General features: G+C 40.4%; 50 protein-coding genes, 1 tRNA gene and 1 pseudogene (1 of these 52 running past the window's edge). 19 read left to right on the top strand and 33 right to left on the bottom strand.

Annotated elements, in window-relative coordinates:
- From VB654_RS12300 to dnaK, 14 genes are all read right to left on the bottom strand, one after another.
- Positions 1-649, bottom strand: partial view of a response regulator transcription factor gene (locus tag VB654_RS12300; protein ID WP_323214051.1) — the 5' portion only. 50 nt of this gene lie to the left of the window's left edge; only the first 649 of its 699 coding nucleotides appear in the window; its start codon is at positions 647-649; the stop codon falls past the left edge of the window.
- A gap of 7 nt (positions 650-656) precedes the next feature.
- Positions 657-2039: a sensor histidine kinase gene (locus VB654_RS12295; RefSeq protein WP_323214050.1), complete on the bottom strand. Its 1383-nt coding sequence runs from the start codon at positions 2037-2039 to the stop codon at positions 657-659.
- A 370-nt stretch (positions 2040-2409) separates the two neighbouring features.
- The gene (locus VB654_RS12290; protein ID WP_323214049.1) at positions 2410-2979 is read right to left on the bottom strand and encodes a hypothetical protein; all 570 of its coding nucleotides are present in this window, start codon (positions 2977-2979) and stop codon (positions 2410-2412) included.
- A 248-nt stretch (positions 2980-3227) separates the two neighbouring features.
- Entirely contained in the window at positions 3228-3800 is a 573-nt protein-coding gene (locus tag VB654_RS12285; RefSeq protein WP_323214048.1) for a hypothetical protein, read from the bottom strand.
- A gap of 186 nt (positions 3801-3986) precedes the next feature.
- Complete coding sequence (locus VB654_RS12280; protein WP_323214047.1) at positions 3987-5519, bottom strand: TrbI/VirB10 family protein; 1533 nt, start codon at positions 5517-5519, stop codon at positions 3987-3989.
- Positions 5520-5621: 102 nt separating this feature from the next.
- The gene (locus VB654_RS12275) at positions 5622-6302 is read right to left on the bottom strand and encodes a hypothetical protein (RefSeq protein ID WP_323214046.1); all 681 of its coding nucleotides are present in this window, start codon (positions 6300-6302) and stop codon (positions 5622-5624) included.
- A gap of 47 nt (positions 6303-6349) precedes the next feature.
- Entirely contained in the window at positions 6350-7174 is an 825-nt protein-coding gene (locus VB654_RS12270; protein WP_323214045.1) for a hypothetical protein, read from the bottom strand.
- Positions 7175-7209: 35 nt separating this feature from the next.
- Positions 7210-8259, bottom strand: a complete 1050-nt coding sequence (locus tag VB654_RS12265; RefSeq protein WP_323214044.1) for a hypothetical protein — start codon at positions 8257-8259, stop codon at positions 7210-7212.
- 16 nt (positions 8260-8275) lie between these two features.
- Entirely contained in the window at positions 8276-9046 is a 771-nt protein-coding gene (locus tag VB654_RS12260) for a hypothetical protein (RefSeq protein ID WP_323214043.1), read from the bottom strand.
- A gap of 100 nt (positions 9047-9146) precedes the next feature.
- The gene (locus VB654_RS12255; RefSeq protein ID WP_323214042.1) at positions 9147-11894 is read right to left on the bottom strand and encodes a hypothetical protein; all 2748 of its coding nucleotides are present in this window, start codon (positions 11892-11894) and stop codon (positions 9147-9149) included.
- Positions 11842-12219: a hypothetical protein gene (locus VB654_RS12250; protein ID WP_323214041.1), complete on the bottom strand. Its 378-nt coding sequence runs from the start codon at positions 12217-12219 to the stop codon at positions 11842-11844. Before VB654_RS12250 ends, VB654_RS12255 begins: the two co-directional genes overlap by 53 nt.
- A gap of 246 nt (positions 12220-12465) precedes the next feature.
- On the bottom strand, positions 12466-13080 hold the full coding sequence (locus VB654_RS12245) for a hypothetical protein (protein ID WP_323214040.1): 615 nt from the start codon (positions 13078-13080) through the stop codon (positions 12466-12468).
- 795 nt (positions 13081-13875) lie between these two features.
- Complete coding sequence (locus VB654_RS12240; protein ID WP_323214039.1) at positions 13876-15240, bottom strand: UDP-N-acetylmuramoyl-tripeptide--D-alanyl-D-alanine ligase; 1365 nt, start codon at positions 15238-15240, stop codon at positions 13876-13878.
- Between the two features lie 452 nt (positions 15241-15692).
- The gene (dnaK, locus tag VB654_RS12235) at positions 15693-17564 is read right to left on the bottom strand and encodes a molecular chaperone DnaK (protein ID WP_323214038.1); all 1872 of its coding nucleotides are present in this window, start codon (positions 17562-17564) and stop codon (positions 15693-15695) included.
- Positions 17565-17967: 403 nt separating this feature from the next.
- Between dnaK and VB654_RS12230 the strand changes: the two genes are divergently transcribed.
- The 3 genes from VB654_RS12230 to VB654_RS12220 all read left to right on the top strand — a co-directional run bounded on the left by VB654_RS12230 (position 17968) and on the right by VB654_RS12220 (position 21163).
- Entirely contained in the window at positions 17968-19035 is a 1068-nt protein-coding gene (locus VB654_RS12230; protein WP_323214037.1) for a glycosyltransferase family 4 protein, read from the top strand.
- Positions 19036-19037: 2 nt separating this feature from the next.
- Complete coding sequence (locus VB654_RS12225) at positions 19038-20354, top strand: ABC transporter substrate-binding protein (RefSeq protein WP_323214036.1); 1317 nt, start codon at positions 19038-19040, stop codon at positions 20352-20354.
- Between the two features lie 122 nt (positions 20355-20476).
- Positions 20477-21163, top strand: a complete 687-nt coding sequence (locus VB654_RS12220) for a class I SAM-dependent methyltransferase (protein ID WP_323214035.1) — start codon at positions 20477-20479, stop codon at positions 21161-21163.
- Between the two features lie 22 nt (positions 21164-21185).
- On the opposite strand, the gene VB654_RS12215 is transcribed toward VB654_RS12220, so the two are convergent.
- Together VB654_RS12215 and VB654_RS12210 are read right to left on the bottom strand one after the other, a co-directional pair.
- Positions 21186-21407: a hypothetical protein gene (locus tag VB654_RS12215; protein ID WP_323214034.1), complete on the bottom strand. Its 222-nt coding sequence runs from the start codon at positions 21405-21407 to the stop codon at positions 21186-21188.
- A complete protein-coding gene (locus VB654_RS12210; RefSeq protein WP_323214033.1) occupies positions 21397-22101 on the bottom strand; it encodes an FkbM family methyltransferase in 705 nt (234 codons plus the stop codon). Before VB654_RS12210 ends, VB654_RS12215 begins: the two co-directional genes overlap by 11 nt.
- A 612-nt stretch (positions 22102-22713) precedes the next feature.
- Between VB654_RS12210 and aspS the strand changes: the two genes are divergently transcribed.
- Positions 22714-24501, top strand: a complete 1788-nt coding sequence (gene aspS / locus VB654_RS12205; protein WP_323214032.1) for an aspartate--tRNA ligase — start codon at positions 22714-22716, stop codon at positions 24499-24501.
- 79 nt (positions 24502-24580) lie between these two features.
- Here the strand turns inward: aspS and VB654_RS12200 are convergent, their stop codons facing one another.
- Positions 24581-25396 carry an S-layer homology domain-containing protein gene (locus VB654_RS12200; RefSeq protein WP_323214031.1) on the bottom strand — a complete coding sequence of 272 codons (816 nt, stop codon included), beginning with the start codon at positions 25394-25396 and terminating at the stop codon, positions 24581-24583.
- A gap of 341 nt (positions 25397-25737) precedes the next feature.
- On the opposite strand from VB654_RS12200, the gene VB654_RS12195 reads away from it, so the two are divergent.
- On the top strand, positions 25738-26667 hold the full coding sequence (locus VB654_RS12195) for a DUF2382 domain-containing protein (RefSeq protein ID WP_323214030.1): 930 nt from the start codon (positions 25738-25740) through the stop codon (positions 26665-26667).
- Positions 26668-26777: 110 nt separating this feature from the next.
- Here the strand turns inward: VB654_RS12195 and VB654_RS12190 are convergent, their stop codons facing one another.
- Positions 26778-26936: a hypothetical protein gene (locus VB654_RS12190; protein ID WP_323214074.1), complete on the bottom strand. Its 159-nt coding sequence runs from the start codon at positions 26934-26936 to the stop codon at positions 26778-26780.
- A 106-nt stretch (positions 26937-27042) separates the two neighbouring features.
- Here VB654_RS12190 and VB654_RS12185 point away from each other — a divergent pair, with 106 nt between their 5' ends.
- Positions 27043-27846, top strand: a complete 804-nt coding sequence (locus tag VB654_RS12185) for an SAM-dependent chlorinase/fluorinase (protein WP_323214029.1) — start codon at positions 27043-27045, stop codon at positions 27844-27846.
- Between the two features lie 71 nt (positions 27847-27917).
- Positions 27918-28574 carry a DUF2301 domain-containing membrane protein gene (locus VB654_RS12180; protein ID WP_323214028.1) on the top strand — a complete coding sequence of 219 codons (657 nt, stop codon included), beginning with the start codon at positions 27918-27920 and terminating at the stop codon, positions 28572-28574.
- A 251-nt stretch (positions 28575-28825) separates the two neighbouring features.
- On the opposite strand, the gene VB654_RS12175 is transcribed toward VB654_RS12180, so the two are convergent.
- Positions 28826-30079, bottom strand: a complete 1254-nt coding sequence (locus tag VB654_RS12175; protein ID WP_323214027.1) for a DUF4912 domain-containing protein — start codon at positions 30077-30079, stop codon at positions 28826-28828.
- Positions 30080-30822: 743 nt separating this feature from the next.
- Positions 30823-33111 carry an IMS domain-containing protein gene (locus tag VB654_RS12170; RefSeq protein WP_323214026.1) on the bottom strand — a complete coding sequence of 763 codons (2289 nt, stop codon included), beginning with the start codon at positions 33109-33111 and terminating at the stop codon, positions 30823-30825.
- A 692-nt stretch (positions 33112-33803) separates the two neighbouring features.
- On the opposite strand from VB654_RS12170, the gene pdhA reads away from it, so the two are divergent.
- From pdhA to VB654_RS12155, 3 genes are all read left to right on the top strand, one after another.
- Positions 33804-34838 carry a pyruvate dehydrogenase (acetyl-transferring) E1 component subunit alpha gene (gene pdhA / locus VB654_RS12165; protein WP_323214025.1) on the top strand — a complete coding sequence of 345 codons (1035 nt, stop codon included), beginning with the start codon at positions 33804-33806 and terminating at the stop codon, positions 34836-34838.
- A gap of 133 nt (positions 34839-34971) precedes the next feature.
- A complete protein-coding gene (locus VB654_RS12160; RefSeq protein WP_323214024.1) occupies positions 34972-35844 on the top strand; it encodes an aldose epimerase in 873 nt (290 codons plus the stop codon).
- 59 nt (positions 35845-35903) lie between these two features.
- Positions 35904-35975 (top strand) — tRNA-Lys (locus tag VB654_RS12155).
- A gap of 404 nt (positions 35976-36379) precedes the next feature.
- On the opposite strand, the gene VB654_RS12150 is transcribed toward VB654_RS12155, so the two are convergent.
- The gene (locus VB654_RS12150) at positions 36380-37135 is read right to left on the bottom strand and encodes an EndoU domain-containing protein (RefSeq protein ID WP_323214023.1); all 756 of its coding nucleotides are present in this window, start codon (positions 37133-37135) and stop codon (positions 36380-36382) included.
- Between the two features lie 163 nt (positions 37136-37298).
- On the opposite strand from VB654_RS12150, the gene VB654_RS12145 reads away from it, so the two are divergent.
- Complete coding sequence (locus VB654_RS12145; RefSeq protein WP_323214022.1) at positions 37299-38060, top strand: hypothetical protein; 762 nt, start codon at positions 37299-37301, stop codon at positions 38058-38060.
- 105 nt (positions 38061-38165) lie between these two features.
- On the opposite strand, the gene ilvC is transcribed toward VB654_RS12145, so the two are convergent.
- A complete protein-coding gene (gene ilvC / locus VB654_RS12140) occupies positions 38166-39161 on the bottom strand; it encodes a ketol-acid reductoisomerase (protein WP_323214021.1) in 996 nt (331 codons plus the stop codon).
- A gap of 120 nt (positions 39162-39281) precedes the next feature.
- Positions 39282-40151, bottom strand: a complete 870-nt coding sequence (locus VB654_RS12135; protein ID WP_323214020.1) for an aldo/keto reductase — start codon at positions 40149-40151, stop codon at positions 39282-39284.
- Positions 40152-40405: 254 nt separating this feature from the next.
- Here VB654_RS12135 and VB654_RS12130 point away from each other — a divergent pair, with 254 nt between their 5' ends.
- Together VB654_RS12130 and VB654_RS12125 are read left to right on the top strand one after the other, a co-directional pair.
- Positions 40406-41335, top strand: coding sequence for a DUF4349 domain-containing protein (locus tag VB654_RS12130; RefSeq protein ID WP_323214019.1), 930 nt, complete (start codon positions 40406-40408; stop codon positions 41333-41335).
- A gap of 148 nt (positions 41336-41483) precedes the next feature.
- Positions 41484-43016 (top strand): SagB/ThcOx family dehydrogenase, encoded by a 1533-nt coding sequence (locus tag VB654_RS12125; RefSeq protein WP_323214018.1) that lies wholly within the window; start codon positions 41484-41486, stop codon positions 43014-43016.
- Positions 43017-43147: 131 nt separating this feature from the next.
- Here the strand turns inward: VB654_RS12125 and VB654_RS12120 are convergent, their stop codons facing one another.
- Positions 43148-44209, bottom strand: a complete 1062-nt coding sequence (locus VB654_RS12120; protein WP_323214017.1) for a GTP-binding protein — start codon at positions 44207-44209, stop codon at positions 43148-43150.
- Between the two features lie 203 nt (positions 44210-44412).
- Between VB654_RS12120 and cysS the strand changes: the two genes are divergently transcribed.
- From cysS to VB654_RS12095, 5 genes are all read left to right on the top strand, one after another.
- A complete protein-coding gene (gene cysS, locus VB654_RS12115) occupies positions 44413-45861 on the top strand; it encodes a cysteine--tRNA ligase (RefSeq protein ID WP_323214016.1) in 1449 nt (482 codons plus the stop codon).
- Positions 45862-46005: 144 nt separating this feature from the next.
- Positions 46006-47124 (top strand): AI-2E family transporter, encoded by a 1119-nt coding sequence (locus VB654_RS12110; RefSeq protein ID WP_323214015.1) that lies wholly within the window; start codon positions 46006-46008, stop codon positions 47122-47124.
- A 429-nt stretch (positions 47125-47553) separates the two neighbouring features.
- The gene (locus VB654_RS12105; protein ID WP_323214014.1) at positions 47554-48282 is read left to right on the top strand and encodes a hypothetical protein; all 729 of its coding nucleotides are present in this window, start codon (positions 47554-47556) and stop codon (positions 48280-48282) included.
- A gap of 157 nt (positions 48283-48439) precedes the next feature.
- Positions 48440-49879, top strand: a complete 1440-nt coding sequence (locus tag VB654_RS12100) for a TldD/PmbA family protein (protein ID WP_323214013.1) — start codon at positions 48440-48442, stop codon at positions 49877-49879.
- A 132-nt stretch (positions 49880-50011) separates the two neighbouring features.
- On the top strand, positions 50012-51358 hold the full coding sequence (locus tag VB654_RS12095; protein WP_323214012.1) for a TldD/PmbA family protein: 1347 nt from the start codon (positions 50012-50014) through the stop codon (positions 51356-51358).
- Positions 51359-51637: 279 nt separating this feature from the next.
- On the opposite strand, the gene VB654_RS12090 is transcribed toward VB654_RS12095, so the two are convergent.
- The 9 genes and pseudogenes from VB654_RS12090 to VB654_RS12050 form a co-directional block, all read right to left on the bottom strand.
- The gene (locus VB654_RS12090; RefSeq protein WP_323214011.1) at positions 51638-52339 is read right to left on the bottom strand and encodes a hypothetical protein; all 702 of its coding nucleotides are present in this window, start codon (positions 52337-52339) and stop codon (positions 51638-51640) included.
- Positions 52340-52453: 114 nt separating this feature from the next.
- Positions 52454-52633 (bottom strand): hypothetical protein, encoded by a 180-nt coding sequence (locus VB654_RS12085; protein ID WP_323214010.1) that lies wholly within the window; start codon positions 52631-52633, stop codon positions 52454-52456.
- A 44-nt stretch (positions 52634-52677) separates the two neighbouring features.
- Positions 52678-53454: a hypothetical protein gene (locus VB654_RS12080; RefSeq protein WP_323214009.1), complete on the bottom strand. Its 777-nt coding sequence runs from the start codon at positions 53452-53454 to the stop codon at positions 52678-52680.
- A 166-nt stretch (positions 53455-53620) separates the two neighbouring features.
- Positions 53621-54151: pseudogene (locus VB654_RS12075) on the bottom strand (hypothetical protein); the annotation flags it as partial.
- A gap of 306 nt (positions 54152-54457) precedes the next feature.
- Complete coding sequence (locus VB654_RS12070; protein ID WP_323214008.1) at positions 54458-54694, bottom strand: eCIS core domain-containing protein; 237 nt, start codon at positions 54692-54694, stop codon at positions 54458-54460.
- The gene (locus VB654_RS12065) at positions 54688-55194 is read right to left on the bottom strand and encodes a hypothetical protein (RefSeq protein ID WP_323214007.1); all 507 of its coding nucleotides are present in this window, start codon (positions 55192-55194) and stop codon (positions 54688-54690) included. The genes VB654_RS12070 and VB654_RS12065 overlap by 7 nt, the downstream gene beginning before the upstream one ends.
- 21 nt (positions 55195-55215) lie before the next feature.
- Positions 55216-55554, bottom strand: coding sequence for a hypothetical protein (locus tag VB654_RS12060; RefSeq protein ID WP_323214006.1), 339 nt, complete (start codon positions 55552-55554; stop codon positions 55216-55218).
- A 169-nt stretch (positions 55555-55723) separates the two neighbouring features.
- Positions 55724-56431 (bottom strand): hypothetical protein, encoded by a 708-nt coding sequence (locus tag VB654_RS12055; protein ID WP_323214005.1) that lies wholly within the window; start codon positions 56429-56431, stop codon positions 55724-55726.
- A gap of 382 nt (positions 56432-56813) precedes the next feature.
- Entirely contained in the window at positions 56814-57317 is a 504-nt protein-coding gene (locus tag VB654_RS12050; RefSeq protein ID WP_323214004.1) for a DUF6714 family protein, read from the bottom strand.
- A 90-nt stretch (positions 57318-57407) separates the two neighbouring features.
- Here VB654_RS12050 and VB654_RS12045 point away from each other — a divergent pair, with 90 nt between their 5' ends.
- Positions 57408-57623: a transposase gene (locus tag VB654_RS12045; protein ID WP_323214003.1), complete on the top strand. Its 216-nt coding sequence runs from the start codon at positions 57408-57410 to the stop codon at positions 57621-57623.
- Positions 57624-57671 lie beyond the last annotated feature (48 nt).

Here is a 57671-nt window from a genome sequence, read left to right as displayed (position 1 = left end):
CTGCTCCACGAACGGTTTCGATGAGGTTACTACCCAATTTTTTTCGCAAATATCCAACATAGACATCGACAATATTAGACCCAGGCTCGTAATCATATCCCCAGACTCTATCCAGCAATTGCTGGCGACTCAAAACCTGTTCTGGATGGCGAAAAAAAGTTTCCGCCAAGATAAATTCACGGAAAGGTAGTTCGAGCCACTGATTATTTACTTTCACTTTTCTGGTTCTCAAATCTAAAACAATATTATGAGCATTCAGAGTTAATTGTTCTGATGTGGAGATTTGATTAAGCGTTCTTAATCGGACACGAATACGAGCGAGTAACTCTTCAAATCGAAAGGGTTTTGTCATGTAGTCATCTGCACCAGCCTCTAAACCAGATACCTTATCTTGGAGATCATCACGAGCAGTCAAAATCAGGATGGGTAGAGTTGCACCTTGCCCACGCAGCTCTTTTAATATTTCAAAGCCATCTTTACCAGGTAGTCCTAAATCGAGTATCAGGAGTTCAAACATTCCACTTAGCCCTAATGAGAGTACCTTTTGAGCATCAGTGGCAACTGTGGTGATAAAACCGTGACTCTTTAGACCTTTTTCGATAAAGGACGCAATGCGGGGTTCATCTTCTGCAATCAGAATTTGTGACATCTATCTTCTACTCTTGAAGAGGATTAAGGGGTATGACAATCAGAAAGGTCGATCCTCTTCCTGGTTGACTTTGGAGTTTAATTAAGCCACGGTGCGCTTCCACAATTCCTCTGACAATTGATAATCCCAGACCCGAACCATCTGAACGACGATGACTATTCTTGACACGAGCAAACCGCTCAAAGATTCGTTCTTGCTCACAGAGGTCAATTCCTTCTCCCGTATCCTGAACCCAGATCCTAAATTCCCCGTTGGTAAGAGAAGCACCTAGTGTAATGCAATCAAATTCACGGGTATGTTGGACAGCGTTCTGGGCTAAATTCATTATCGCTTGGGTGAGACGCTGGCGATCGCCGACCAATATTCCTTTCACCTTTACCTGAAATTGCCAACTCCGATTAGCTAAAGCTTGTACCTTAGCAGATAGTGTGTCTAAAAAAGATTGAGCATCAATAGTTTCGAGTAGTAAAAAGTCTGGACGCTCAGACTTTGCCAACAAACTCAGGTCATCCACCAGCCGACTCATGCGGTCAATCTCGTCAATTACTAAATTAATGGTTTCCTGTTCAATGCCAGAAGCCTGATCTAAATCGATTAGTTCCAAATGCCCTCGAATGATTGTGATCGGTGTTCTCAGTTCATGACCGACATCATTTATAAAGTGTCGTTGACTGACAAAGGCAGCTTCTAAACGATTCATCATGGCGTTGAACGAATTTGCTAATTCAGCTAGTTCTCCACTTGTTTGTACCTCGATTCGCTCATTGAGATTCGTGTCAGTAATTTTAATTGCTGTAGAAATGATGGAATTGAGAGGAGAAAGGACTTTTCCTGCCATAAACCAGGTAACAACAACAGATAATATAAATACACTTATCATCACCCAAAAAACTATTTTGAGGGTATCAAAAGCTTCTTCTTGTTCTCCACGCACAGCATGGGCAACAATCAAGCGTCCAATAATCTGTTCTTGCAAGCGAATGGGTTTAACAATATATAGAATATTGCCAGTAATCGTATTCGGTTGCAGTTTAATACCCTCCTGGACTGTGTTTATTTTGATCAAGGATTGCATCAATGATGATTCCGGCTGCAATATTTTAGGCAGTGCTTCTGGACTGGAACGATAAAATTCTTCATTCAAGATACCGATGAGATAAGTGTCATCTTCTGGGATGCGTCGTGAGAGATAAATATTAAATAAGTTAGCGAGTTCTACGGCATTTTTCGGATATTGTATTTCTTGATTTCTGAGAGCTAATTTCGATTTAATATGACTGTTATTATCAAGTAGCTCTTCAAATATCTCTATTTCTTCTCTAATATCTTCAGTAACTCTATTGGCAATTGCAGAAAATACAAATTTGAATATTAATGGTACGGTAATCACTAAAAATAGGGATAACAAAATAAAATAAAAAATAAAGATTCTGGATCGAATAGAGGTAAATATAGTTTTTCGATAATTCCACATAAAGCTAATTACAGTAATAAATGCCATTTAGTTAAGTAAGTTGGTGAGAATAAACCTAACTATGTCAAGAAATGTAAAAATATTGTAACTTAGCTTGTAGTAAGGGCTTTAGCCCTTAATTCAGGTAATCTTAATCAATTTTACCAAGGAGCAATGTCTACAGCGTAACCCTAAAGGGCATAGCCTCTCGCAAAGAAGAGGGCGAAGCTATTACTCCTTGGTACAAAAAGTTAGTAGATGAGGGTACAGTGTATCAAAGTATTCTTCTCAAAAATTGCAGTAATTTTTATAACTTTGCACATTGATCTTCTTTACTACCTTGGACAATATTGCCACCACCAATTGGCTGAGGAGCATTTTCTTTACACTGCAAATTGCCGTTAATGCGATTTTTCCGAATCGTCACACCTCCAGTATTTTGAAAGGCTTGTAAATTTCCGCCAATCTGGTTTTGGTTAGCAATCATTTGTCCTGAGTTTGACTCGAACTGCACATCTCCAGTAATGCGTGTACTCACCACACGAGCAGCACGACCCTGTTTCACTTGGATGCTTCCACCTACAGTAGCACCAGAATTGACATCCACTAGATTTGCTCCTTCTCCTTGAATATTGCCATTTACTTTTGCACCTATGGCCTTCAGGGTTGCTCCCCGTTCAATAACAATATTGCCTTTAACAGTTGTTCTATTGAGTGTACAAGTTTTACCTTGAGGTACTTTCACATTATCAACAGTGATTGCACCTAAGCTTCCTTGGCAGGCAATTTCTTCTGCGATCGCCAGGTTAGGGTACATTAGACTAGTACTAAGTCCGATTAATGTCATCGCAACACCAGAAATTGGTTTTAGCATCATGGTTAGAGTTTGTATAACGCTTTACAGTTATTAATTTCGCACCCACACATGAAACTTGTTTAAATAATTCATGAGAAAAAGCTCATCAATATTTGAAATACTCCCCAGCCTAAATGCGTGAAAATTCTAGGCTCAAACAGCAATAGTAGGCAAAGCCTGACTGAGATCACCTTCAGATATCTTTGGAAATATGATGAAATAGTTGAGTGAAAGAGCCTTAATTCTTAGTCAAGGACTGGGGTTATTCATTAATACTGAGTAGTTTTTTCACAAGCTGCTTCCCCAGCCACAGGATCGGGATAAATAGCTAAAGTGTGATAGTTAGGAGCAGTATCTTCATATAATATTCTGAATGTATAGAGTTTACTTTTACCTTGCTCTTCAGTAATCACCGTTAAAAGTGTATTGTCTGTTTTAGGCAGTCCCGGAATATTAAGTCTTTGAATTCGCCGCAGTTGAATCACATTGGCTGATGATTTTTGACAATCTCCTGAACTCAAGTTACGTTCTGTGCCAAACTGCATACACATCGGCCCATCAAAATCCATAGTTACTTGTGATGGGTCGTTTAACCAAACTTTTTTAATTGTTTCACCAGCTGGCAAAAAGCTTAAATTTGTTCCTTGTTGATAGGAAACTTTAATAGTAGGTACGACTCCTCCTAAACCTTGTGCATGGCAAGAAAACATAGAACGAAGAACAGCATTATTAGCTAAGGCACGACCTGCAAATAATAATACAGATGCGGAGAAAATCAGAGAAGTCAAAGACAAAAAATGAGAATATTTTAGGTTTTTTTCGATTAAATTAAGATGTTTCATGGCTGCAAATAGGGGAGTGATAAAGGAGGGACACAGATACAGCACATTTGATCTGAGTGAGTTCAAGAAGGGCGGGCAGGATGCCCTCCCCACAAGATTTATGTAATTACGAATTACGAACTACGAACTACGTTAGCGAAGCTCCTCTGAAAGAGGCATTACGAATTACGAATTACGAACTACGAATTATAATTGCATTGTTCGATTAACGTATATTTCTACTTCTTTGCCAGCTGGTATAAACCAAACATTGGTTTGTTGCATCATGCGGGCGATCGCTTGTTGATTACGTTGTGAAATTTGAGGAACTACAGAATTTAAACCACCTTCTAAAATTCCCGCCGGGATATTGCGTCTATTGTTGTTGTTGGTGACGACGGTGCTACCATCTCCAACTGTAACTTGGGATTCAATGCGATTAAATAACTCGGCTCCTTTACCAATTCCTCCCAGAACAAATAGCCCTAAGTCCATCCCCGCTATAGATGAACCTTGATTGGGATATTGACTTGCTATTAAAGGTTTACCTTGAGGTGCGCGAACCATCATGGTATTATTGGGGATGCTCCTTTCTATCAGTTCGCCATTATCTTCTGAGATCACTTTAATTACATTCAACTGTAGTAGTCCTTTCTCAGAAATCGAACTAATTTCAGCTAATAATTCAGTATTAACAGGTAAAGCGATCGCACCATCAATTGATTTTAGTGGCTGTGTCAAACGCAATACAAATACATTACCTTCTTCATTACTTTCATTATTCCTAGACTGAGTAGTTTCTCCAAATACAGCTGTTGCTAATACAGCTTTAACACTACTCCCTACTTTCACAGATTTCGAGCTTTGTGATTGCCCTTGGCTGACTAAAGTATCTGGTTGTGGTGGCGTTGGTTCCGGGTTGGAGTTGGTTACTTGAGTTTCTAGATTCAGATTAGTTTTTGGTACAGATAAAGCTGTATCAACTCTAGATTGACCAGTCGTGTTGACCTGACCATAACTACCTAACTTGGCTAACCTTATCCATTCTTTCAAAGGATCTGGTGGAGATGGTGGAGTCTCTGGGGTTGCAACTGCTACGGGTGCTGGTGGGAGAGATTGTGGTAAAAAAGCAGGCCTTTCAACAATTCTCTCAACTGTGACTATGGAAGGTTGCGGTGTAGAAGCAGTTTGTACAGGAATCGGTGTCCTTTCTCTGACCTGTGGAGTTTCCACCCGTGAAGCTACTCTATTTCTAAGATTTTGTTGAGCTGCTGTCACTGTCTGGGCTTGTTCAGCCAGGGCTAATTTCGTTTTCAGAATCTCTACTTCCTGCGCTAAATTTTGCTGCGGGGATTCATTGATTACTGGTAATGGTGCTGTTGTGGAAAGTCTATTATTTGACTGTTGATTACCAGTATTCATGATCTGCGATAAAAATGCACCAGCGACTACCACTATAACCAAAGTAGCACTGCCTACCAAAGCTAATTTAGCAAAGGGATTTGATGAAAGAGATTGCTCAGTTGCTATGTCTTGTGGTTGAAATACTTCAGGCTGTAAGCTGGCTAAGTCTGTATCTAATTCGTCAACGTTGACTTTGAGAGATTCTTCTTCAAAGCCAACCAATTTGGCCATTCTAGATTCCCAATCTGAAGAGTTTGCTTCTGGTTCGTGCTTCTCAGGGATTGGCTTGACTAGATGTTTTGTAGAAAATTCGGGATGAATTGAATAAGAAGTCATACAATTTTAGATTTTAGAGTTTAGAGTTTAGAGTTTAGATTTTGCTTCTACCCACAGATAAATCTGATTGGGTATTTGTACAATTGATACAGTATGGGAATTTCAAAAACATTTGTTATCGTTAATGTCACATATCTCATAAATTTCTAGCCTAGCTTCGCCCAGACGGTAAGCGGCTAAATGCCAGGGTAATGGTTGAGCCGGGAGTGAAATAGCCGCTTCATCTATGGCTTGCACTAAGATTTGTTTATTAAACGCAGTGGAGTTTCCTAGATTATTAGAACCACTAAAATTCAATTGATTAGCAAACATTTCTATTTTCCATTTACCATCATCTATTTTGGTTGGTTGAGAAATTTTTTCTATTACTAATACATATTCAGTTTCCCGATTAATGTTAGCTAACCTACCAGTGGGATTTAAATTAGTAATTTCTGCCTGAAATTTGGGTTTCAAATTATTAGCTAAGAGTTGTGAACTAATTTCCCAGACTGTGAGTGGTGGTTGTTGCTGTGACCAGGTAAGCATGAGGGTCATGGTTTCACCTACAAAGCGGCGAATTGTCTCTGGATGTCTTTCATCAGTTTGTTTTGCATCTACAGTAATCGCTCGACCATCAACAAGTTGCACCAAACTTTTGGGTGTTAACTGCTGTTTTAAATCCTGAATCATCGAACTGTTGAATAAAAGTAATAACAAGCTCAATAGATGTAAACCGAATGTTACTACCGCTAATAGTGGCAAGATATTAGTTTTTTTGTTTTCTGTCTTGACTAATTGCATAAATACTTCAAGATATAAATTATAAAATCACTCTATTATCAGAAAAATTATCTTGTGAAACTACCAGAATTGGTTTGACTTCCACAGGGGTTTGATTTATCCCCATTCAGGTTACTGTAACTATACAGTAAACATAAATTCCGAATTTCGTAAATTTCTAATTTATCAACCCGATTACTATAAATTGCTTTTTGGATGTCAGTAGTATAGTTGGCTAGAGGATAGGGAAAATAATCGACTGCACGCACCAGGAAATCCTTATTAAAGGGTGTAATTATTTTTCGGTCATCATCCTGTTTTTTTTGAATCAAGTCGGCTACCATACCCACTCGCCACTTACCAGGGGCTATTTGTTCTGGAGGATAAACCCTTTGGATAACTAGTTCTGCTGATATCACTTGACTTGGATTGTTAGAGAATACTTCTGGTGGTGTCATTTGCGCGATCGCACTTAAAAATCCTTTACGAAAATCTTCGGAGATGGCAAAACTAGCTACCCAACTGCTAGTAGTTACTTTTTGGTTACCATCTTCTGGCGTTCTCACCTGGATTCCTGGATCTGGTTGGGGTTTTGCAGCTTCTTCTATGGTTTGTGGTGGTAGAGTTCCCGACCAGTTAAACATGGCTGTCATGGTTTTACTGATAAATTGGCGAATTGCTTCGGGTTCTCTGGCTAAATCATCAACAGCCGTTATGGGTTGACCATCGATCATTTGCACAAAGTTAGGCGGTTTTCTCAGGCTAAGTTGGCGAATATTCAACCCTTGTAAGATGAATAAAAATAACACAGTTAGATGTAGGCTAAAGGTAGCGATCGCAAATATTGTTAAAACGTTTCCGGTGGGTTTTCTTTTTTGCAGTAAATTAGTCATTTTTTCATTTTCATCCCATCGACAATTGTCAAAACTTATATTCTATCTTTCACTAAAGCACTGGTATTATTAATCGCACTAAAAACAGCAAATCCTCCTGCACCGGCGACAGCTAACGATAACAGTGGGGCTAAAATTCCCAGAAAGATTATGAACCACATTAAATCAGGATTGGCATTAGGATTTTCGGCTGGGCCGTTGATAATTACGGCGGCGGTGACAGCAGCAATTATATTAAATGAAATTTTGGCAATTCCTGCCGAGAAAAAACCTGTCAGCCACGCATAAACAGGTTTACCAGCGACAGGTAGCAAAGATGCTCCCACAGCTAAAGGACCCAAAGCGGCTATTAGTAACATGGTAGCTTCTATTAAGTTTTGAAAAGCATATTGCAAAGAAATTAAAAAGTTTTTAATACTGGTTTGGGCTGTATTACCCAATAAAGAATTAAAGCTCGTCCCTGATAAATTATCTGTACCAAACTTGAGCGAAATCACCTGATTTTCTAGTCGTTGAATCCATATTTTATTCCCGTATAAATTTCTATATTCCCGCCAAAGATTATCAATTTGGTCGCTGGCTTGAGCAAAACATTGGGTTTGTTGTTCGCCAGTCAGTGATTGACAAGGACGTAGTAAAGAACCAGCCACTTCTTCAGCCAAACTCATATTTAGTGCTTGCTGATAAGTTTGTTCAGCATCTGCTGTTGTTACTACTTGCTGATTAATTGTGTTGATAAAGTTCCTTACTCCTAACGTCAAATTAGAAAGTATGCTCCCATCTCCGCCATTACTTAATAATAAAACTACGATAAAAGGCCAAATTAAACCTGTTATCGGACGTGAATATTCACTATAAATAACATCTTTGAGCCATTGCATCATAAAAAATAACAAAGTGCCTACAGCAAAAAATACACCCAGATTTGTGAGCGCTCCATATAAATTATTACTGGTATTATTTTGTAATAAATCTAGCCATTGATTATCCCAACTTTCAGCCATGCTTCTTGCTGTTACAGCACCACTATCGAGAGTTTCATTGATACCAATTTCGGGAAAGATTTGTAAAATATAAAGCTGCATTTTGGTTCACAATATCCTAATTGTCTTCTCTACCAAACAAATCTATTTGAGCAGTAGTACGAATGAGTCTTGCAGTCTCTGTTGCGCTATCTACTCGACGGGAGCGATTCATTTCATCCATTTGCTGAGAAATACTGGCTAAATTTAAATTAGAGTATTGCAAAGATTGATTTGTTTGGATTGTTTGAGCTAGATTTGCACTGCTAATTTTTGCTTGTTCTTGTTGAATTTTAATGGCTTGTAATTGCAAATTGGCTTGATCACCTTCTAGGGCTTGTTTTAAAGGTTCTGTAGGATATAGTGATGTGAGGGTATTAGCAATTTGATTGAAAATGTTATCAGATTGCTGAGAAAAATTTCCGATATTATCCAGAATAGTTTCAGTATTCTGTAATTGTGATTTTAGGCGAAGTTGTCCCTCTCTACCCATAAAACTCTCTATGGAACTACGAGTAATTAAACGATTAATTTCATTAGTTACTGAATTAGATTGGACAACGGGATTGTTTTCAAATTTATCTGTTATTGGGTTGAAAAATAAATCTTGGCGCAAACTCTTTCCAGCCTCAACTGGATTCGGTATGTTCAATTCTCCTGTAGAATTATTCAGCGCATTTTGACTTCTTATTTCTAAAGGTCTTAAAGTTTCACTCAAATTATTTCTGAGATAATTTTGCATATCTACGGAGTAAAGTTGAAAGTCTGTCCAAACTTTACCTAATTGTGCCATTGCTGGTAAGACTAATAAGCAGGAAATGGTCATGGTGAAGAATGTAGTTTTCTGCATATATTTTGAAGATAAGAGGAACTAACCGCCAAGTACGCCAAGTGCGCCAAGGAAGAAAGAAGAAGGAAGGAAATTCTCTAGTTTGACTCTCATTCCTTTCTCAACTTCCCCGCAATGAGGCGATTAATTGCCGTGCAAATACAGAAATTGCTTCATATTTATCCCTATGTTTTAACATGGCTTTTTGGCGTGCAGTTTGTTCGTTGGGGTTGTTAGCAACTACGGCTAATTGTTCAAAACCTGGATAGTAACGGCAAAAGGTATAAATCCCATTGTCATCTAATAGCCATTGGCTGTAAATGCCTTCTTTGCGAGGAAAAAAGTTTTCTGTGGCATTACGAGAAATAATATTACGGGGATATTTTAAAATGTTCACAAAACTATCTACCGCTACTGGTTGAATCCGCCCGATTAATCTGGTTGACAGGTTTTGTAAAATTTTTGATGCGGCTTTAGATTTGGCTATGGTATCAGGGTCTTGTCCTGATAAAATAACTCTGATTCCAGCTTTAGCACCATTAGCACAAATTCTCCCCACTAAATCAGCAATTTGGTCAAATTCAAATAAAATTGGTGCTTCGTCAATAAAGAAAATAGAAGCTGGACTACTTAACGCCCGTCTTAAAGCGGCGGAGTAAGCACTTAAAGAAAGTATGGCTGCATCTTCGTTATCTGAGAGGTTTCGCAGTGCAAATACTAAAAGTTGTGCATCGGTGGGAAAGCTAGATGGTGCAGAAATGGATTGTCCGACGCGACTAGAAAGCCAAAACCGTAAACGCAGTTGAATTTGACTGAGTGCGTCATCTACTCGACCACTCAAAGAATCTAATTTCAGATGTTCTGGGGAACAGAAAAACAGAAAGTCTTTTAATGTGGGGGTTTTTTGCCATGCTGCGCTACCAAATCCGCCAGCGATCGCTTGTTTATATCGTTCTTGAATACCTGCATCCGCAAGGAAGGCGCTTAAAGCTAAGTTGAGTAAAGAACGCACGGTTTGAGACAGTAGTTGATTTTCGGTAGATGACCCTAAAACCATTGTCATTAAAGCCGATTCTAAAAAGCCAGTGTAATCTAGTAGGCGATCGCGCTGTTCTTCAGGAGTGAGCGATCGCAAATCTGGCTGCTCAAATAAATTATTGGCTTGTTTGGAAATATCAAAATACGCCCCATTTCCCTCCATAAATTCTGTATAGTCGGTAAAGGTAGATGAGCCATCTGGTTTAGGAAAGTCTAAGGCGACCACAGGAATCCCATGCGCCAAGGCCTGAGTTAAAATTCCCGATACCAAAACCGACTTACCCGCACGAGTTGTAGCAAATAGCGCTAAATTTTTATGTTGGTTAAACAAATCTAAATGTATAGGCGTTCCCCCTTCTTCAGCAATTAATTCAAAGCCGTGGCTATCTCCAGCTTTGGTTAACACTAAAGGCATTAATCCCGGAACTTCACTAGTTAAATATAACTGGCGACGGTTAAAGGGTTTTACTAACAAACCTTCCCAGACTATCGGTAGAGATTGCAGCCAAATTTTCCAAGTATATTCTATTTCTCTAATTACCTGGGCGGGTCGTTGAAAACAGTTTTCAATATATCTTGTTGCTTCATCTAATTTCGCCACACTAGAACGATGTACAAAAATAACTATACTCGTATATATCGGCACGGCTCCTTCATATAATTGTTCTTGGGCTGCTACCGATTTCTTTAATTTTAATTGAGCATTTACATCAATAGTTTTACTTTTTTCTTGAGCCATAAGTGCTGTCATATTCGACTGCTTCAGCACTCGTTGCAAAGTGTTTTTAACTATGGCTGGATTAGCAGCAGTTAATTCACAAAAAATTTCTGTATCTACCACCGTTTCTCTGGCTAATAATTCCCACAAATAACGCATCTGAGCAAATTTATTCTGCCAACCACCGGGTTTTTCCAGAAACGTCAGCGCCCCAATATAACGATTTTTCACATTTACCCAACGGCGATCTGCACAAGGTACACTAGACTCCATCAGCAAAGTTGTACTGTGGATATTTTCTATCAGTAACTTGGTACTAGCTAAGTCTGAATTAACTTGTTCATGCAGTCCATTTTCATCTAAATGGATTAGTTGGGGAATTTCTATCGGTTCTGTATCATTAAATTTTCTCCAAGCGTGTTCCCATAAATCATCAGCATTTAAAGGTTTGACATCTAATCCCATTTTGTTAGATAAAAGCTGTTCCCAGCGAGAAAATCCTTGTTGATAAGCTTTAATAATTAGAGTTTCAATGCGCTGATTTTGAACTTCTGCTAATTCCCCTTTAAATTTCAACCACCATAATTCACCTTTAGATAAAAGCTTTTCAATCCAATCATCTGATTGTGTAGTATTAGGTTCAATCGTATAAGTTACATAAATCCGCAGAAATTTAGGTTTACGAATCCCAGATTTAGTCAGTTCTTGAATTCTGGCTCTTTCTGCTGTTAATAAATATTTGATATCCCGTGATGGAGTTCGCTTTACTAAGTCTGATAGTTCTGCTTGTCGTTGTTTGTCTGAACTAAAAGACCCGATATGTAAGGTCATCTTTTCCCCTTCAGGAATATCTTTTAAACCTGATTCAATATTATTAAAAATTGTGTCTATTTGTTCTGACCGTAAAGTAGTATGAATTCCTCGACACTCAAAACCAAAAACAAAGCAAAACCGATCTTTTTGGGTTTCTTTGTTCAAAATGTAAGCGCCGATATCACGACCATCAAGGGAAATGCGTAACATTGTAGCTAAATGCAAAGCATCCTCAAATGGTGTTAGTCTACTTTCTTTGCCGGCGATGCTTATGCTTTGTTTTCCGATTTTTTGCTTCATGGTTAATTTCTAACAAGCTTTGATAACGTGCAAAGCCTCTTGTCCAAGTGGGAACTCCCACGAATTTGCTTAAAAAACGCCAACTCCTACCACCAGTTAATATCCACCAAGTTGCTATTCCCCATCCTGCAATTAATACTGTCCATAACCATCTTTGGAAATCATCTGCAAAAATACCTCCAAAAACTCCATTCACAACGAAGTAAGCAGCTAAAATAATTACAATCCAAGGAAAGATTTGGTCAGCAGGAATTGGCCCTAATGATGGTTGTGATCCTAGTATCTGATTAACTGGACGAAATTCTTGCTCTCTTTCTTGAGTCATAATTTTTTAATTCGTAATTCGTAATTTGTAATTCGTAATTCGTAATTCGTAATGCCTCTTTCAGAGGAGCTTCGCTAACGTAATTCGTAATTTGTAATTCGTAATGCCTCTTTCAGAGGAGCTTCGCTCTAAGCGCAGCTATGCCGAAGGCTTTACGTAATTCGTAATTACTGTTCAAAATCAATAAAAAGCCTAGAGGATACGATTTTTGAGTTTTGAATTTTGAATTTTGAATTCACTACGCTACTAGTTACTACTATCACCAATTACAAAGCCTGTCAGGACATCAGCAACAGTGACGGCGACAACTACTAATAAGGGTACTCTGGCTATACTTTGCCAATCTTCATCTTTACGCACTGCATTAATCACACCAATTAGAGAAACTGCAATATAAAGTAAATAAATTGCCCTTAATACATTGAATATTAAGCTTACTGCTGGTTGGCTATTGTTAGTGTTTTCTGTGCCTTGAGTTAAAGTATTACGAAAAAAATCTTCAGCCCTACCAAAAAATTGTGCATTTGCAGGTGTGGCAAAATAGTCTAACCAGAAGAAACAAAGAATGACAGATACTGCCAATATTTGTAATAGTATAAGCCATCGTTTGGGCAAATGCACTTGCTGTCCAATTTGTTGCATGAGTATGGCGATTAAGCTACCCGCTATCACACAAAAAAGCAGAATGGGACTTTTTAAACTAACTACGCTTACAAACACAGCACAAGCAACTAAAAATGGTACAGACTCAATCATGCTAAGATGCCATGATTCCCCGATAACTCTCAATTGTCTAGATGTTTTTTTTGTACTAGCACCTAAGCCTTTGCTGAATCTTCTCACACTGGAATTTATAGACATTTGCCTCCCCTCATTATCTGTAACAAAGATCCTTTGTATTCATTCTTAAAACTTTTACCATCTAAATTGATCTAAAATTCATACTTAAGCAAGAAATTTATGTCCCCAAAATATAATATAGGTTCAATGTATTGCCTTTTATTAAGGATATATTAACCAATTATTAAGATTTAATTAAATTGAAGCGATTTTTTAGAGAAAAAGGGGACTATAATAAACTTCATTCAAGTGCATACCGCTATATAGGGCTTGCTGAATAAATATAAAACCCAGATAAATCGAAGGTTTGGGGATTGACAGATAGCTGAGACTGTTCCCTGTTCCCTACCTCGACGACAAAACAACGGCACGCTACGCGAACAGCAAACCCTATGTAGATGTATTCAAGGGTTTTTTATACTTCCTATCTAATTAACATTTATTCAGGCACAATAAGACATAAATACGGTAATTTTGTCTCAAGGGTTGATCTTGGATACTTGATTTTTTAAAATCTTTTATTAATAATAAAGATAACCTCTAACAAGTTGTAGTCCATCTTGTTAAGAACCTAACCTTATCCAATTTTTAAGTCCGCACCTGCGGACTTTATTTATCCGGGAAATATATATTTCCACACCAAAAATTAGGTCTAAATATTGAATTTAATAGCTTTATTTCTTGAAAATTCGATACTTTTTCTGGTTAATTACGCATTGAAGATTGTATACCCGGATTTTGAAACCATTAGTGTATATAAGGGTGGACAAAGATGCACACCCTACAAGATTTATAACCTTAATATGTGTACTTTATTTACTTGCTAATTACTGTAAATTCCGCACAAAATTGATTAACAACACGATCAAGTCCTACTGAATGGGCGGCTTTGAATAAAATGCGATCGCCTGTTTGAACAAATGTCTTTAATCTGGCTACTAAATCACCATGAGTAGCAAAGCATTCTGATGGGATATCCCCAGCACTTTGAGCGATCGCTTGTGCATCTGTACTATCCACTAAAACTAGCAAACCGTCTAATTGCAACTTCTGCACCGTTTCACCCACTCTTTGGTGCAATTGCAGCGATCGCTCTCCTAATTCTTTCATTGCACCTAATACCGCAATTTTGCGTTTTCCCGGTGTATCTGCCAATAATTGCAAAGCTGCTTCCATAGCTTCTGGTGCAGCATTATAAGTTTCATCTAAGAGAATAATATCATGGGGCAGGGTAAATCGTTGCGATCGCCCCGTGGGCATATTCACCTTGACACCATTTTGCAAAGTTGACCAGGGGATTCCTAAAACCTGCGCTACTGCTAAAGCTGCTAAAAAATTACTGGCATTGTGACGACCAGGTAAAGGCAAAGGTAGCCCCATTCCGTTAACTTTTATCGTTTCGTTATCAGTCAGCACTCCTTGAATGTCGCCACCAGATAAGCCATAAGTGACAACTTCCCCAGACCAAACTTGCTGCGCTGTAGCCATTAATAGGGAATTATCATGATTGAGAATAGCTACACCATCTTCAGGCATTTCGGCTAATAACTCACATTTAGCACGAGCGATCGCTTCTTCAGAACCCAATAACTCAATATGTGCCGTGCCTACATTAGTAATTACCCCAATATTCGGAAGGGCGATTTGTGTGAGTTCGGCAATTTGTCCCTCACCCCGCATGGCCATTTCCACCACAGCATAGTCATGTTCTGTATCCAGTTCTAACAAAGTTTTGGGAACGCCGATTTCGTTATTAAAATTGCCAAAAGTTTTGTGAACTCGTCCCTGAGTTGCTAATACTGCGGCGATCAATTCCTTTGTTGTGGTTTTACCTACAGAACCTGTCACCCCAATCACTGGAATATTTAAGCGATCGCGCCACCATCTACCCAGTTGCTGATATGCTACTAAGGTGTTTTTAACTTGCAATACAGGTAAACCCGGATTATCATAATCACCATCCACAATCGCCGCTAAAGCACCTTGAGCGATCGCAGTGGGGACGAAATCGTGTCCATCAAATTTTTCCCCTCGTAAAGCCAAAAACACTTCCCCAGGTTTGATCATCCGGGTATCTGTTTGGATAGCGCTGCTGACTTGTGTGAAAGCAGCTTCAGATAAATTGATAGCTTGGGCGCACAGAACTTCTAACAATTGGGAGATGCTAACAGACCAAGGCATAATTATGAACTTATTTTCAAAGTTAAATTAGTGAAACCCAAAGTATACAAATTTTCTGGTGCTTAGTCCCATTATTTCTGTGAGAAAAAATATATATAGCCACCTCATAGTTAACCGAAGCTCAAACTTATCTAAATATTAATAATCATGTGATATGATGTATTTGCTGGTGAAAATCCAGATGATTGCGACACGTCAACCCCGCAATTAACTAAACTAAACCGTTTAGTCTAGATAAAGAAAAATTTCTAATTCCTACCTCCTCAAAATCACCCCCATCTCCAATTCAAAATTGACTTTTGACTATTGATTTTTCCTCTAACTCGCCTCCTAAACCCCAATTATGGGAGAACAAGAATTTCCAAAGTCCCCCAAATTTGGGGGATTTAGGGGGCAAAACAGGGCTTGTGTGTACACGCCTCGCTGGTGGGGAGGGGTTGGGGATGGTTTTTTTACTTACTTTCCACAAAATCGGCATCAATTACATCTTCACCACTGGCGCGATCGCCATCACCTCCACCAGCTTGAGCATAAACAGCACTACCAACTTGCATTAAAGCTTGCTGTAACTCATTGGTCAGAGACTTCATGCGATCAAAATTATCTTGATTAATCGCTTCTTGCAAATCCTGTACTAACCCTTCAACTCGGCTACGATCCTCAGCACTCACCTTATCACCCAAATCTTGCAGTTGCTTCTGGGCTTGATAAGCCAAGGAATCCGCCATGTTTTTAGTATCAATTTGTTCACGGCGTTTGCGGTCTGACTCAGCGTGGGATTCTGCATCTCGTACCATATTTTCCACATCCCGCTTATCGAGGGTGGAAGCACCAGTAATAGAAATCGACTGCTGTTTACCCGTAGCCTTATCTTGAGCAGTCACAGAAAGAATACCATTAGCATCAATATCAAAAGTCACCTCAATTTGTGGGACACCTCTAGGTGCTGGCGGAATTCCATCTAAGCGGAAAGTTCCCAAACTCTTGTTATCTTTAGCGAATTCCCTCTCACCTTGGAGAGCATGAACTTCGACATTTGTTTGACCGTCAGCAGCAGTTGAGAAGATTTCCGACTTTTTCACCGGGATAGTAGTATTGCGGTCAATAATCTTAGTCATCACACCACCGAGAGTTTCCACACCCAAAGACAAGGGAGTGACATCTAACAGCAGAATATCTTTCACCTCACCAGCTAAAACACCTGCTTGAATAGCAGCACCAATCGCTACCACTTCATCAGGGTTCACACCCTGACAAGGATCTTTACCAATAATCCGTCGCACCAATTCTTGCACAGCCGGAATCCGAGTCGAACCACCCACTAATACAACTTCATCAATTTCCCCATTGCTCAATTTGGCATCTTGCAACGCTTGCTGCACTGGTTGACGACAACGATCTAAAAGATCCGCCGTCATTTCCTCAAATTTAGCCCTGGTCAACGTCATATCCAGATGTTGTGGCCCTGTTTGAGTCGCGGTGATAAAGGGGAGGTTAATATTGGTTTGAGTCGCACTGGAAAGTTCAATTTTGGCTTTTTCTGCGGCTTCAGTTAGTCTTTGTAAAGCTTGCTTATCTTTACGCAGGTCAATACCTTGATTACGCAGAAACTCATTAGCCAACCAATCGACAATCTTTTTATCAAAGTCGTCACCACCTAAATGGGTGTCGCCACTGGTGGATTTAACTTCAAATACACCGTCTCCTACTTCCAAAATGGAAACGTCAAAAGTTCCCCCACCCAAGTCAAAGACCAAGATAGTTTCGTTGGTCTTCTTATCTAAACCATAAGCCAGTGCTGCTGCTGTCGGTTCGTTGATAATGCGGAGAACTTCTAAACCGGCAATTTTTCCCGCGTCTTTAGTCGCTTGGCGTTGAGAGTCGTTGAAATAAGCTGGAACCGTAATTACAGCTTGAGTAACTTTGTCTCCCAGATATTTACTTGTATCATCAACCAACTTCCGCAGGACTTGGGCGGAAACTTCTTCCGGTGCAAATTGCTTGCCAGCTGCGGGACAGTCGAGTTTAACATTACCGTCGCGATCGCGCACAACTTTATAAGTCACCTCTGTCGCTTCATGGGTAATTTCTTCATGTTTGCGCCCAATAAAGCGTTTTACTGAATAAAAGGTATTTTCTGGGTTCATCACCGCTTGTCGTCTGGCAATTTGACCAACCAAGCGTTCACCAGACTTAGTGTAAGCCACCACAGAAGGAGTCACCCGTTGTCCTTCAGCGTTAGCAATGACTAAGGGTTGTCCACCTTCCATGACAGCAACGCAAGAGTTAGTCGTTCCTAAATCAATTCCAATTACTTTCGGCATATAATCTTCCTCTCTAGCTTCGTTTCAGCAATTGTGGCGATGAGGATCAGACACTGGGTATTGAAAATGGGGTATTATAGCAAAAGTCAAAAATGAAAGACTGGCTGTGACTGGGTTTTAGGCTTTTGCCATGTCCTAACAACCTTGGCGGTTACTATATCTAATGGATTTAGTATGAGGTAGTTGAATCTTCAGCTTTTTAGCTTGCTGACCACCAGTATTCTTCCTCTATCAATCTTTGATCTCAATCAAGCTTCCTACTTAAAACATTAGACAAATTTATAATTGAGTCGGTTCGGTTTTATAGCAAGGTGCGATCTGCTTGCAGCAGCGCTTCGCTATCGCAATAACCGTACCACTAAACATTTTGATATATTTATCCCATTAACACCCCTCTACCATCATGCGTTTGTTATGTGTATCTACACCCATTGGTTTTTTAGGTTCAGGTGAGGGAGGTGGCGTAGAATTAACCCTGGGCAATGTGGTTCAGTCCTTAATTGACCGTAACCATAGTGTTACCATTGTTGCACCCCAAGGATCTCAGTCAGCCTATGGACAGGTCATAGAAGTAGCCGGAGTAGCCCCAGACTCTGCACAACATCAGGAACGCAATACTCCTGTTTCTATTCCCGCAGGTAGTGTTTTAGCACAGATGTGGGAAACAGCAAGGAAATTGCAGTCAGAGTTTGATATTGTGTTGAACTTTGCCTATGATTGGCTACCTTTTTATCTCACGCCTTTTTTCCAGCGTCCTGTAGCCCATTTGGTCAGTATGGGGTCTTTGTCTATAGTTATGGATGAAGCTATCCATAATGTGGCTCGGCGTTTCCCCGGAACAATTGCTGTTCATACTCAAGCCCAAGCCCAAACCTTTGGTTTTGCTTCCGCCTGTCGTTGTCTGGAAAATGGATTGGATCTCAGTCTTTATGACTGTAATTTACACCCCCAAGATTACTTAGGATGGGTGGGGCGCATTGCTCCAGAAAAAGGCTTAGAAGATGCTATTTCGGCAATTAACAAAACCCAGATTCCTTTAAAGATTTGGGGTAAAATAGAAAACCCTCAGTACTGGCAATGGATTCAAGCCGAATTTCCCTCAGCCCCATTTATCTATGAGGGGTTTTTAACAACTTCAGCCCTCCAGAAAGCTTTAGGAAAATGCCGGGGGTTATTAATGACTCCCCATTGGGTGGAAGCCTTTGGGAATGTGTGCATAGAAGCTCTGGCTTGTGGTGTGCCAGTGATTGCTTATAATCGTGGTGGACCAAGTGAAATTGTCAACTCAGGCAAAACAGGATGGCTGGTGGAACCCGATAGTGTAGATGGACTGGTGGAAGCGATCGCCAAACTAGGGCAAATTGATCGCCGTCATTGCCGAGAACAGGCTGAAGCGGTCTACTCTTTGGCAGCTTTAGGGGAAAACTTTGAAGCTTGGCTCGATGATTGTTTAGCTAACCATTGGGGATAAAAATGACTCTTTTACTACACCCCATTACTATTTATTTTCGCCAGTGTCTTGCTTCTGCTGGGAAACGATTAGTTTTAGGAATTGTTCTGATTTCATGTCTAGTCATCTTATCTGGCTGTCAAGCTTCATCACAAAAAGATGATGGTGTAATTCGTTTGACATTGTGGCAAGGAATTAATCCCCCAGTTAATCGAGATGTGTTTCAAAAATTAGTCGATAAATTTAATCAGACTCATCCTGATATCCAAGTAGAATCTATTTTTGCCGGTGGACTAGACCAACAATTGCCGAAAATTCTCGCCGCAGTTGTCGGAAATGTCCCTCCAGATATCCTGAGTTTTTACCCACAATTAACAGGTCAGTTTAGTGAATTAGGCGCAATTAGACCTTTAGAAGATTGGTTGGACAAATTACCCCTAAAATCGGAAATTAGCCCCAACTTATTGGCAGCCTTAACATTAAACAACCATCTTTGGTCAGTTCCACTTTACACCAGCAATCTGGGCATTTTTTACCGCCCTCAGTTGTTCCAAGCAGCAGGAATTACCGAAACACCAAAAACTTGGTCAGAATTAAGAGAAGTTGCCAAAAAATTGACCATAGACAAAGATGGCGACGGTAAACCCGAACAGCATGGAATTTTATTACCTTTAGGTAAAGGCGAATGGACTGTATTTAATTGGTTCCCCTTTTTATGGAGTGCTGGCGGGGATATTATTACTGATGATAATCGACCAAATTTGACAACCGAGGCAGCCGTTACAGCTTTGCAATTCTGGCAAGACTTAATCAAAGATGGTTCAGCCAAGTTATCTGCACCTGAGCGTGGTTATGAAGAAGACGACTTTATCGCCGGTCGTGTTGCTATGCAGATTACAGGCCCTTGGACTTATATCATGAAGTCTAATGTTGATTATCAGGTATTTCCTATGCCTGTAAGTGTAGAAAAAGCCACGGTCATTGGCGATGGTAATTTCTATGTAATGAAGACTACCCCAGCCAGAGAAGAAGCCGCACTCAAGTTTTTAGAGTTTGTTTTGAGTGAAGAATTCCAAACAGAATGGAGTATCGGGACGGGTTTTTTGCCAGTGAATATTAAATCTACCCAAAGTGCAGCTTATCAGCAATTCATTACCGAAAAACCCGTGTTAAAAGTTTTTCTAGAACAAATGCCTGCGGCACGTGGTAGACCGATTATTGCTGGTTATAGTAGTTTATCTGATAGTTTAGGTCGAGCTATTGAGGCTACCTTGCTGGGTGCATCTCCAGAACAAAGTTTAAAAGCAGCTCAACAACGCCTTGATTTAATTTGGAAATAAATAGGGTTTGCTGATTTGTAAGGGTGCAAGGTCTTGCGCCCCTACCGCGTAGTCTATAACTAGACAAAGGTTAATATTCAGTGTAAATTTTAGAATGTTACCTAGAGAATTGTTACTTGAATATGCTACAAGAAAATCAAACACCCACTGATATTTTCTCGGAAATATATGCAAACAACATCTGGGGAGGAAATTCAGGAGAATTTTTCTCAGGTAAAGGTTCAGATGATATTTTTGCTGTCCCTTATTGTAATTTAATCACAGATTTTGCTGTGAAGCAACAGTTAAACAATATCAGAATTATCGATTTAGGATGTGGTGATTTTCGGGTTGGTCAACAGCTTTTAAAAAATTTAGAAAAAGCCCAAATTAAATACCAATATATAGGTATAGACATAGTACCAAAATTAATAGAACGCAATCAGATTCAATACGCTAATACTAATGTAGAATTCTTATGTGTTGATGTTTTAACCGAAGATTTACCAACTGGAGATATCTGCTTAATTCGCCAAGTTTTGCAGCATTTATCTAACCAACATATTCAAAAATTCATCGATAAAGTCACTCAATATAAATATGTATTTGTGACTGAAAGTTATCCTGAAAATGAACAGGATTGTGTACCCAATATAGATATATCTACAGGTGCTGAAATTAGATTAGAAAAAAATTCAGCAGTCTTTTTAGATCAAGCTCCCTTTAATTTAAATAATGTAGAGTTAGTTCTAGCTATACCCTACAAAGAGGAGATTCTTTTGTATGGTAAGCATAGTAAACTTTGTATATTTAAAATTGAGAATCACTAAAATAGAGGGATAAATTCCTCTATTAGCTTATATCCCCTTCTATTCGGGGGATATAGGCATCACTTGTATAGCAACCGCCAAGGAGATTAGGAGATTGTTGATTGCTGAAAGCCTTGATGTAGGGGCGGGTATGACTACGCAAGCTATGACAGATATGTTCAATTACCAATACCAATAATAATTGTAATAAACCCGCTCCTACTTGGTTTCTACTCAGCACTAACAGCACTTTGCTATAAGTCAAGATTATAGGCGAAGAAATTGCCGACATTAGAAAACCGAGCATCTTGATAGGGGACAAATTCCACTCGAAAGCGATGACTAATGAATAAATCTGCCAACGTTCCCACAGTGTATTTCTCGAATCCTTCGACCTGTGCTGCACTGGGGATAGAGTCCATCAGATGATACTCTCCGACAAAACAGCAGACTTGTCGTAAGCGTTGAGATGTGAGCAGAATGGGAAACTCGCTTCCTTCGCAATCGATTTTGAGAATTTTTACCTTTGAATCTCCGATGATATCATCCAGGGCGACTGTACTTACAGGTTGACCATCTGACGCAAAAATATTGCCCGATGCTGTGTTCATCCCTACCGGATCTGGCCCATCATCTAACATTTGTGTATAGCCAGAATGATATAACTCAGAATCTTGCTTCTTATCTGAACGCCAAACGGCTTTGGAATTGATTACCACATTTGTAGAAGCCAGATTTTTTCGTGCTAGTTCAGCATTTTCTAAATTAGCTTCAAACCCTTCAATCTTTCGCGACCCCCGTTGCCAACATAAGTAAGAAAAACATCCGATATGCGCTCCAATGTCAATGATGCGATCTTCTGCTTGAAGCTGTTCAGGAATTCGATACTCGTTTTTTTCGACAACGTAACGGAAGGCTACTTCATCTATTGTATTCGGTCGGAAGAAAATTTCAGTCATGGAAGTTTATGGATAATAAGTGCCAGCGTAAAAAAGGGTTTATGAATGTAAAATTTACATTTTTGGCTGTGGTTTTTTCCAGTACATGACTGAATCTAACCTAGCTATATTACCATGTTTTGTTACTTGGAACTTGATCAGGAGTGCTGAGTTGAAAGACTGCCCATTTTCACTGTGGGCTGAATCAAATATATACAAATATATAGGAATCCGGTTTGAATTTTGATAGCTTGCGTGGCGTAAGCCATACAAAACGAACTATACCTTGATTCCTTCTTCCCTGTTCCCTATCCTCACAAATAACTTTTATGCCTAACGGCATAAGTATGGCTGAACCTGGGCATAACCTCTCATAGACTTCTCAAACCAGGAAATTTATACCCATAGTGGTGCGTTGTGGGAATTGGAGGCTGCAACTAAGATTCAGTCAGAGCTATTGAGGCGAGGTTGCTGGTTAAGGATGACGGAGAAACAGCATTTAGCCCAGGCGATGAAAAATTGCTGAACTTTTTTTCTGCAACTGAAACTACTACAATTACTATTGATGCTAGATAATGGGAAAGCTTTGACATTTACTAGCCCATCTAGCCCGACAGAATAAAACTAACACCTATGCGAACTCACTATTGCGGCGAACTCCGAAAAAAAGATATTGGAGAAACTGTTACCTTTTACGGATGGGTAGACCGTCGCCGCGATCATGGGGGCGTGATATTCTTAGATTTGCGCGATCGCTCTGGCATTGTTCAAATTGTTAGTGATCCGCAACGCACCCCCGATTCCTATGAACAGGCAAATAACCTGCGGAATGAATACGTTGTCGAAATCACCGGTAGAGTCACGCACCGTCCAGACGAATCTTTGAATCCGCGCCTCCCCACGGGCGAAGTAGAAATCTACGCCGATAAAATTACACTACTCAACGGCGTTAGTAAACAGTTACCATTCCAAGTTTCCACGGCTGACACTGAAAATGTGCGGGAAGACTTGCGGCTGAAGTATCGTTATTTGGATTTGCGACGAGAACGCATGGCACAAAATATGCAATTGCGCCATCAAGTCGTTAAAGCCATGCGTCGTTACTTAGAAGATTTGCAAGGTTTTATTGAAATCGAAACCCCAATTCTCACCCGTTCTACCCCAGAAGGTGCTAGAGATTACATCTTACCCAGTCGGGCAAATCCTGGCGAGTGGTTTGCTTTGCCGCAATCACCCCAGCTATTCAAACAAATACTGATGGTATCGGGGATGGATAGATATTATCAGATTGCCCGTTGCTTCCGTGATGAAGATTTACGCGCTGACAGACAACCAGAATTTACTCAATTGGACATGGAAATGAGTTTCATGTCCCAAGAAGAAATTATTGATCTGAATGAAAAGTTAGTGGCTCATATCTTCAAAACAGTTAAAGGCATTGAGTTAAACTTACCATTCCCCCGGCTGACCTACGCCGATGCCATGTCACGCTATGGTACTGATAAACCAGATACTCGTTATGGTTTGGAATTAGTCAATGTTGCCGATGTTTTGCAAGATTCTGGGTTTAAAGTTTTTCGGGATGCGATCGCTCATGGTGGTATTGTAAAAATTCTGCCAATTCCCCACGGTAACGATGCCATTTCTAACGTCCGCATTAAACCAGGTGGTGACTTATTTAAAGAAGCCAGCGAAGCCGGTGCAAAAGGTTTAGCTTTCATCCGCGTTCGGGAAAATGGTGAAATTGACACCATTGGCGCGATTAAAGACAACCTCAGCGCAGAGCAAAAACAGGAAATTCTGCAACGTACAGGCGCAAAACCCGGACATTTGTTATTATTCGGGGCTGGTGACACAACTACAGTTAATAAAACTTTAGACAGATTGCGGCAAGTTGTAGCTAGAGAATTTAAGTTAATTAACCCCGAAAAAATCAACTTACTCTGGATTACAGATTTCCCCATGTTTGAGTGGAATGCTGACGAAAAACGCCTAGAAGCACTGCATCACCCCTTTACTGCACCCCATCCCGAAGATGTGAGTGATTTAAAAACTGCCCGCGCTCAAGCTTACGATTTGGTGTTAAACGGTTTAGAAATCGGTGGGGGTAGTCTGCGGATTTATCAAAGCGATATTCAACAGCAGGTGTTTGAAGCCATTGGTTTATCGCCAGAAGAAGCACAAAATAAATTTGGCTTTCTCTTGGAGGCCTTTGAATATGGTACACCGCCCCATGGTGGCATAGCCTATGGTTTAGACCGTTTGGTAATGTTGCTGGCTGGGGAAGAATCTATTCGGGACGTAATTGCCTTTCCCAAAACACAGCAAGCCCGTTGTTTGCTTACAGATGCGCCTTCAGGGGTAGATACCAAGCAATTGAAAGACTTACACGTTGCTTCAACTTACAAACCCAAATCTTAACTTAAGATAAATCATCATGATTTGTAGTTGCGCTTTAGCGCTAAAGCGTAACTACGAGCCAATAGGTGAAATCTTTAATTCACCGAGCCGCTTGGCTAACTGCCGGGCGAACAATATAGTTATAAGCTTCTACATTACTAGGCAGGGGTTCAATTCTATCTTGAGCAACCAAAGTTTGGTGGATAAAAGCGGTCGCAGTTGCCCGTCTGAGAGGTTCATTAGGTTCTAACACTCTAGGATTTGGATAATTGACCACCAGATTTTTTTGTGTTGCTATCCCTACGTCATTAATAGCATACTGAGGAATTTGCTGGGCATCAACATAAAAATCTTTTGCCAGTGCAGCTACAGGGGTAGTTGGCTGGGGTAATGCTGCTACTAAAGGCTGCATTAAAGAAGTCATCGCCAGTGGCAAATATACAGGCCTTCTCACAACTCGACGAGCTTCTGGTGCTAAATTTAAACCTCTAGTTAAGGTAACTAACGCATCTACTCTAGAAACTGGCTGATTTGGGCCAAAAAAACCACCAGGATAACCACTCATAAATCCTTGTTGATAAGCTGACTCAATTGCCAAAGATGCCCAATATCCTTCAGGAACATCTTGAAAAGCACTGGCATCTTCTATTTGCCGTACTGGTTCTTGCTCAAAAGCCTGCCGAATCATCGCGGCGAATTCATCACGTTGTACAGCCTGTTCGGGTCGAAATGTGCCATCTGGATATCCCACAATAATATTTCTTTCGGCTAAACGCTCAATAAATGGTTTTGCCCAATAATCAGAGGGGACATCAGGAAAAGTATTCTGTGCTGAAGCTGAGGTAGTTAAACTTGCTGCCATGCCTAGAGTTAGCAAAGATACACTTAATGCAGATAAATGAGATAAGCTAGACATCCAAATATACCTCCATTAATTTAAATAAATAAATTACTTTTAAATTTATATGTATATGATATTTTTTTATTTATAAATAGTTATCTACCTGTTGATTTAAACAATTGTATCTAAAGTTAGAAGTCAGATGTGCTAAATACTAATTAATCTATAGCAATCAAATTATAAATACCTCAGAGTGCTTGAATAATTAGAGGATTTGAGATTTATTTTATAGACCACCTAATTATTAACTCTACTACAAGTAGTAAATAGACGATTAATTAAATTCGACCATAGAAAGAAGTAGAAATTGGAAATATTTTTTAGGATTGTAGGTGTAGATTTGGGTAAAAAATAATATGGTTCTTTATAAACTTGAAGATTTTGCTGCTGACTATAAAATTACTGATGCTGATAGTCCTGAAATCAGAGACTTTGATGTTTACTCAGACATCAATAACGAAAAAGTTGGCACAGTCAACAATATTTTAGTGGATGAAACAGGACGTTTTCGTTACCTAGTTGTTGATACAGGCTTTTGGATTTTCGGGAAGCAAGTATTGCTACCAATTGGGCGTTCCCGTATTAGCTATGCAGATAGACGCGTCTACGCTACAGGACTTACCCAAGAGCAAGTAGAAAGCTTACCTGATTTTAACGACCTGGAACGGGTTGATTATGATTATGAAGAGCAGGTACGTGGAGTTTATCGGACTCCGTTTGCAGAAACACCTTTAGAAACTGCAACACCTGTAGAAGCTACAACACCTGTAGATATTCCATCGGCTTATTCTGAGGGTAGAGCCAGATCTGCTACACCTGCATCCAGCACTACTTATGACCGTGATACTTATACTTACGACCGGGAACCGGATCTTTACAGTACCAGTGAGCGCAATCATCAAAACTTGAAACTTTACGAAGAACGGTTAATTGCGAATAAATCCCGCATTAAAACCGGAGAGGTAGCAGTTGGTAAGCACGTTGAAACTGAGAGAGCAAATGTTTCTGTCCCAGTGGAAAAAGAGCGTGTAGTTATTGAACGCACTACGCCAACAGATGCTGGACGAGCAGCCGCTCCTGGCGAAGTTAACTTCCGTGAAGGTGAAGTTGCACGTATGGATGTTTATGAAGAGAATGCTGACATTCGTAAGGAAGCTGTTGTACGTGAAGAAGTAAAAGTTAAGAAGGTTGTAGAAGAGGATACTGTTGAGGCTCAAGAAAACCTGCGTCGGGAAGAGTTAGACGTTAATAAGGATAATGAGCGCTCACCCAAAAGAAGGAGTTGAGCAATTTTAGAGATGATTTTGGGTTGTCAATTATATTGGCAACCCCTTAAAATCAAAAACCCCCACAACTGGGTTTTACACAACAAAACTATGAACTCCAAACTTTTGATTTAGCGGATATATTTAATTTCTGCTTCAAGTTGATGAATCAGTTGCTCGTCACTCTTAGCTTTGGCTACTTGCAAGCGATGTTCTAGACTTTTTTGAATATTCACTCTATGAGTTTCTTGTGCTTGACTGATAGCTTGTAGTTTATTCTGAGTCATCATAGTACTCCTTTTTAATTTTTATTATGTCTGCTATTCTTAACATATCATATTTTTCGTATCTGTCGATACAGAAAATTGTGTCTTAATATAATTTTATTATTAAGCCATGCCTGAAAAACAAATAAATCAATCATCACTCGTGGCATTACTGAGTGATTTTGGCGATCGCGATGTTTATGTTAGTGTGATGAAAGGTGTTGTTGCTCAAATCAATCCCCAGATCAGGGTGGTAGACTTGACACACCAGATTTCGCCGCAAAATGTCGCCGCAGCTAGGTTTTGTCTGCTGAATGCTTATTCCTATTTCCCCGTGGGTACAGTATATGTGGCAGTGGTAGATCCGGGAGTGGGGAGTAGGCGCAGAGCGATCGCGGTAGAATTTGCTCAAGGGTTTCTAGTAGGGCCAGATAATGGTCTATTTAGCGGGGTACTCAGTCAAAGTCCAGCCATTAACACCGTTGAACTCACAAACCCTAATTATTGGCGCACACCTGAACCGAGCAAAACGTTTCACGGTAGAGATATCTTTGCCCCTGTAGGCGCTCATCTTGCTAGTGGTATCCCTTTAAAACAGCTAGGACAAGAAATAGATTCCGCAACTTTGGTACAGTTAGATATAGGCGAATGTCACCAAACTCATGCCGGCGTGACAGGCTGTGTTCAATATATTGATTATTTTGGCAACTTAGTCAGCAATATTCCTGGAAAATACGTGCAAGGTAAAAATTGGTGCGTGCAAGTCGCTGGGGTGACTATACCGGGATGCGAAACTTATAGTGATGTTAAAATGGGAGAAGTAGCCGCTTTAGTTGGTAGTCATGGCTGGGTAGAAGTTGCCATTAATAGCGGTAATGCCTCCTCAAAGTTGCAGATTAATTGGCAAGATGTGTTACAAGTCTTATTTTTATAGTCAAACCACACCGCATAAAATTAATCAAATTTCATTTTCAGCTTAAATACTATTGACAAAATTAACTAAACATGAATACACAAACAGGATCTGCACCAGAAGTTTATCAAGGTCAGTTTGGGGAATTTACAGTTGATAATAGCGATCGCACTGGCGTGATTACCTACCGGGCTGGGTTAATGGTAGCAGCACTCAGCTTTGCTATAGGTAGCGTTTTGGTTTTGTTCAACAATAATCCTACTACTATAGCCGCACTCACCCCTTTATATGCCTGTTTTAGTCTGGGTCTAGGTGTCAGCTTATTAACCATTCACATCTACATGGCATTTCTGCACCGACTATTACAAGTTTTTTGGGCTATCGGCAGTATATCAGCAATAGTACTGGCATTGTCTAGTAGTGAACCTTTAGCGATCGCAGTTTACAACCAACCCCTAACTTTATTTGGCATAGGTTTTACCTTCGTAGCATTAACAGGTATTTTCTTCAAAGAAGCCTTTTGCTTTAATCGCCCAGAAACTAAGTTGTTAACTCTGACCGTACCTTTACTTCTGCTGGGACATTTAATAGGGATTTTACCAACTCACTGGGAGCAGGTTTTATTAGGTGTTTGGACAATTTTCTTTCTAGTGTTTGCCTTGAGGAAAATATTTCAAGCCATTCCCCCAGATATTGGCGATAAATCTGTATTTACTTACTTGAAAACTCAAAGTTTAGCGAAGGTTTAACTCTTGACGCTTTCCTCTGATTTTTATGGAATAACGAACCACAGAGGACACAGAGGACACAGAGTCATGAGAGTTTCAGAGATTTTTTGTCTCATATTCTCCCCTCCTCGCTTGCGGGGAGGGGCTGGGGGTGGGGTTCTAGATTGTGGTAACAGTAACTAATTAACCGGATTTGATTCCAGAAAACAAAAACCCGCTATAAAATTAATCTAGCGGGAAATAATTGATATTTTCAATTCAACATCAGCAACTTAAGCAAACCATTCTAAAACAGCTTCATCTTTAGTGTTGGTATTTCGAGATGGAGTCTCACGATTAAATTTCATGTGAATGGATCTTGTTTGTTCACCATCAGCCGCAACACCCACAATTGGATAGTCAATTAAACCATCTTGGAAGGACATCTGGAAGCGGAATGTCCCATCGGGATTCAGCTTGATTTGACGACCACCAATAGTCACAGTTGCATCAGGTTCAGTTGCACCGTAGACAATCAACTCCGCATCAGCAACTAACCAGAATTTGCGGGGACTCATTGGTACGCCAGCCGAGAAGCCAGCACCAGACATCCCAACACCAGACATGGTTAAACCAGAAGCAGTGGGAACCGCCCACATCCCAACACCAGAGGGGAAAACATAGGAACTAATCGCCTCTTCAGGACGTGCAGAACCTGGTACTTGGTGCATAGAACCGAAGATAGAACCAGCTACTCGTTGTGCTTCAGCAGATTCAGCCAAGCCAAAGATTTCTTCGTATATGGGGTTACTGGTAACATTTACTCCTGCTGACGCTGCGGCTGCTGCTTTCTTCGCCGGGGGGACTAATTCGTAAACAGTTTTACCACGGAGGTCTTCTTCAAAGTTGACAGTCACGAAGGCATCCTCAATCCAGTCCGATGGATAAACAGGAGGAATGTGTACTCTCGCAGAACGCGCCAATACTAACCAACGACCATCAGCAGTCCGGTAGCCAATATCTATGACATAATCGCGATCGCTCACTGGAATAGGAATATACCATTCTCTGGCCAGTTCATCAGCAGGATATTCCTGAATGCTGTGAGGGCTTTGGTGATCAATATCGATGTCGGTAACATCGTAGATCCGCAGTGCTAATTGCTGCCCGCCTTGTTGACGTAGTTCTGCTTTGTGTTCGTTAGGAATATCCCAATAGGTATAAGCCCATTGAGGATCGCGAGGTAAAAGTACAATTCGGCTTTCACCATAACCTTGTGGTAGGTCTGCAAGTCCTTCATCAACATCAGCCAGAGAACCACCAGTCCTGTCTTCTTGACCTAATTCAAATTTTGCTGCTTCCACGGTTTCCTGTGCCTCCAGTGAACGAGTTGGACTAAGCGATACTTTAATGCGCTGGACTTCTTGAATCGCTGCCAGCAGTTGAGATTTACGCATTCGGCTATAGCGAGAGATGCTATATTCACTGGCAACTTTTCGTAATTGCCTTAATGTCATCTCTTCTAGTGGTGGGCGTTCTTTGGCCATAATTTTGGACTCCAGTAGTTTGCAAGGTAAATGATTTCCCTGGGTTACAGAATCTTTTATAAAAGTAAAATTTCATCTACCCCAGATGAATTTCTGATTCTTGACTTCTGGTTTTGCCCAGCGTTTAAATTTTTAGTTTGTTCTTAAATTGAGAATCACTACTTTTCCTTTCCGCGATTGTGCCATGATCAGCATTTCTTTGGGATCGGAGAAGTTCGTTTGTTAAGTAAATATTAACCAGTAAACCTTGCTAGGGATCAAGGGGGTTACAGGCACTTTTTTAACTCTTATACGAATTTATCAGCTTTTCGGGGATCGCATTGTCATGAAACCATAACAAAACGAGGCAATTCGCCTGGAGAGGATCAGCCAAATATCATGGAACCATAACATTTCAGCGATGGATCAGCCGAAAACCTTAATCTACAAAGGAATACGCACAATTAACAAAAGTGTAGAGAGGAACAAACCCTAGATAAACATTAGAGACTTCCAAATAAAAAAATATCCCGTCGTTTTGAGAACAGGGGGAGGAAAGGTCATTTTAGTTGCAGAAATTTGGATTAACTTTTTTGTGGAGTTCTCTTACGGCGATTTCAATATTCATAGCCCCAGACTCATCTACAGAATCAGGGGTATATAAGCATGAACTAAAGTTTTTAACATCAAAAAAATGAAAAATCCAACTCAGGGCTATTGGTAATCATCCCCAAATTACAGAATTGATTTGAGTTTTTTGTCCTCTAAAAATTCATGCCAATTTCATTAATAACTGACATATTTTGGATGCGCCAAACGTCAGCTTGTCGAATTAAAGAATATCGCACACGCAAAGTTTCATCAGAAAAATTTCTAATCCGACCCTGGTCATAGAATTCTGTTACTTCCCTGACTGTAGCCACAACTACAGCTTGATCAGATTTTTGATCAAGATATTCTACCTTCACTGTGTGCTTATATTGACGATAGCGGTTTTGTAACCTCTCTTGTTGAGCCAGTAGCCGCCATTGAGCAAGAGTTTTATCGGTTAAAATCTCTTGTAAGTTATCCACATTATATTTCGGGCCTAAAGCCTCAGCTTTAGCAGATAGCCAAGTCTGAATCACTTCTTGCGCCGTTGTATTCGTCAGATTGTCTTCTAGAAGTTGCAATTTACTGTTCTCATCTGGAATCTCTATTGGTGGTTGATTAAGTTCCACAAATAACTGTTCACCTTGCAAAACTGGTCTAGGAGAGAACAAATTTTTCATCCATCCAAATGTTGTCGAAACTAGAAGCCAAAAAACTAATATCCCTGCCAGAGAAGCAAATACAGTCCAAACAAGTCGTGTTTTTCCTTCTAAGGTAGTCGCAAAAGCTTGTTGTTGGGGATAACCTCCATTCGCAGCTTGACGAGGCTTTCGTCTCCGGCGTTTTTTGACTTGACGAGGAGGAGTGGATTTAGCTGCACCATTGAGATGATTCTGAGTGGTTCTGGTTGTGCGTTCAGGATGAGTAAATTGTGTTACATCAGGTTGTGAGTGGGCATCTTGTGAAGTTCGATCTGGTGGTGTATTCCCAATAGTTGGCGAAAAGCGGACATTTTCATGTCTTCTCTGATTTGGCGTTGCTGATACATCCGGTGCAGGTGTTCTGCCTTGAGCAAATTCTGGAGAAACAGCAGGGGAATGATAATTATGCAGGGGAGGTTGGGAAAAAGACTGCCGGTTGATTACAGCCCATTCTTGAGTGGTTTCTGCATCAGTAGGTAAGGCTTCTAAATAAGCTTGTACCTGTTGGTTAGCAAAATAATCTTTGAGGGAGGCTTGCTGTTGAGCTAAATCTCGAAAGTGTAAAAATACTTCATCTTGTAACCACTGTTCTGCATACAAGCATAATCCCGGTAGCAAGTCGGGAGAGTCTAGGGATTTTTCCCGAATTAAAGCCAAAGCTTCGTATTCTTGACTCAGTTCTAAAACGCGGGTGGCTTCTTCGGTCTGACCTAGTAGCAGCGCACACAGTGATTGTTCTAAATGTACATCTTGACGTTTTCCCAAACGCATCAGCATTTGCTTGGCTTGACGAATTAATGCTGGTTGACGTTGAGTGAATCCCCTGGCTAATAGGGCATAAACTGCCAAGTAATTAGCAACAGCAGAGGGACGCTTGCTTTCTGCTTCAAAAAGTTTATGCTGTTCTGCAACTGTTAAATAGTTACGTAATTGCTGGATAAACCGCAAAAAGTCATCTATGTTTAGACCAGATTGATCATTGCCAGTACCATCGATGCCACCGCGATCGCTCAAGATATCATGTAAAAATGCCAGCCCTTGTCGTCTTTGGGCAACCTTTTCTTCTGGTAATGCCAGCAATTCCAAAATTCGATAGGGACGCAATTTATACAAGTCAGCTTGCATTTCCGCCTGTACACTAGCAAATAGCCCTTCCCGTGCTAGCAGTTCCTGACCAGTTTCTAAAGAAATAGCAGCATTTTCATAGTGACCTTGCTGCCAATGTTCCCGACCCAGTTCTAGACAAGCCAAAGCCACGGTTAGAACAATATCTGGGTAATCAGAATTTTCCAGAAATTCTTCACTGGCCAAATTATTAGCCATTCTGGCAGATGTTATTCCGCTTTGAGTTGTAAGATATTCGTGGCCTAGCTTTAATACCAGTTCATATTCGCCCAATTCTTGCAGAATTAATAAAGCACCAACTAATTCCTGTTGGGAAACGTCGATACTCAGACTCTGGATGTCAGGATCAGTGTTATTGCTTTGGGTGTGGTTTCCCACTGCAACCGTAGTATTACCATTGCCGTCGGGGCCATAGGCATGGGCAAGATAAAGCTGGTCATAACTGCTACGTTCTTTTGGATTGGATAAAACCACGTAAGCTTCTTCAATGAGTTGTTTGCGGGAAGAAATTGCTGCTTGAGAATACTCTCGTCGTGGCAACTGCACAATGCGATCGCTGTACGACTGCCGCAACTGTTCATCACTTGCCGCTAACGGTAATCCCAAAATTCGGTAGTAATCTAGCGGAATTCGCACAGTCTACTTCCCCTGCACCGTGATCAACATAATTCACCTAGAGCATTCCAGCCATGTAAAACCGTGCCATAATAGTACGGTTAATAATACCGTGGCGGACTTACACTATAAGTATATATTGAGACAATTGTTTTTGTTACTTCCTAAAATTTGAATTATATTTTAGTGGTAATATTTTGCATTGCCTAGAAAGCGCCAATACTTTGTTTGAATTTTGAGTATTTTTGCCTGTAAGCACTTATAGTTACTGATCGTTCACGGATTTATCCAGCTAGGCGGTTAAAAGAATTAACTTGAACTGGATATGTTAATTAAAGATGCGTAACTATACCATAAATAACTTTAAATTAAAAGTATCTAGCTATAGAAAAAAATTCCTGATTCATTTTTGCCAAATTGTTCATGGATAGGCAGAAACCGAGCTATCCTGATTGATAGCCTATGAACAGGAGTAGGGAGTGAGAAAACTCAGGGGTGTATCTGTTGCCATTCGGGTAAGATCCTCGCAGAGTGTGGTTAGAACAATCAAAAATTCACTCATTGTTTCGCCTCCATTGCCTATAAACCTTTTTGGTGCATAAATTTTGGTAGTTGACTCCAGCACATCCTAGCGAATGAAAAGCAGATATTGCCTGACAGCAACTTATTTGAGATGGTAAATTTCAGTTTTACTATAGGAATACTAAAAAATAATGGTTCAAGAACGCACGTTACCTACATTTAATACTGCCAATAGCAACATCACCAAAGCAGAAGGATTGCGGTTGTATGAAGACATGGTACTAGGTCGCTCATTTGAAGACAAATGTGCTGAGATGTACTATAGAGGCAAAATGTTTGGTTTTGTTCACCTCTACAACGGTCAAGAAGCCGTTTCCACAGGTGTTATCCAAGCCATGCGACCAGGTGAAGATTTTGTTTCTAGCACCTACCGCGACCACGTTCATGCTCTCAGCGCCGGTGTACCAGCCAGAGAAGTGATGGCAGAGTTATTTGGCAAAGCCACAGGATGCAGCAAAGGACGTGGTGGCTCTATGCATATGTTTTCTGCCGAGCATGGCTTACTAGGTGGTTATGCTTTTGTGGCTGAAGGCATTCCCGTGGCAGCTGGAGCAGCTTTTCAAAGCAAATACCGCCGGGAAGTTTTGGGAGATCAAAACGCCGACCAAGTAACAGCTTGCTTTTTTGGCGATGGTGCAGCTAATAATGGTCAGTTTTTCGAGACTTTAAATATGGCAGCCCTGTGGAAACTACCAATTATTTTTGTGGTCGAAAATAATAAATGGGCTATTGGGATGTCTCATGAAAGAGCCACTTCCCAGCCAGAGATTTACAAAAAAGCCAGTGTATTTAACATGGTTGGCGTAGAAGTAGACGGTATGGACGTGCTAGCAGTGCGCTCCGTTGCTCAAGAAGCAGTCGCCCGCGCCCGTGCTGGTGAAGGGCCAACCTTAATTGAAGCCCTGACCTACCGCTTCCGGGGACACTCCCTCGCAGACCCAGATGAAATGCGAAGCAAAGCCGAGAAAGAATTCTGGTTTTCCCGTGACCCGATTAAGAAGTTGGCAACTTATCTGGTGGAGCAAAATTTAGCAGATGAGGCTGAACTCAAAGCTATTGACCGAAAAATTCAAGCAGTCATCGAAGAAGCTGTGAAGTTTGCCGAAAGTAGCCCCGAACCTGACCCCAGCGAGTTGTATCGCTTTGTGTTTGCAGAAGACGAGTAAATAGTTTTAAGTGCGAGTAGTCCGTCAAAGAATGTAGGGATAATTTATGAATTGTCCCTACCAGGGTTCACCAAAGACGCATATTTGATTTTTCGTGTATACCTAAATTCACCATCATTAAGGACTGAAACTTGTGTTTACCATCACCGTTCAAGAACAACAATACAAAACTTATATCCTCAGCGATGAAAGTGCTGGCTCTCAGATAGAAGTAGTACCAGAAAGAGGCGGTATTATTACCCGTTGGCGTATCCAGGGAAAAGAAATTTTCTACTTGGATACTGAACGCTTTACTCATCCAGATTTGAGCGTCAGAGGCGGAAATCCAATTCTGTTTCCTATCTGTGGCAATTTACCAGATAATACTTACACCCATAACGGGCAAAAATACACTCTTAAACAACACGGCTTTGGGCGTGAGTTACCTTGGGAAGTGACTGAGCAAAAAACTGAAGATAAAGCTAGTCTGACCCTCGTACTCAATAGCAACGAGCAAACCAAGGCAGTTTATCCTTTTGACTTTCAAGTAATTTTTACTTATGAATTGCAAGGAAATAATCTCGCAATTCGACAGGAATATAAAAATCTGTCATCCACACCAATGCCCTTTTCGGCTGGTTTCCATCCTTACTTTCTGACTGGTGGTGATAAAAATCAGCTAGAGTTTCAAATCCCCTCACAGCAGTATCAAGACCAAAATACTAAGCAAATTCACTCATTTGATGGTAATTTTGATTTCAACCGCGATGAAATTGATGTTGCTTTTAAGGATTTGACTAGCCAATCAGCCACAGTGATAGATCCTAGTCGTTCCCTGAAGCTGACTTTAGATTACGACAATATCTATTCTCATCTAGTGTTTTGGACAGTCAAAGGCAAAGATTTCTACTGCCTAGAACCTTGGACAGCCCCTCGTAATGCCCTCAATACTGGCGCAAACCTGACGGTATTAGCTCCAAAGGCTGGCTGCAAGGCATCTGTACAGTTAACAGCGAATCTTTTATAAAAGATTTGCAAATCTCAGATTATCGTGTTATGATGGCAAAGTTGCAAAACAAAGCAAAAGGGTCGCTAACTCAATGGTAGAGTACTCGGCTTTTAACCGATTTGTTCCGAGTTCGAGTCTCGGGCGACCCATAAAAAATTAACACAAGACTCGCCTAAACCTTTGATATCAAGGTAGAGACGATTTTTGTATTTAGGGTTTGTTGAATAAATATAAAACCCAGATAAATCGAAGGTTTGGGGCTGATAAACCCAAAAGTAGGTGCAAGGCTTCGCCTTGAGCGTCAGCCGAACGGTTTTTGAAGGGTGTAAGTAAGAGGGCGTAAATAAAGTTAACTGGTGGGGTTCTTCATTTGTCCTTAGTCATTGGTCATTGGTAAGAATTTTTGCGCTGTTTACTTTTCGTAATATAGTTTGGTTTTTTCCTACCTACCATCAAACGTGTGAACTTTGGGTTGAATAAATCAGAAAATTTGGGGATGACAGGTAACTGTTCCCTGTTCCCTCTCAACTTGCCATAAATTGATCGCAGCAAATTATTTTTTACAGTTTGCACCTTGGGGAGTAGCATCAGGATAGAAGGTAACTATAGTCTTTTGTCTCCTCACAAAAACTTTAGGGAAAGTTTTTCCAGTATCCTGATCTCGCACATTAAAAATACACGCTCCTTCAGAATTTCCTTGCAGTTTAAAAATTCGGGTCGCATCTACAAGCAATTCTTGAGCATTACTCAGATAACTATAGCCTTTCATCACATCTGTAAATGTGCGGTTTCCTTGTTTGATCATAACACCCATTGTATAAATTATACCAGGAACAACCTCCTCACGCCTCTGGTTATTCGGTAAACGTCCGCCAATTCCTTCATTTTGTAACTGTAAATATCGACCATAAAAATGCAAGCCGCCAATTTTATTAGCACTCTTGATTTCGCCACAAAAAATGTGTTCAAAGCCCCGATTTTTAACCCAAATATCAGTTAAATCTTCGATAAATTCGGTTTTATTTCTGCGTCCTGGACGGAATTCGCCGCCGCTAACTGTTTGAAGTTTCTGTAAAACATCTGGGTAAGAGGACAATAACTGTTGAAATTTATTGCGGGTGACTCTTGTTCCCATAGGGCCACAGATATTGAGAACAGCTTTGTCAAAGGAATTTAAAGGGGGTGGGGGTGGTGTAATGTCTAATTTGCGACCCCTGGGAAAACCTATAGGAACCGGGTTATTGATATTATCGAAAAATGGTAGAAGTTTAGTTGTGGGCTGAGACTGTGCTTGTGCGGTATTTTGCATCCCCAGGAAGCAAACTAGGAATAATAAAGTGAATCGACTTATCAGCCTGTGATGTTGCTGCTTTGCCGGGTTAAGATGCATTTTTGGCATATTTTGTGATGGGTAAGCTGACTTAGAAGGGAATACTCAAATTATGAGTTAAGTCTTTTATATACCAATATTGATGAAAATTGTAGAAGAAACGCGCACCCGATTACGGGTTCAGCACCGACCGTTTCGTGTTTGGTTTTTTGGAGGATCATTTTTTATTGGCTGTTTAGGTTTTCTGATTTACTTTTTGTTTTTTGAATTTGTAACCGTTCGTCTCACTTGTCAACGCCCTTTACCCAACCAAATTAATTGTGACTTGAGGCAGTCTAGTTTGTTGGGAAGGAAACAGAGGTTAAGAATTTTTGATATTCAGAGTGCATACGTGAAAGCTATAAGTAGTAGCAGGAGTAAAAGTTATCGCGTCGTCATTGTGACTCCTGTGGGAGAACGGGAACTGATATCTAGTCAGAACTATGGAAGGAATCAGCAAGATGTTCGGCAAATTAACACCTTTATTAATTCTGGACAAATGTCTTTATTTTTAGGACAAAATCAACATCAACTACTGTTTGTCAAAAATGTAACTATGTTAATTGGCATAGCTATTGGTGCTGTTGCATTAACAACACCTATGACTAATTGTATTTTTTACAAAAGTCTGAATCAGGTATTTATAGAGCGAAAAAGTTTACGTATTCAGCAAACTATTGAGGAACCACTAGAAAATATTCTCCGTGTGGATATTCGAGATAAGCAATTTAAAAATGGTAAACTTTATCGGGCTGTGATTGTCTTGAAATCTTTCGATGAGATTCCCATTAATCCAGAATATACTGATGAAAAAAGCGTTCGCTATGCTGTGTTTAGGATAAATTCTTTTCTGGGTTATTTGTAATCGGGGCGGGTTCACTAAATATCCCGGTTAATGAGCATGATATCTACGAACCCGCCCCTACAGGAGTTTTTATTTGAGGGCTTAAGCCCTCACTACAAACGTTAATTAAACTTTTTTTAACCAGCTAAACATGGCGCGTAAGTCTTTGCCGACTTCTTCAATGGGATGTTCGGCTTCTTGGCGGCGCATGGCGGTAAATCCTGGTTTACCAGATTGATTTTCTAAGACGAATTCCCGTGCAAATTGCCCAGATTGAATTTCGCTGAGAATTTTCTTCATTTCAGCTTTGGTGTTAGCGTTGACAACGCGGGGTCCACGAGTATAATCACCATACTCAGCAGTGTTAGAGATACTGTCGCGCATTTCGGCTAGTCCACCTTCTACAACCAAGTCAACAATCAATTTGACTTCGTGGAGACATTCAAAGTAAGCCAATTCTGGTTGATAACCTGCTTCGACTAAGGTTTCAAAACCTGCTTTAATTAAGGCGCTTAAACCACCACACAATACTGCTTGTTCACCAAACAAATCGGTTTCGGTTTCTTCGCGGAATGTGGTTTCGAGAATTCCGGCACGTGTACCACCGATACCTCTAGCGTAAGCCATGGCGCGATCGCGTGCTTGACCACTAGCATTTTGATAAACTGCAAACAGCGCTGGGACACCTTGTCCTTGTTCATAAGTCCGGCGCACCAAATGTCCGGGGCCTTTGGGTGCTACCATTACCACGTCTACGTTAGCAGGTGGTACGACTTGCCCAAAGTGAATATTAAAACCGTGGGCGAAGGCGACAACGTTTCCTTCTTGCAGATTTGGTTCAATTTCTTGTTTGTAAACTGTCTTTTGGACTTCATCAGGTAACAAAATCATGATGAAATCAGCAGCTTTAGCAGCATCGGCCACAGGTTGTACAGTTAAACCAGCTGCTTCGGCTTTTGCTGCTGACTTACTACCCGGATATAGTCCCACAATCACATTCAAACCACTATCTTTAAGATTAAGGGCGTGGGCATGACCTTGGGAACCATAGCCAATAATGGCAATCGTTTTTCCAGCCAAAAGGTCTAAATTGGCATCTTCGTCATAATACATCCGGGCCATAATATGCATCTCCTGTCAGCAGCATGGTCATTAATTAGCAGCTTTCGATTGTACCTTAAATCAGTGGACAGTGAACAGTGAACAGTGATCACGCCGATTTGTCTCTGAACTGATAACTGATTAAGAAGTGGCTTGATCGATTTTTTGCACTTCTGCATCTGATAATTTCACATTGACAGCAAGTGCTGTATCTTCAATGCTGGAAACTTGACTAGCGCCAGGAATGGGCAGAATACAGGGGGATTTGGAACGCAACCATGCTAAGACGATACAGTATAATGATAGGTTTTTTTCTTGGGCTAATTTGGCGATCGCCTGAATATCTGGTAAATTTGCATGGCGACGCATTCCCCCAAAGGGACTCCAAGGTAAAAAGGTGATTTTTTCCTGTTCACAATATTGCAATACGCCATCGGTTTCTGGCTGTCTGTGCCAAGGACTATATTGATTCTGCACAGAGACAATATCCACGACATCCCGTGCTTGTTTAATTTGTTCTACAGAAAAGTTAGAAACTCCCACAAATCGAATCAAACCAGCTTTTACAGCTTCTTTGGCTGGTGCTAGGGATGCTTCTATGGTGTAATTAGGATCTGGGGAATGGTATTGCCACAAATCAATAGGTTTATCGCCTCCTAAAATCTCAAAGCTTTCCCGAATTGTTTGGCGTAAATGGTCTGGGTTGCCGTTACGCCCCCAACTACCATCAGGACGCATTAAACCGCCTTTGGTGGCGACAATGACTTGGCTGATATCACCTTTGTAAGTTGTCAGGGCTTGGTGAATTAATCGCTCGTTGTGGTGCTTATCTGATTCATCTTTGCAGTAAGAATCAGCAGTATCAATAAATGTAATCCCCAATTCTAAGGCGCGATGAATAACTGCAATTGATTGGGATTCAGGCGGACGGTCATAAATTGACATGGGCATCCCACCCAAGCCGATTACACTCACGTATACACCTGTGTTTCCTAGTTGTGTGGTTTCCATGCTTTTCGTTTTAGTTTGCAATACCATTACCTAATTTAGTAACTGCTCTGGGGTTTTTGACAATTCATCTATGGGGTGGTTTATCGAATAGCAAGAAAGATCCCCGACTTCTTGAAGAAGTCGGGGATCTGAGCCTCTTTTGTTTTTGCAGAATTCGGTCGATGGCTATTGTGTTACATAAATCGCAACTAGGTCAAGTTTGAGTTGTTTCCCCAGCCATACTGAGGTTAGTTTCATCTATCTGGGGGTTGATTATGCAAGTCTCAACGAAATCGCCACAAAAATCTGTTGTGTTGGTGAGTGCTTTATTGGGTGGGGTGATATTTAGTAGTTGTGCTGCTTCTGTGCAGCCATCGTTAGATTCGGCTTTGTCTTCAAGCGATCGCCCGCAAAATATGGCCGCAGCACCCCCTACAATTAATGAAAGTACGCCCCAGGCGGAAGCTGCACCAGTAACAGTAACCCGTGCGCGTCCTCAACTGATTAAAAAGGCTGCAATGACTGTAATTGTTGACTCTGTTAGTGAGAGTATCGATGCTGTCTCCCAAATTATTAATCAACAACAAGGGGATTTAATCGGTTTAAGCGAACGTCAGCCGACAAGGGAAACTTCCCGGCATACTGCATCTATTACAATGCGAGTTCCTCAAAATAGATTAGAAACTACTATAGAAGAATTAGCTAAATTAGGCACTGTGAGTAATCGTGATATTACCGCAGAAGATGTGGGCGATCGCCTGGTGGATTTCCAAGCTAGATTAAATAACCTGCAAAGAACTGAAGCCAATTTGCAAAAAATTATGGATCGGGCGGGTTCCATTAAAGATGTGCTAAGTGTTGCTCAAGAATTGAATAACGTCCGACAATCGATAGAACAAATTGATGCTCAATTAAAAAGCTTAAAAAATCAAGTTGCATATTCCACCATTACCCTGAACTTAGAAGCAGCGATATCTAGCACCAGTCCCCAAATTACCTTAGCATCCCAAATTCAAGAAACCTGGAAGAACTCCACTCATTCATTAGGTAAATTGAGTGTGGGCTTGTTAAAATTGGGCATTTGGTCAATGGTTTACAGTCCTGTGTTGTTAATTTTAGCTGCTGGTATTTATGGTGTTACCCGTTGGCGACGAACCCAGACCCCAATTTTGGCAGATAGCCCAAAATCAACTAATTCTGATTAATTCACTCCCTGATTTCTAGAAACGAGATTTAGTCAGGGATTTACCAGACATCACATAATGAGTTTACAGTTTGTACTAATTAACACGAAACAATGAGGCTGATGAATGCCAAGATCAAAAGGAGGAAGCCAAGAGTATTGAAATTAATATGCCAGAAATACGCGAATCCATCGCTCAACACTACCACGAACGGACTAAATACGATCCTGAGACTCTTGCCTCTAAGTCTCAGGGGTTAGACTGGGCTAAACAGCCAGTGCCGTTTAAAGAGTACAAAATTGGGACAACTTTTGACCTTAAACCCTATATCCAAGACACATCAGAGACATTTGCAAATAACCCAGATGCACAATGGTGGCAGAGACTTTCCCGGTTATTGTTTCGCAGTTATGGACTGACAGCGAGAATGCCTTCAATGGGCAGTGCGGTATATTTACGGGCTGCGCCCAGTGCGGGGGGATTATATCCGGCGGAAGTGTATCTAGTATCCCGTGGTACGCCGTTATTACCACCTGGATTGTATAACTACCAATGTCGGACTCATTCCCTAATGCATTATTGGGAAAGTGATGTTTGGCCAGCTTTGCAAGAGGCTTGTTTTTGGCATCCAGCCATTGAAAGTACCCAATTGGCAATTATCATTACTGGGGTTTTTTATCGTTCAGCCTGGCGATATGAAGATAGAGCCTATCGGCGCATATTTTTAGATACGGGGCATCTGCTGGGCAATATAGAACTAGCTGGGGCGATGAATGACTATCGCCCACATTTGATTGGTGGTTTTGTAGATGAAGCCGTTAATGATTTACTTTATATAGATTCGCAACAAGAAGGAGCGATCGCTGTCTTACCTCTGGCAGACTTATTAGATGTGCAACAAAATTTGCCATTAGGATGTACAGCTTTGCCTTCTGCCAGTGAAACTAATTATCCACCGATTCCCGATGGTGAACTGCTGAAATATTTTCATCATCACACCCAAATTAAACCAAGTTTAACTAGCAAACGCAGTCTACCAACGGTGAAGCCAGAGAAAATCTTAGAGGATAAATACAATTTTCCTTTCTGTCTAAAAATTCCCACAGCTACCACACCAATTTCCTGGGGAACAAAACTGACAGATTTGGAAACCACCATGTACAAGCGGCGTTCTACCCGCGCCTACAGTGGTGAAAGTTTAACCTTCGATGAACTCAAAAGTTTACTGGATTTCACCTATCAACCCCAAAATTACATCGACCAAGGTTTAGATAATACTCCAGACTACTTTGACCTGAATTTAATTGAAACATTTATTGCTGTTAGTGGGGTGAAAGGTCTGGAGTCTGGCTGTTATTATTACGCACCTAAAGCCCAAGAATTAAGACAGATTCGCTTCAAAAATTTCCGCAGAGAGTTACACTTCCTCTGCTTGGGGCAAGATTTAGGGCGAGATGCGGCCGCCGTGCTGTTTCATACGGCTGATCTTAAAACTGCGATCGCACAATATGGCGATCGCGTTTACCGTTATTTACACATGGATGCGGGACATTTAGGACAACGGTTGAATTTAGCCGCAACTAACCTGAGTGTAGGTGTCAGTGGTATCGGTGGCTTCTTTGACGACCAAGTAAATGAGATTTTAGGCATTCCGGCTGATGAGGCTGTCATATATGTAACTACATTGGGAAGACCAAGGTAATCAGTGATCAGTTATCAGTTATCAGTTATAGCAACCGCCAAGGAAGTTAGGACATTGTTAATTGCTGAAAGTCTTGAATTAACTTGATTTCTACTCAGCACTTTGCTTTAACTGTTAACTGATTTAAAATCTCAGCTTGTAGAAGGAACAAGGCAATTTTCTAACTGAGACATTAAAGTGTCACGATCTAAATTTTGACCAATCAACACTAACTGAGTTTTTGGTGTACCTTTCCATTGGTCATCATCTAAGGTGAAACGTTTGCCGCACAGGTGGAAAATATGACGATTAGGACTTTCTTTAAACCAGAGAATTCCTTTAGCCCGGAAAATATTTGCAGGTAATTCATTATCTAAGAAATACTGGAATTTTCTGATGGCAAAAGGTTGGTCACTTTGGAAAGATATGGAAGTGAAACCATCATTTTCTAAATGGTGGGAATGATCATGATGGTGGTGTTCATGATCATGATCATCGTGTTCACATTTTGAGTGATCATGATCATGATGGTCGTGATCATGTTTATCTGCTTGATCAAAATATTTTTCAGATGCAAACAAACCCACACTGAGAATTAAAGGCAATGGAACTTGCGATCGCTCGGTGCGAATAATTCTAGCATCTTCTTTGACTGCATTGATTTTTCGTTCCAAATCATTCAAAGCTGCTTCATCAACCAAATCAGCTTTGTTGAGGATAATAATATCACCGTAGGCGATTTGACTATATGCAGCTTCAGAGTTAAATAAATCTAGGCTGTAGTTAGCTGCGTCTACTACAGTAATAATTGAATCCAGACGGGTTAAATCACGTAATTCTGTACCAAGAAAGGTTAAAGCTACTGGTAACGGGTCAGCTAAACCTGTAGTTTCTACTACCAAATAATCAAGATGATCTTGGCGTTCTAAAACTTGGTAAACTGCATCTACTAAATCATTATTAATGGTGCAGCAAATACAACCATTACTCAAAGCCACCATGTTTTCATCTGTGGAGACAATTAGCTCATTATCAATGCCAATTTCCCCAAATTCATTGACTAAAACAGCAGTTTTTAACCCTTGTTGATTACTGAGGATATGATTTAATAAAGTTGTCTTACCACTACCAAGAAAACCAGTGATGATTGTAACTGGCATTCCTTGTTTGGGTGCATCCATTGCTGTAGATTCGGAAGTAAATACTGATTGCATAGCGTTGTGATTAAATATCAAAAATTAATTCGTAATTCGTAATTCGTAATTCGTAATTCGTAATTGCGATGCTGTTAGGGGTTCATTTTTCGGGAGGGGATGGTTTATTTCTGCCGTGGCGTACTAGCATAGGGATGATGGGCTGTGATTGCAGCTGTTTTACCCTATTATTACGTATCTCCAGATTTGATAATTATTCTGTTATGACCCTAACTCTTTACAATACTCTCACCCGTCGTCAAGAAGCATTTGCCACAGTGGAACCAGGTAAGGTGAAGATGTACTACTGCGGTGTGACGGTGTATGATTACTGCCATTTGGGTCATGCCAGAGCTTGTATAGTGTGGGATGTAGTGCGTCGATACCTCCAGTTTATCGGTTATGAGGTGCGTTATATCCAAAATTTTACCGATATCGATGACAAAATTCTCAAGCGATCGCGTGAAGAACGTTCATCGATGGAAGCTGTGGCGGAACGTTATATCAACGCCTATTTTGAGGATATGGGACGATTGGGAATTAAACCGGCTGATGAATATCCCCGTGCGACTCACGCCATGAACGGGATTCAGCGCTTAATTCATGAGTTGGAAAATAAAGGTTTTGCTTACCCGGCTGACGGTGATGTTTACTATGCAGTCCGGCAGTTCAATGAATATGGTAAGCTTTCTGGGCGTAAATTGTCAGATATGCAAGCCGGAGCGAGCGATCGCGTCCAGATAGAAGATCCAGAATATCAGAAAAAGAAAGACCCCTTTGATTTTGCCCTGTGGAAAGCCGCAAAACCAGGAGAACCCGCTTGGGAATCATCTTGGGGGCCAGGTCGTCCGGGATGGCATATTGAATGCTCGGCAATGGTGCGCGATCGCCTGGGTGAGACAATAGATATTCATGCTGGTGGTGCTGACTTAATTTTTCCTCACCATGAAAACGAAATCGCCCAATCAGAAGCAGTCACAGGTAAACCCCTAGCAACTTACTGGCTACATAACGGCATGGTGAAAGTTGATGGTGAAAAAATGTCCAAATCCTTGGGCAACTTTACCACCATTCGTGACCTGCTAGACCGAGGCGTTGAGCCAATGGCAGTACGGTTATTTGTCCTAATGGCGCAATATCGTAAACCAATTGATTTTACCGACGATGCGATCGCAGCTGCAACGAATGGCTGGCACACCCTCAAAGAAGGTTTACTCTTTGGTTATGAATACGGCGAAAAACTGGGATGGGAATTGGGGAATGGAAAAAATGTAACTTCTGAAATTCACATTCAGCGTTTCCAAGAAGCGGTAAATGATGACTTTAATTTTCCCGGTGGGTTAGCAGTCTTATTTGAACTAGCCAAGGAACTGCGCCGCCAAGGAAATATTATTGTGCATCAAGGTAAAACCGAAACATCTCCAGAAGAGTTACAAAAACAGTGGCAAACCTTGGTGATGTTAGCAGAAGTTTTCGGTTTAGTCGCCCAACCAGAAACCGAAACTATAACAACCGCAGGTTTAAGTGATACCGAAATAGAGAACTTGATTGAACAACGACAAGCAGCCCGAAAATCCAAGAATTTTTCCGAAAGCGATCGCATTCGTGATCAACTACAAGCAGAAGGTATTACATTAATTGATAGCCGTGATGGTACTCGCTGGCATCGTTAGAAGAGGCAGGGGGGAAGAGGCAGGGGGCAGGGGGCAGGGGGGAAGAGGCAGGGGGCAGGGTGCAGGGTGCAGGGTGCAGGGGGAGAAGACAGTAACTTCCCAATGACTAATGACAAATGACCAATGACAAATGACAAATGACCAATGACAAATGAACAGCGTAAATCTATTTCCTTAGCTGACCTCTTGCTAATTGTCGCCGTTTTCTTGCTCGTAGTCTTACTGTGGCAATTACGGAGCTTGATCCTAACCTTAATGATAGCTGTAGTCATAGCAGCTGCGATCGCGCCCTTAGTTAACCTCGCCGAAAGATTACATCTTCCCCGTTGGCTAGGCGTAATTGTCGTATACGTCAGCCTGATTTTTGGCTTAATTGGCGCGGGTTTAATTATTGGCCCATCTGTTTCAGAGCAAATTCAGCGATTAACTAGCAAACTGCCAATTTATTTAGATAATTTGTTAATTGCGTCAGAAAATTTCGCCTTACGATTGGGAATCACTCAAATAGAATCAGTAGAAGAATTCTTTGACCTCCAATCAGTAACAAATTGGTTATTTCGTTCTAGTCAACAGTTACTCGTGCGTTCCTTCGGCTTTACTCGTGGCTTTATTGGCGGCGTAGTCAATCTAATTTTGGCCTTGGTAATGTCTGCCTATATGGTAGCTGGAAGCAAAAACTTAATTAAAAGTCTAGTGAGTCTGTTTCCCCAACCCTGGGATGAACGTCTAGCCGACCAAGTTATCCCTATTTCTCGTCGCATGGGGGGATATATCCAAGGGCGAGTTTTAGTTTCCGCCATTTTAGGGGTTGTGATTACTTTAGGTTTAAGAATTTTGGGACTATCAGAATTTGCCTTAGCCCTGGGCGTAATTGCTGGCTTTACCAACTTAATTCCCTTTGTCGGCCCAGTATTAGGGGCAGTTCCGGCTTTAATTGTGGCAATTCCTCAAAGTGGCTTAACTTTTTTTTGGGTATTGCTGTTATTTGTAATGATTCAAAACTTAGAAACTTATGTACTTGACCCTTTACTGGTAGGTTCTTCAGTGCGAGTCCGTCCTTTATATCAACTTTTAGCCGTACTGGGAGGAACCCAAGTTTTAGGTATTATTGGCGCTGTCATTGTCCCGCCTTGGGTAGCTGGTGTCGGTGTACTGGTGGAAAATCTTTATTTACAGCCAAAATTGTTAAACGAAGAAAAATCCGCTATTTATAAACTGGCTTTAAGTGCAGATAATCAACCAACATCAGATGCAGGTAAATAAGTTGGTGATCATAAAGCCAACTATGTTAAGTAATGTAAAAATATGGTAATTTAGCTCGTAGTAAGGGCTTTAGCCCTTAATTCATAACTTTACTCCTGACCACAAACCTTTACTTATTTACAATGACTTACTTCATACATCCGATGGAGTTTTTCAACGTGTAGAAAAATAAATTGACTGCTGTCTAAGTACATAGGTTTAGCATAGTACCGCCGGGAAGTCAAAAATCTTATCCTCTAGGCTTTGATTGATTTTCAATAGTCTGTTTATTTACGCCTTACTGTACTAGTAGCAATTGAATTGTAACTTTAGATACTGTTTTCTATGATTAATTGATATTCCTAGAATCTTTTGATCTGAACTAGGGAATTTTTTAAGTGGGGAAAATTTTGTGTTAATGTTAAAAACACGACTAAAAAATAAATTTCTATGCCGCAGCCATCTACTAGTGATGTAGAGTTACCAATTCATATTTCCGCTAAAAAATTTACACAGAATTTAATTATAATAATTTTATTTCTTACCCTAACTGGCGCTATAAGTGGTTATTTTTTGGTTTCCGGGTTCTCTTTTCCCAGTTCAAAATGGTTTTACGAACTGTTTAGCCTGGATGAAGAGCTAAATATACCTGCTTGGTATTCATCCTTCATGTTATTATTTTGTTCGGCATTATTAGCAGTCATTACTTTAATTAAAAAAGCAGATAAATATTTTATTTATTGGAAAAATCTATCTTTAATATTTTTTATTTTCAGCCTAGATGAAGCCTTTAGCTTTCACGAAATTTTAATCATTCCATCGCTAAGAGAAAGATTTAATCTCAGCCCAATATTCTTTCATACCTGGGTTATATTCGGGATTCCTGCGGTTATATTTTTTGCATTTAAATATTCTAAATTTCTCTTATATTTACCTAAAAAAACTCGGTATTTATTCTTGATTGCTGCAACTTTTTATGTAGGCGGAGCGCTGGGGATAGAAATGGTAGGTGGGTTTTTAAGAGCATCTTTTGGTCGGCTTGCCCCAATAACGACAATTGCCATATTAATTGAAGAAGTCCTGGAAATGATTGGACTTGTAACTTTTATCTATGCCCTGCTAAATTATTTGAGCAGTTTCAAAAAAATGATTAATCTCAAAATCTATATAGAAAAATAGGGTCAACCCCTAGCCAAAAAACTTATTACAGAAACTCCATTATCTGCTATATAAAGGCTAGTAACTCGTAGAGTTGTACCTTATGCTATTTTAAATTTAGCACCAGTCATTGAGCTAGTATCATTGGGATATTTTTCTGATCAATCTTAATATAAATATGTGGTCTGAACTTACACAAGCGATCGCTAATCTTGATATTCCAGCTGATTGGATTGGGATTAGAGCCGTAAAAGAAAATTCCTCTACTCGTTATGTTAGAGATGGCTTACCGCAAATTAACGGCAAATCCTCCACTATGGGAGCAATGCTGGAAGTTTTAGTGAATGGCTGTCTCGGTTATGCAGCCACTAATTCCCTAGAATTGTCATCACTACAAGCCGCAGCCCACACAGCTTATCAACAAGCATTAGCCGCAAGCAAATGGTGGATATATCCTTTTAAAGAAAGTCAACGCCCCAAAGTCGTAGGTGAATATAAATCTCCGTATTTAGAACCATTCGATACACTCAGCCCCGGAGAAATCAACAATTTACTAGTGCGTATTTGTCAAACCCTGAAAGTTGATGACAAAATAGTGCAAACTTCAGCCAGCGCCAGCACCACAGAACGAGAAACTTGGTTTATTAGTAGCAACGGCTCAGAAGTTTACCAAAAAATTGTATCTTTAGGAACACATTATGGGGCGATCGCTCAAGATGGTACAGTAGTCCAACAACGCAGTAACAATGGTTGGCAAGCACACTGCTATCAAGGCGGATGGGAACTATTAAAACAAGACCAATTATGGCCGCGAGTCCAACAAGTTGGAGAACAAGCCATAGAACTGCTAACAGCCGCAGAATGTCCCAACACCCGCACAAATTTAGTCTTAGCACCAGACCAAATGATGCTGCAAATTCACGAAAGTGTCGGACATCCCCTAGAAATTGACCGAATTTTAGGAGATGAGCGCAACTACGCCGGCGGCAGCTTTGTGAAAAAAAGTGACTTTGGCAACCTAGTATACGGTTCACCGCTAATGAACATCACCTTTGACCCCACAGTACCCGGTCAATTTGCCAGCTACGGATTTGATGATACAGGGGCAGTGGCGACACGAGAGTATGTCATTAAAGATGGAGTCTTACAAAGAGGTTTAGGCAGCTTAGAAAGCCAAGCCAGAGCCGGGATATCAGGTGTAGCTTGCGCCCGTGCATCCTCATGGAACCGTCCCCCCATTGACCGCATGGCAAATTTAAACCTAGAACCAGGAAACGCCAGCGTAGAAGAAATGATTGGCAGAATTGAACACGGCGTTTACATGGAATCAAATCGGTCTTGGTCAATAGATGACCGCCGTCATAAATTCCAATTTGGTTGTGAATACGCCAAACTAATCGAAAACGGTAAACTCACCAAAACCCTGAAAAATCCCAACTATCGAGCCACAACCCCAGAATTTTGGCAAAGCCTCACCCAAGTCGGGAATAATGAGAACTGGCAAATGTATGGTACAGCCATGTGCGGTAAAGGCGAACCCAATCAAGCCATTGGAGTAGGACACGGTTCCCCAGTTTGCGTATTTGCCAACGTCGAAGTCTTTGGTGGTGGTCATTAGTCATTGGTCATTAGTCATTGGTCATTAGTCATTGGTCATTGGTCTAGGAATGACGCAAAAAATCTCTCAAAAACTCATTCCTCTGTGTCCTCTGCGTCTCTGTGGTTTTTTCCTCATTCTCAACTCCTCATTATGAAAATTGCCGAATTATCTACCTTAGAAATCAGCTTTAATCAACTAATTGAAACCCTACTAATTAAAAAAACAGCAACCGAACAATTCACCGTCAAACTTAGCAGCGAACAAAGCCAATTTACCCGATTCAATCATGCAAAAGTGCGACAAACCGGATTAGTTGCAGATGGTTCCATAGAACTGACATTAATGGAAGACCAACGCAGCAGTTTTCGCTCCTTTCCCTTCACTGGAAACTGGGATAAAGATTGGCAAACAGCATACACAGCTTTACTCGAACTCCGCGAAGAATTGACACTATTACCAATAGACCCCTATTTAGTTTTACCATCAGGAAATAATACCAGTCGTGAAATAAACTCAGGGCAATTATTAGCAGCAGAATTAGTAGTACCAACTCTATTAGAACTGGTAGCTGAATTAGATTTTACTGGGATGTATGCGGGCGGAGTCGTAATTAAAGCCTATGGTGATTCTCAAGGTCAAAAACACTGGTTTGCTACTGATACTTTTACATTAGATTATTCTTTGTTTGATAACTGTGGTCAAGCCGTTAAAGGTATCTTTGCCGGCAGTAATTGGGATGAAACCGCTTATATCGCCAAGATTAATGAAGCTAAAACCCAACTGCAATTACTTTCTCGTCCCGTTAAACAATTAACACGGGGAAAGTATAAAACTTATTTTGCACCGGCGGCTGTTGCCGATTTATTGGGGATGCTTTCCTGGTCTGCTGTGAGTGAAGCTGATTTACAACAAGGAAACAGTGCTTTAGCCATGCTATCGCGCCAAGAAAAACAACTTTCGCCCAAGTTTAGTTTAAAAGAAAACTTTCAACAGGGTTTTGTACCACGTTTTAACCAATTGGGAGAAATGGTGGCCCCGGAATTACGTTTGATTGAAAAGGGGATTTTAGTAAATACTCTGGTTAATTCTCGCACGGCGAAGGAATATGGCAAAACTGCCAACGGTGCGAATAGTTCCGAAACTTTACGTGCGCCGGAAATCAGTCCGGGAAATTTAGGTTTTGACGAGATTATGGGGAGTTTAGATACAGGACTATATGTATCGAACTTGCATTACTTGAACTGGAGCGATCGCTTCACTGGTAGAATTACAGGTATGACCCGTTACGCTTGCTTTTGGGTAGAAAACGGTGAAATCGTCGCCCCCATTGAAAACTTACGCTTCGATGAAAGCCTTTATCGCTTCTGGGGAGAAAATCTGGTAGAGTTCACCAATTTTCAGGAATTTATCCCCGAAGTCGGAACCTACGAAAGTCGTGATTTGGGAGGTAGTTTGGTTCCTGGGATGTTGGTAAATGATTTCACCTACACCTTGTAATACCGCAAAGCGGAAGTCAAAAGTTAGCCAGCACAGTCTTAGGGGTTTCCTCCATGAGCGACTGGCGAACCCCGAAGGGGTCAAAAGTCAAAAAGCTGATTATATAGATTTTGCACTTAAAACTTCAAGAATAGTTCTAGAGATGCACGTTGAAAAACCACTTAATCCGTATTAGGGATTGAAACTTACGAATTGACGGCAAAACTTCTTCAAGTATTTTTGTTCTTAATTTCACATATTTAGTCTGGGAGAGCCAGAAAAACTACGCTTTTTTTAACTTTAATTGATATCATCAACGAAAATCTCATCCGGTTCTTGGCTCAATAGTTCAGCTATTTCTGGAACTATTAAAACATACATATTATCTATCCAATACTCTAGTTGTCGCTCTATCAACTCTAAATTAACATCATCAGGATAATTCCAAATCTCCTTTTCTCTAAGCCATTTCACCACCTCTTCCCATTCTCTAGCAAAAACAGCATATCCTGCGGCGTTAAATACAGGCATACGTTCTTTGGGAACATATTCTCTTTTTTGGGTCTTTTCCCAGGCTTCAGGATCATCAGCTTCCCACACATTAGTTCGACGAGCATTAATTACTGAGTCAATAGCGCAAGTACAAGATGAAGTGACTGTGAATAAATCATTTTGATGAGAATAAGCCAGCAAGACACCATCACAGCTACGTATATAGCTGACTTCTGCTGTAAAGGATTTTACGGTACGCATATCTACTCCTCTACCAAATGTCTCAAAATATTTGGAGATATCACTGATAATTTGTCTTGGTACTGTGATATCGGGATACTTCCTCTCAAAGATGGTCAGATAACGTGACATCATAAAGATAGCTAACTCTATTTGCAGGCTAGTAGGTAAACCATAAAGAACACGAAAGCAATTATCGGTACGAATATTTCCATAAGGATCATTGATACCGGCGATTAGATCATCAAGTAATTTTTGTCTTCTTTGCATGGTTGGCTAATTTTAAAAATCTCAGGGCAGTTCAACTCGCAAATACCTATCTCCGCATATTTCTTCAGGATAAATATTGGTTTTTGCTTTGCTTAATCCAACCTCATAGACTAATTAATCATCATTCATGTCATCAACGAAAATCTCATCCGGTTCTTGGCTCAATAGTTCGGCTATTTCTGGAACTATTAAAACATACATATTATCTATCCAATACTCTAGTTGTCGCTCTATCAACTCTAAATTAACTTCATCAGGATAATTCCAAATCTCCTTTTCTCTGAGCCATTTCACCAGCAATTGGCATTCCCGAAGAAACACCAAGCGATTAGTGTTTGTTACTCGACAAGTAAACTATCTTCTGAGGACTCTATCCAAGCAGTGCGGCATTCTTCACAATAAGAACCATCAAAAGTGCGATCATCGCTTGTAAGTATTGCACCACAAGTAGGACAAAAATCTAAACTACGAGCTGAGGGATGGTAATTTTGATTTAGGGGTGTAGATACCATTCGCCAATAATCGTCTCTGGCTTGCCGATCCGGATCTGCTTCTAGATTGAGGCGCAAAGCTTGTCCGTACAATTTTTGTGCATCCAGCCAAGAGCGAGTACCTAACACTTCAGCCAGACACTTTAGTTTATCTTCTAATTGCTCCCATCCTGTTGCTTCTTCTCCTTGGTAATTAGCAACTTGAGCAACTGTATCCAAGGAAAAACGCAAATTTGAAGCCAATTCCTGTAGTTCTAGATGTAGCCTAGCAGAGTCGTCTATTTGTCCATCATTAGGTAGCTGTGTAGCCAGGGTTTCCCAGTTTATCTCTTGGCAACCTAGCTGTTCGCCAAGTTCGAGCAGGGATGGCTTTCCCAGTATTTGTCCTGCTAGTTTAAGAGCTTCTGCAAGGTGGTGTGTAACATCATGTTCTATGTCAGAGGTGACATCAATCATTCCCGATAGCACTTCCTGGAAAGTTTGAGAGGTCTGGGGAAAAGTACCCAATAGCGCTGACATTTTCTTGACTAGGCTAGTCATATCCCAATAAAGTTCCCTTTGGTGAAACCGTAGTTCCTCCAAAGGTTCTGTATTGGAAAAGTCAGGTAAATTTGACTGAGACATAAGATAAGAATAAGAATTATCGATTGACAGAACTAAGTCTCTTAACTGGAATATTAACCTGGCGGCAAGAAGGGTGGCGGATTTTCTCCCATTTTATTAGCAGCTTCTATCAGCCGTTTTTCGATCTCAATAATCTGTTCCTCGGTGAATTCTTTACGCAACAGTTTTTGCCGGCTAACTGACCTGTTTTCAAGTCTTTCAGGCTTTTGAGCTTGCGAAATAATGCTTTTAGAGTAGACCCATCAGCAATCCAAATTCGTTCAAAATTATTCAGTGCAAACTTAACACTATCTGGTAGAGGTCGTCTCACTCTTTGCTGCCAATTGAGTTGTAAACGAGGTAGTAAATCTTTAAATACTCGCTCAAACAATTCAGCAGGAAATACTAAAAATCTTTGAGCAAGAGATTGTTGAGCCACATTGGTTGCACGACACCATAATAAATCTTCTCTTGCCAATAAACGATTTAGTTCTTGTACTCCAGGAACTTGTCGCCACAATAAAGTTAATACTGCGGCTACCATCATAGATAAATTGATAATTCTATCTCGTAATCCTAACTGCTTGTAATATTTTTGTTGATTAAAGATAGCCGGAGTTAATAAAGCTTCTAAGTGAGCAGCAATCGCTTCATTATCTATAGTAGGAGTATGATGTTTTTGTGTGTGGTCAGAGTTGTGTTTTGGTTGCTTGGGCATGGCGGTAAACCAAACTTTTTTGTGAACTCGCTTAATAATTGAATTTACCGAATAATGTTGCCCAATTTTGATAAAAGTATTCGGTCGTTACAATAGTTTTTAAATGAAGATTTTAGCTATTCACCAGTTTATCGATAACGATAATCAAACAAAAGGGGGAAGGAGTCAAGCGACGCTTGACTCCTTCCCCCAAACCTATGCGCGATTATCATTCTTATTTGAAGTATTTTGAGTATTTTAACTGATTGACAAAATGCGGTTTATCTTAACCTCTCACGAATGGGTATAGGTTGACCTGTTTGATTTTCAAACCGATTTACCTGCCCCTACCCTAGCCGCCACCTCATCAGCGTGCTGCTCATATTTATCCCCTACTTGACCAACACCACCAGATAACTGCACCTTTCCCGACTGCTGTTGCACTACATGCGCCGCTTCATGTGCTGCTAATTCCACACTCGGCGCTTCCTTAAATGCAATCTGATTACCACTAGCATAAGCTGCTGCCCCCATCTGTTTTACATCAATATTTCGAGTCAGCAATTATCAAGTAACTCTAGAAAATCTTGACCTGCTTCGTGAATATCTTCAATGTCACTCTGCAAAGCTTTTGTAGCCAGTCTTCGTGTTAGCTCAGGATCAATTTCAATGTACAACTCTAGCAGGCGTCTATATTCCTCATATTGGTAATAAGGATCTACCGCGTTTAATATAGGGTCTGCACTTTTTTCGATGTTTGCTAACAAAAATTCCTTGGGTAGCGAGAGTAATACTTCCCTAACTAAGTCAATATCTGAATGAGCAGTACTAGCTGAATCAACCAATTCATCGAAGAAAGATAGACGTTCTTCGACATTTAAATATAAAAGCAGGCGCAAAGCTGTACCTCTGTCTCCAGCGATATTAAGAGCTTTCTTGATTATCTGTGTTTTGTTTTTACAGCCTATTAAAAACTCCCGACGCTCCCAATAAAATTTTCCCTCAGAACGCTGGAAATTATTCCATAAAGTAATATCGTTTTCTATGAGTGGTTCTTGTTCCATAAATTTTCCTTATCTTTTATATTACTTTCTGCCTGCATATTTCCAAGGGAGGCTTAGGAAAAGTTCGCTAAATGTTAGAAATAGCATCCTCTCCACTGGAAAAGCAGTGGTTGGTGGAGTGATCGGCTTAGGATGTCGAGGGGGTTTTGGCTGCTGCGGCAAACGAGGACGACCAGTTCGTGGATCGATTTGATCATTTGCTGTTGGTAGGGGGTTCAATAGTCCCCCAGGTATTACAAGCGGAATAATCCAGGGTGCAAATTTAGTGGCTGGGGCTAAAATTGGAGGAATACCAGTTGGTGGGGGTAATACTGGAGGCGGTGCAACTGGAGGCGGTGCAATTACCTGTTGTTGTACCACTTCACTTGCTTGGGTTACTATATTCTCTTGAGCAGATTTATCACTGTACTCAGCTAGTAAATCCTTAATAAAAATCTAAGGGCAGTTCAACTCGCAAATACCTATCTCCACATATTTCTTCAGGATAAATATTGGTTTTTGCTTTGCTTAATCCAACCTCATATACTAATTAATCATCATTCATGTCATCAACGAAAATCTCATCCGGTTCTTGGCTCAATAGTTCGGCTATTTCTGGAACTATTAAAACATACATATTATCTATCCAATACTCTAGTTGTCGCTCTATCAACTCTAAATTAACTTCATCAGGATAATTCCAAATCTCCTTTTCTCTAAGCCATTTCACCACCTCTTCCCATTCTCTAGCAAAAACAGCATATCCTGCGGCGTTAAATACAGGCATACGTTCTTTGGGAACATATTCTCTTTTTTGGGTCTTTTCCCAGGCTTCAGGATCATCAGCTTCCCACACATTATCTCGACGAGCATCAATTACAGATTGAATAGCGCAAGTACAAGATGAAGTGACTGTGAATAAATCATTTTGATGAGAATAAGCCAGTAAGACACCATGACAGCTAGTTACATAGAGTCCTTCTGCTGTAAAGGATTTTACGGTACGCATATCTACTCCTCTACCAAATGTCTCAAAATATTTGGAGATATCACTGATAATTTGTCTTGGTACTGTGATCTCAGGATACTTCCTCTCAAAAATAGTCAGATAACGTAACATCATAAAGTAGGTGAGTTCTAGTTGCAAATCCGTAGGTAGACCGTAAAGAACACGAAAGCAATTGTTCATACAAGTATCTCCATAAGGGTCATCGATACTTGCGATAATATCATCAAGCAATTTTTGTCTTCTTTGCATGGTTGGCTAATTTTAAAAATCTATTGGATTACTTCTTAATTTCAGTAGCTAAACTTGTTTAACTACATCTGAATTTTCTGAGGTGGCAATTGAGGAATTATTTTTAGGTAAAGCGCCTTGTGGTGCTAATTCACCAGCATCAGGTACTATCTTCTTTGGTAAAATAGCACAATATTCTGACTTTTTTTCCTCCTGAGTTTTTGGATCTTTTTGGCAGCATTCACAACAAATTATAGAAGCAATATAATTATTTACTTCATCCCGAACTTCATGATGGGAGCCACCACCAAAGACATCGCATCTCCAGTGGACTCGTTGTAGGCGTAAGCCTTCTCAAAGAGTACGAAGAATCTCAGCATCTAAAGACTTTGAGAGTGTCAAATCAAATGTTCTCACTTCTCCAAAATCTTTCAATTGCTGTGTTTATATCACCCAGTGGAAAGTTGCCGGAATGTTTAGTCAACAAGAACTTCAAAAATGATCTAATAGCTGATTTTTGAGTTAAACTGAAGAAACTAACTCGCAAAAGGAATCGCTTCATTTCAAATCCCTGCTCTTCAGGAGCCGTTAAACTATAAACAACGTTGTTAGTGATAATATCTGCTTCACGATAAAATTGTATTGAAGCAAGAAGATAAGCTGGTAAATAAAAGCGGTAAGCTTGCGGAGTAAAAAATAATAAGCTATCAGCATTATACCGTAGTGTTTCTAGAGGTATTGTTTTCCAGTCTTTGCCTCTAAAATCTCTGGCAATTTCTTCACACTCAAGATGGTTTCCACTATTATCATACACAAGTTGATCATCTCTGGGGTATTGGCTAGTAGAGAAAGCCCCTTCAATCTCTCGAATTAAATTTTCTATGTGTCTTTTTGAAGACTTAGACATAACGATAAAGACCTTTATATTTCATAGACTAGAAGAAGAAAATCAAATGACCATGAAAATCTACGTCACGACCCGATATTTGCGCTCTGCGTGGAAAAAGTGGTGAATTCGTCACAAGAATCAATGAAATTTGAAACCTTTGAGACTATCCGTACAAAGTTATTGAAGCTAGGATCTGTTATTACTATTAGTAAACGACGGGTTTTAATCGCAATTAGTAATGCTTGTCCTTATCAGGAGATTTTTGCAACGATTTATCAGTGTTTATCTCGAATACCAAGTCAATCGTTAATTATGACATCATAGAATTCGTAAGTCATCACTAATCCTAATTTTTAATAACTGATTTTTTGC

This window comes from Nodularia sp. UHCC 0506 (assembly GCF_034931045.1).
Classification (GTDB): Bacteria; Cyanobacteriota; Cyanobacteriia; order Cyanobacteriales; family Nostocaceae; genus Nodularia.
The sequence above is the reverse complement of the archived record's forward strand: the minus strand, read 5'-3'. Positions and strand labels throughout refer to the sequence as shown.

Coding starts and splice junctions, on each gene's coding strand:
- VB654_RS12120 (WP_323214017.1), bottom strand. CDS start 44,209: ATGCAATCAGTATTTACTTCCGAATCTACAGCAATGGATGCACCCAAA.
- VB654_RS12180 (WP_323214028.1), top strand. CDS start 27,918: ATGAATACACAAACAGGATCTGCACCAGAAGTTTATCAAGGTCAGTTT.
- VB654_RS12090 (WP_323214011.1), bottom strand. CDS start 52,339: ATGCAAAGAAGACAAAAATTACTTGATGATCTAATCGCCGGTATCAAT.
- VB654_RS12240 (WP_323214039.1), bottom strand. CDS start 15,240: ATGCCTTGGTCTGTTAGCATCTCCCAATTGTTAGAAGTTCTGTGCGCC.
- aspS (WP_323214032.1), top strand. CDS start 22,714: ATGCGAACTCACTATTGCGGCGAACTCCGAAAAAAAGATATTGGAGAA.
- VB654_RS12255 (WP_323214042.1), bottom strand. CDS start 11,894: ATGAAGCAAAAAATCGGAAAACAAAGCATAAGCATCGCCGGCAAAGAA.
- VB654_RS12270 (WP_323214045.1), bottom strand. CDS start 7,174: ATGACTAATTTACTGCAAAAAAGAAAACCCACCGGAAACGTTTTAACA.
- VB654_RS12285 (WP_323214048.1), bottom strand. CDS start 3,800: ATGAAACATCTTAATTTAATCGAAAAAAACCTAAAATATTCTCATTTT.
- VB654_RS12095 (WP_323214012.1), top strand. CDS start 50,012: ATGAAAATTGCCGAATTATCTACCTTAGAAATCAGCTTTAATCAACTA.
- VB654_RS12290 (WP_323214049.1), bottom strand. CDS start 2,979: ATGATGCTAAAACCAATTTCTGGTGTTGCGATGACATTAATCGGACTT.
- VB654_RS12185 (WP_323214029.1), top strand. CDS start 27,043: ATGCCTGAAAAACAAATAAATCAATCATCACTCGTGGCATTACTGAGT.
- VB654_RS12195 (WP_323214030.1), top strand. CDS start 25,738: ATGGTTCTTTATAAACTTGAAGATTTTGCTGCTGACTATAAAATTACT.
- VB654_RS12265 (WP_323214044.1), bottom strand. CDS start 8,259: ATGCAGCTTTATATTTTACAAATCTTTCCCGAAATTGGTATCAATGAA.
- VB654_RS12250 (WP_323214041.1), bottom strand. CDS start 12,219: ATGACTCAAGAAAGAGAGCAAGAATTTCGTCCAGTTAATCAGATACTA.
- VB654_RS12190 (WP_323214074.1), bottom strand. CDS start 26,936: ATGATGACTCAGAATAAACTACAAGCTATCAGTCAAGCACAAGAAACT.
- VB654_RS12145 (WP_323214022.1), top strand. CDS start 37,299: ATGAAAATTGTAGAAGAAACGCGCACCCGATTACGGGTTCAGCACCGA.
- VB654_RS12280 (WP_323214047.1), bottom strand. CDS start 5,519: ATGACTTCTTATTCAATTCATCCCGAATTTTCTACAAAACATCTAGTC.
- VB654_RS12110 (WP_323214015.1), top strand. CDS start 46,006: ATGACAAATGAACAGCGTAAATCTATTTCCTTAGCTGACCTCTTGCTA.
- VB654_RS12200 (WP_323214031.1), bottom strand. CDS start 25,396: ATGTCTAGCTTATCTCATTTATCTGCATTAAGTGTATCTTTGCTAACT.
- VB654_RS12220 (WP_323214035.1), top strand. CDS start 20,477: ATGCTACAAGAAAATCAAACACCCACTGATATTTTCTCGGAAATATAT.
- VB654_RS12100 (WP_323214013.1), top strand. CDS start 48,440: ATGTGGTCTGAACTTACACAAGCGATCGCTAATCTTGATATTCCAGCT.
- VB654_RS12125 (WP_323214018.1), top strand. CDS start 41,484: ATGCCAGAAATACGCGAATCCATCGCTCAACACTACCACGAACGGACT.
- VB654_RS12245 (WP_323214040.1), bottom strand. CDS start 13,080: ATGTCTATAAATTCCAGTGTGAGAAGATTCAGCAAAGGCTTAGGTGCT.
- VB654_RS12135 (WP_323214020.1), bottom strand. CDS start 40,151: ATGGAAACCACACAACTAGGAAACACAGGTGTATACGTGAGTGTAATC.
- VB654_RS12080 (WP_323214009.1), bottom strand. CDS start 53,454: ATGTCTCAGTCAAATTTACCTGACTTTTCCAATACAGAACCTTTGGAG.
- VB654_RS12130 (WP_323214019.1), top strand. CDS start 40,406: ATGCAAGTCTCAACGAAATCGCCACAAAAATCTGTTGTGTTGGTGAGT.
- VB654_RS12260 (WP_323214043.1), bottom strand. CDS start 9,046: ATGCAGAAAACTACATTCTTCACCATGACCATTTCCTGCTTATTAGTC.
- VB654_RS12225 (WP_323214036.1), top strand. CDS start 19,038: ATGACTCTTTTACTACACCCCATTACTATTTATTTTCGCCAGTGTCTT.
- ilvC (WP_323214021.1), bottom strand. CDS start 39,161: ATGGCCCGGATGTATTATGACGAAGATGCCAATTTAGACCTTTTGGCT.
- VB654_RS12105 (WP_323214014.1), top strand. CDS start 47,554: ATGCCGCAGCCATCTACTAGTGATGTAGAGTTACCAATTCATATTTCC.
- VB654_RS12230 (WP_323214037.1), top strand. CDS start 17,968: ATGCGTTTGTTATGTGTATCTACACCCATTGGTTTTTTAGGTTCAGGT.
- pdhA (WP_323214025.1), top strand. CDS start 33,804: ATGGTTCAAGAACGCACGTTACCTACATTTAATACTGCCAATAGCAAC.
- dnaK (WP_323214038.1), bottom strand. CDS start 17,564: ATGCCGAAAGTAATTGGAATTGATTTAGGAACGACTAACTCTTGCGTT.
- VB654_RS12065 (WP_323214007.1), bottom strand. CDS start 55,194: ATGGAACAAGAACCACTCATAGAAAACGATATTACTTTATGGAATAAT.
- cysS (WP_323214016.1), top strand. CDS start 44,413: ATGACCCTAACTCTTTACAATACTCTCACCCGTCGTCAAGAAGCATTT.
- VB654_RS12050 (WP_323214004.1), bottom strand. CDS start 57,317: ATGTCTAAGTCTTCAAAAAGACACATAGAAAATTTAATTCGAGAGATT.
- VB654_RS12150 (WP_323214023.1), bottom strand. CDS start 37,135: ATGCAAAATACCGCACAAGCACAGTCTCAGCCCACAACTAAACTTCTA.
- VB654_RS12275 (WP_323214046.1), bottom strand. CDS start 6,302: ATGCAATTAGTCAAGACAGAAAACAAAAAAACTAATATCTTGCCACTA.
- VB654_RS12055 (WP_323214005.1), bottom strand. CDS start 56,431: ATGCAAAGAAGACAAAAATTGCTTGATGATATTATCGCAAGTATCGAT.
- VB654_RS12210 (WP_323214033.1), bottom strand. CDS start 22,101: ATGACTGAAATTTTCTTCCGACCGAATACAATAGATGAAGTAGCCTTC.
- VB654_RS12175 (WP_323214027.1), bottom strand. CDS start 30,079: ATGGCCAAAGAACGCCCACCACTAGAAGAGATGACATTAAGGCAATTA.